61 protein-coding genes, 1 tRNA gene and 1 other RNA gene (1 of these 63 running past the window's edge) are annotated in these 57,671 nt (G+C 42.0%); 58 read left to right on the top strand and 5 right to left on the bottom strand.

The features are described from left to right. Both HPC67_RS12355 and HPC67_RS12350 read right to left on the bottom strand, forming a co-directional pair. On the bottom strand, positions 1-1,131 hold the 5' portion of the coding sequence (locus HPC67_RS12355; RefSeq protein WP_217588393.1) for a glycoside hydrolase family 18 protein. It extends 156 nt beyond the left edge of the window; the window shows 1,131 of its 1,287 coding nt (coding positions 1-1,131); its start codon is at positions 1,129-1,131; its stop codon lies off the left edge, out of view. 88 nt (positions 1,132-1,219) lie between these two features. Then, positions 1,220-2,077: a cytochrome c oxidase assembly protein gene (locus HPC67_RS12350; protein ID WP_217588392.1), complete on the bottom strand. Its 858-nt coding sequence runs from the start codon at positions 2,075-2,077 to the stop codon at positions 1,220-1,222. 208 nt (positions 2,078-2,285) lie between these two features. Between HPC67_RS12350 and tadA the strand changes: the two genes are divergently transcribed. From tadA to rsmI, 17 genes are all read left to right on the top strand, one after another. After that, positions 2,286-2,789 carry a tRNA adenosine(34) deaminase TadA gene (tadA, locus tag HPC67_RS12345; protein WP_217588391.1) on the top strand — a complete coding sequence of 168 codons (504 nt, stop codon included), beginning with the start codon at positions 2,286-2,288 and terminating at the stop codon, positions 2,787-2,789. Between the two features lie 100 nt (positions 2,790-2,889). Continuing rightward, positions 2,890-3,155, top strand: an RNA gene (gene ffs / locus HPC67_RS12340) — signal recognition particle sRNA large type. A 166-nt stretch (positions 3,156-3,321) separates the two neighbouring features. Further along, positions 3,322-5,016, top strand: coding sequence for a DNA polymerase III subunit gamma/tau (dnaX, locus tag HPC67_RS12335; RefSeq protein ID WP_217588389.1), 1,695 nt, complete (start codon positions 3,322-3,324; stop codon positions 5,014-5,016). A gap of 66 nt (positions 5,017-5,082) precedes the next feature. Beyond that, positions 5,083-5,394 (top strand): YbaB/EbfC family nucleoid-associated protein, encoded by a 312-nt coding sequence (locus HPC67_RS12330; RefSeq protein WP_217588388.1) that lies wholly within the window; start codon positions 5,083-5,085, stop codon positions 5,392-5,394. 11 nt (positions 5,395-5,405) lie between these two features. Next, positions 5,406-6,002, top strand: coding sequence for a recombination mediator RecR (gene recR / locus HPC67_RS12325; RefSeq protein ID WP_217588387.1), 597 nt, complete (start codon positions 5,406-5,408; stop codon positions 6,000-6,002). 14 nt (positions 6,003-6,016) lie between these two features. Continuing rightward, a complete protein-coding gene (locus HPC67_RS12320; protein WP_217588386.1) occupies positions 6,017-6,232 on the top strand; it encodes a YaaL family protein in 216 nt (71 codons plus the stop codon). Positions 6,233-6,711: 479 nt separating this feature from the next. After that, complete coding sequence (locus HPC67_RS12315; RefSeq protein ID WP_217588385.1) at positions 6,712-6,978, top strand: pro-sigmaK processing inhibitor BofA family protein; 267 nt, start codon at positions 6,712-6,714, stop codon at positions 6,976-6,978. A gap of 89 nt (positions 6,979-7,067) precedes the next feature. Further along, a complete protein-coding gene (locus tag HPC67_RS12310) occupies positions 7,068-7,256 on the top strand; it encodes a sigma factor G inhibitor Gin (protein ID WP_217588384.1) in 189 nt (62 codons plus the stop codon). Positions 7,257-7,493: 237 nt separating this feature from the next. Beyond that, positions 7,494-8,132, top strand: a complete 639-nt coding sequence (tmk, locus tag HPC67_RS12305; protein ID WP_217588382.1) for a dTMP kinase — start codon at positions 7,494-7,496, stop codon at positions 8,130-8,132. Positions 8,133-8,147: 15 nt separating this feature from the next. Continuing rightward, a complete protein-coding gene (locus tag HPC67_RS12300) occupies positions 8,148-8,477 on the top strand; it encodes a cyclic-di-AMP receptor (protein WP_217588381.1) in 330 nt (109 codons plus the stop codon). 35 nt (positions 8,478-8,512) lie between these two features. After that, positions 8,513-8,953: a YaaR family protein gene (locus HPC67_RS12295; protein WP_217588380.1), complete on the top strand. Its 441-nt coding sequence runs from the start codon at positions 8,513-8,515 to the stop codon at positions 8,951-8,953. Between the two features lie 34 nt (positions 8,954-8,987). Next, positions 8,988-9,977, top strand: coding sequence for a DNA polymerase III subunit delta' (holB, locus tag HPC67_RS12290; RefSeq protein WP_217588379.1), 990 nt, complete (start codon positions 8,988-8,990; stop codon positions 9,975-9,977). Between the two features lie 6 nt (positions 9,978-9,983). After that, positions 9,984-10,811, top strand: coding sequence for a PSP1 domain-containing protein (locus HPC67_RS12285; RefSeq protein ID WP_217588378.1), 828 nt, complete (start codon positions 9,984-9,986; stop codon positions 10,809-10,811). A 15-nt stretch (positions 10,812-10,826) separates the two neighbouring features. Further along, complete coding sequence (gene yabA, locus HPC67_RS12280) at positions 10,827-11,171, top strand: DNA replication initiation control protein YabA (RefSeq protein WP_217588376.1); 345 nt, start codon at positions 10,827-10,829, stop codon at positions 11,169-11,171. Between the two features lie 82 nt (positions 11,172-11,253). Next, the gene (locus HPC67_RS12275) at positions 11,254-11,994 is read left to right on the top strand and encodes a tRNA1(Val) (adenine(37)-N6)-methyltransferase (RefSeq protein ID WP_217588375.1); all 741 of its coding nucleotides are present in this window, start codon (positions 11,254-11,256) and stop codon (positions 11,992-11,994) included. Further along, entirely contained in the window at positions 11,987-12,268 is a 282-nt protein-coding gene (locus tag HPC67_RS12270; RefSeq protein ID WP_217588374.1) for a GIY-YIG nuclease family protein, read from the top strand. Before HPC67_RS12275 ends, HPC67_RS12270 begins: the two co-directional genes overlap by 8 nt. Next, the gene (rsmI, locus tag HPC67_RS12265; RefSeq protein WP_217588373.1) at positions 12,252-13,124 is read left to right on the top strand and encodes a 16S rRNA (cytidine(1402)-2'-O)-methyltransferase; all 873 of its coding nucleotides are present in this window, start codon (positions 12,252-12,254) and stop codon (positions 13,122-13,124) included. The genes HPC67_RS12270 and rsmI overlap by 17 nt, the downstream gene beginning before the upstream one ends. Positions 13,125-13,191: 67 nt before the next feature. On the opposite strand, the gene HPC67_RS12260 is transcribed toward rsmI, so the two are convergent. Next, positions 13,192-13,473 (bottom strand): AbrB/MazE/SpoVT family DNA-binding domain-containing protein, encoded by a 282-nt coding sequence (locus HPC67_RS12260; protein ID WP_217588372.1) that lies wholly within the window; start codon positions 13,471-13,473, stop codon positions 13,192-13,194. A 233-nt stretch (positions 13,474-13,706) separates the two neighbouring features. Here HPC67_RS12260 and metG point away from each other — a divergent pair, with 233 nt between their 5' ends. The 18 genes from metG (at position 13,707) to spoVT (ending at position 32,817) form a co-directional block, all read left to right on the top strand. Further along, positions 13,707-15,665, top strand: a complete 1,959-nt coding sequence (gene metG, locus HPC67_RS12255; protein ID WP_217588370.1) for a methionine--tRNA ligase — start codon at positions 13,707-13,709, stop codon at positions 15,663-15,665. Between the two features lie 379 nt (positions 15,666-16,044). Further along, the gene (locus HPC67_RS12250) at positions 16,045-16,824 is read left to right on the top strand and encodes a TatD family hydrolase (protein ID WP_217588368.1); all 780 of its coding nucleotides are present in this window, start codon (positions 16,045-16,047) and stop codon (positions 16,822-16,824) included. 226 nt (positions 16,825-17,050) lie between these two features. Next, a complete protein-coding gene (locus HPC67_RS12245) occupies positions 17,051-18,235 on the top strand; it encodes a resuscitation-promoting factor (protein WP_217588366.1) in 1,185 nt (394 codons plus the stop codon). A 105-nt stretch (positions 18,236-18,340) separates the two neighbouring features. Continuing rightward, positions 18,341-18,910 carry a ribonuclease M5 gene (gene rnmV, locus HPC67_RS12240; protein ID WP_217588365.1) on the top strand — a complete coding sequence of 190 codons (570 nt, stop codon included), beginning with the start codon at positions 18,341-18,343 and terminating at the stop codon, positions 18,908-18,910. Then, entirely contained in the window at positions 18,900-19,775 is an 876-nt protein-coding gene (gene rsmA, locus HPC67_RS12235) for a 16S rRNA (adenine(1518)-N(6)/adenine(1519)-N(6))-dimethyltransferase RsmA (RefSeq protein ID WP_217588364.1), read from the top strand. The genes rnmV and rsmA overlap by 11 nt, the downstream gene beginning before the upstream one ends. A gap of 129 nt (positions 19,776-19,904) precedes the next feature. Continuing rightward, positions 19,905-20,813, top strand: a complete 909-nt coding sequence (gene yabG, locus HPC67_RS12230; RefSeq protein WP_217588362.1) for a sporulation peptidase YabG — start codon at positions 19,905-19,907, stop codon at positions 20,811-20,813. Between the two features lie 284 nt (positions 20,814-21,097). Beyond that, entirely contained in the window at positions 21,098-21,364 is a 267-nt protein-coding gene (veg, locus tag HPC67_RS12225) for a biofilm formation stimulator Veg (protein WP_217588361.1), read from the top strand. A 184-nt stretch (positions 21,365-21,548) separates the two neighbouring features. Continuing rightward, positions 21,549-21,725 (top strand): small, acid-soluble spore protein, alpha/beta type, encoded by a 177-nt coding sequence (locus HPC67_RS12220; protein ID WP_217588360.1) that lies wholly within the window; start codon positions 21,549-21,551, stop codon positions 21,723-21,725. A 112-nt stretch (positions 21,726-21,837) separates the two neighbouring features. Continuing rightward, positions 21,838-22,692, top strand: coding sequence for a 4-(cytidine 5'-diphospho)-2-C-methyl-D-erythritol kinase (ispE, locus tag HPC67_RS12215; protein ID WP_217588359.1), 855 nt, complete (start codon positions 21,838-21,840; stop codon positions 22,690-22,692). Positions 22,693-22,756: 64 nt separating this feature from the next. Beyond that, on the top strand, positions 22,757-23,572 hold the full coding sequence (purR, locus tag HPC67_RS12210; RefSeq protein WP_217588358.1) for a pur operon repressor: 816 nt from the start codon (positions 22,757-22,759) through the stop codon (positions 23,570-23,572). A 187-nt stretch (positions 23,573-23,759) separates the two neighbouring features. Next, positions 23,760-24,056 (top strand): septation regulator SpoVG, encoded by a 297-nt coding sequence (spoVG, locus tag HPC67_RS12205; RefSeq protein WP_217588357.1) that lies wholly within the window; start codon positions 23,760-23,762, stop codon positions 24,054-24,056. A gap of 232 nt (positions 24,057-24,288) precedes the next feature. Further along, positions 24,289-25,668 (top strand): bifunctional UDP-N-acetylglucosamine diphosphorylase/glucosamine-1-phosphate N-acetyltransferase GlmU, encoded by a 1,380-nt coding sequence (gene glmU / locus HPC67_RS12200; RefSeq protein WP_217588356.1) that lies wholly within the window; start codon positions 24,289-24,291, stop codon positions 25,666-25,668. 16 nt (positions 25,669-25,684) lie between these two features. Beyond that, on the top strand, positions 25,685-26,638 hold the full coding sequence (locus HPC67_RS12195; protein ID WP_217588354.1) for a ribose-phosphate diphosphokinase: 954 nt from the start codon (positions 25,685-25,687) through the stop codon (positions 26,636-26,638). A 135-nt stretch (positions 26,639-26,773) separates the two neighbouring features. Next, positions 26,774-27,406, top strand: coding sequence for a 50S ribosomal protein L25/general stress protein Ctc (locus HPC67_RS12190; protein WP_217588352.1), 633 nt, complete (start codon positions 26,774-26,776; stop codon positions 27,404-27,406). 93 nt (positions 27,407-27,499) lie between these two features. After that, complete coding sequence (gene pth, locus HPC67_RS12185) at positions 27,500-28,060, top strand: aminoacyl-tRNA hydrolase (RefSeq protein WP_217588351.1); 561 nt, start codon at positions 27,500-27,502, stop codon at positions 28,058-28,060. A 126-nt stretch (positions 28,061-28,186) separates the two neighbouring features. Then, positions 28,187-28,417, top strand: a complete 231-nt coding sequence (gene fin / locus HPC67_RS12180) for an anti-sigma-F factor Fin (protein WP_217588344.1) — start codon at positions 28,187-28,189, stop codon at positions 28,415-28,417. Positions 28,418-28,620: 203 nt separating this feature from the next. Then, on the top strand, positions 28,621-32,151 hold the full coding sequence (gene mfd, locus HPC67_RS12175; protein ID WP_217588343.1) for a transcription-repair coupling factor: 3,531 nt from the start codon (positions 28,621-28,623) through the stop codon (positions 32,149-32,151). Between the two features lie 132 nt (positions 32,152-32,283). After that, positions 32,284-32,817 carry a stage V sporulation protein T gene (gene spoVT, locus HPC67_RS12170; RefSeq protein WP_217588342.1) on the top strand — a complete coding sequence of 178 codons (534 nt, stop codon included), beginning with the start codon at positions 32,284-32,286 and terminating at the stop codon, positions 32,815-32,817. A gap of 128 nt (positions 32,818-32,945) precedes the next feature. On the opposite strand, the gene HPC67_RS12165 is transcribed toward spoVT, so the two are convergent. Further along, entirely contained in the window at positions 32,946-34,082 is a 1,137-nt protein-coding gene (locus HPC67_RS12165) for an FtsW/RodA/SpoVE family cell cycle protein (protein WP_217588341.1), read from the bottom strand. A gap of 363 nt (positions 34,083-34,445) precedes the next feature. On the opposite strand from HPC67_RS12165, the gene HPC67_RS12160 reads away from it, so the two are divergent. From HPC67_RS12160 to HPC67_RS12130, 7 genes are all read left to right on the top strand, one after another. Beyond that, entirely contained in the window at positions 34,446-36,035 is a 1,590-nt protein-coding gene (locus tag HPC67_RS12160; protein WP_217588340.1) for a putative polysaccharide biosynthesis protein, read from the top strand. A gap of 2 nt (positions 36,036-36,037) precedes the next feature. Continuing rightward, the gene (yabN, locus tag HPC67_RS12155) at positions 36,038-37,492 is read left to right on the top strand and encodes a bifunctional methyltransferase/pyrophosphohydrolase YabN (protein ID WP_217588339.1); all 1,455 of its coding nucleotides are present in this window, start codon (positions 36,038-36,040) and stop codon (positions 37,490-37,492) included. Positions 37,493-37,497: 5 nt separating this feature from the next. Then, positions 37,498-37,758: an RNA-binding S4 domain-containing protein gene (locus tag HPC67_RS12150; RefSeq protein ID WP_217588334.1), complete on the top strand. Its 261-nt coding sequence runs from the start codon at positions 37,498-37,500 to the stop codon at positions 37,756-37,758. A 58-nt stretch (positions 37,759-37,816) separates the two neighbouring features. Further along, entirely contained in the window at positions 37,817-38,116 is a 300-nt protein-coding gene (yabP, locus tag HPC67_RS12145) for a sporulation protein YabP (protein WP_217588332.1), read from the top strand. Further along, the gene (yabQ, locus tag HPC67_RS12140) at positions 38,113-38,715 is read left to right on the top strand and encodes a spore cortex biosynthesis protein YabQ (protein WP_217588324.1); all 603 of its coding nucleotides are present in this window, start codon (positions 38,113-38,115) and stop codon (positions 38,713-38,715) included. Before yabP ends, yabQ begins: the two co-directional genes overlap by 4 nt. 4 nt (positions 38,716-38,719) lie before the next feature. Beyond that, positions 38,720-39,100 carry an FtsB family cell division protein gene (locus HPC67_RS12135; protein ID WP_217588318.1) on the top strand — a complete coding sequence of 127 codons (381 nt, stop codon included), beginning with the start codon at positions 38,720-38,722 and terminating at the stop codon, positions 39,098-39,100. A 126-nt stretch (positions 39,101-39,226) separates the two neighbouring features. After that, positions 39,227-39,610 (top strand): S1 domain-containing RNA-binding protein, encoded by a 384-nt coding sequence (locus HPC67_RS12130; RefSeq protein ID WP_217588316.1) that lies wholly within the window; start codon positions 39,227-39,229, stop codon positions 39,608-39,610. A 134-nt stretch (positions 39,611-39,744) separates the two neighbouring features. Here HPC67_RS12130 and HPC67_RS12125 read toward each other — a convergent pair. Beyond that, positions 39,745-39,818 (bottom strand) — tRNA-Met (locus tag HPC67_RS12125). A 464-nt stretch (positions 39,819-40,282) separates the two neighbouring features. Here HPC67_RS12125 and spoIIE point away from each other — a divergent pair. The 16 genes from spoIIE (at position 40,283) to lysS (ending at position 57,380) form a co-directional block, all read left to right on the top strand. Then, complete coding sequence (spoIIE, locus tag HPC67_RS12120; RefSeq protein WP_217588315.1) at positions 40,283-42,715, top strand: stage II sporulation protein E; 2,433 nt, start codon at positions 40,283-40,285, stop codon at positions 42,713-42,715. A 79-nt stretch (positions 42,716-42,794) separates the two neighbouring features. Continuing rightward, complete coding sequence (locus HPC67_RS12115; RefSeq protein ID WP_217588314.1) at positions 42,795-43,529, top strand: VWA domain-containing protein; 735 nt, start codon at positions 42,795-42,797, stop codon at positions 43,527-43,529. Further along, on the top strand, positions 43,498-44,430 hold the full coding sequence (locus HPC67_RS12110; protein ID WP_217588313.1) for a protein kinase domain-containing protein: 933 nt from the start codon (positions 43,498-43,500) through the stop codon (positions 44,428-44,430). Before HPC67_RS12115 ends, HPC67_RS12110 begins: the two co-directional genes overlap by 32 nt. An 80-nt stretch (positions 44,431-44,510) precedes the next feature. Next, positions 44,511-45,905 (top strand): tRNA lysidine(34) synthetase TilS, encoded by a 1,395-nt coding sequence (tilS, locus tag HPC67_RS12105; RefSeq protein WP_217588312.1) that lies wholly within the window; start codon positions 44,511-44,513, stop codon positions 45,903-45,905. Between the two features lie 11 nt (positions 45,906-45,916). Continuing rightward, a complete protein-coding gene (hpt, locus tag HPC67_RS12100; protein ID WP_217588309.1) occupies positions 45,917-46,468 on the top strand; it encodes a hypoxanthine phosphoribosyltransferase in 552 nt (183 codons plus the stop codon). Between the two features lie 117 nt (positions 46,469-46,585). Then, positions 46,586-48,661 (top strand): ATP-dependent zinc metalloprotease FtsH, encoded by a 2,076-nt coding sequence (gene ftsH, locus HPC67_RS12095; protein ID WP_217588306.1) that lies wholly within the window; start codon positions 46,586-46,588, stop codon positions 48,659-48,661. Positions 48,662-48,946: 285 nt separating this feature from the next. Next, a complete protein-coding gene (locus HPC67_RS12090) occupies positions 48,947-49,714 on the top strand; it encodes a type III pantothenate kinase (protein WP_217588303.1) in 768 nt (255 codons plus the stop codon). 26 nt (positions 49,715-49,740) lie between these two features. Further along, complete coding sequence (gene hslO, locus HPC67_RS12085; RefSeq protein ID WP_217588302.1) at positions 49,741-50,619, top strand: Hsp33 family molecular chaperone HslO; 879 nt, start codon at positions 49,741-49,743, stop codon at positions 50,617-50,619. A gap of 114 nt (positions 50,620-50,733) precedes the next feature. Beyond that, on the top strand, positions 50,734-51,639 hold the full coding sequence (locus tag HPC67_RS12080) for a peptidylprolyl isomerase (RefSeq protein WP_217588301.1): 906 nt from the start codon (positions 50,734-50,736) through the stop codon (positions 51,637-51,639). A gap of 92 nt (positions 51,640-51,731) precedes the next feature. Beyond that, positions 51,732-52,658 (top strand): cysteine synthase A, encoded by a 927-nt coding sequence (gene cysK / locus HPC67_RS12075; RefSeq protein WP_217588300.1) that lies wholly within the window; start codon positions 51,732-51,734, stop codon positions 52,656-52,658. A 154-nt stretch (positions 52,659-52,812) separates the two neighbouring features. Further along, on the top strand, positions 52,813-53,649 hold the full coding sequence (gene folP, locus HPC67_RS12070) for a dihydropteroate synthase (protein ID WP_217588299.1): 837 nt from the start codon (positions 52,813-52,815) through the stop codon (positions 53,647-53,649). Positions 53,650-53,679: 30 nt separating this feature from the next. Beyond that, positions 53,680-54,045: a dihydroneopterin aldolase gene (gene folB, locus HPC67_RS12065; protein WP_217588298.1), complete on the top strand. Its 366-nt coding sequence runs from the start codon at positions 53,680-53,682 to the stop codon at positions 54,043-54,045. Beyond that, positions 54,042-54,554 carry a 2-amino-4-hydroxy-6-hydroxymethyldihydropteridine diphosphokinase gene (gene folK, locus HPC67_RS12060; RefSeq protein ID WP_217588294.1) on the top strand — a complete coding sequence of 171 codons (513 nt, stop codon included), beginning with the start codon at positions 54,042-54,044 and terminating at the stop codon, positions 54,552-54,554. The genes folB and folK overlap by 4 nt, the downstream gene beginning before the upstream one ends. Next, on the top strand, positions 54,524-54,760 hold the full coding sequence (locus HPC67_RS12055; RefSeq protein ID WP_217588292.1) for a helix-turn-helix domain-containing protein: 237 nt from the start codon (positions 54,524-54,526) through the stop codon (positions 54,758-54,760). The genes folK and HPC67_RS12055 overlap by 31 nt, the downstream gene beginning before the upstream one ends. After that, positions 54,748-55,737: a tRNA dihydrouridine synthase DusB gene (gene dusB, locus HPC67_RS12050; RefSeq protein WP_217588291.1), complete on the top strand. Its 990-nt coding sequence runs from the start codon at positions 54,748-54,750 to the stop codon at positions 55,735-55,737. The genes HPC67_RS12055 and dusB overlap by 13 nt, the downstream gene beginning before the upstream one ends. Before the next feature lie 161 nt (positions 55,738-55,898). Then, complete coding sequence (gene lysS, locus HPC67_RS12045; RefSeq protein ID WP_217588287.1) at positions 55,899-57,380, top strand: lysine--tRNA ligase; 1,482 nt, start codon at positions 55,899-55,901, stop codon at positions 57,378-57,380. Positions 57,381-57,671: the final 291 nt, after the last annotated feature.

The following is a 57,671-nucleotide window of genomic DNA, read 5'->3' as shown; positions in this document are numbered from 1 at the left end:
CTGGGCACCATTTGCGTCATAATACGTGAAAAATGGGGCTTGAGCTGTTGTATCGTATTCGATCGCCACGTTTTGTTCGCGGGCAAGGGCGATCGCTTGCTGTGGGCTGAGCGCACGCGCCGGATCTCCACCTTGTTCAAATGGCAACGTCCAATCATAGCCGTATAAATTTTGTCCAAGCAGAATTTTTTCGGCGGGCATTTCGGTTAATGCATAATTGACGACTTTACGGACCTCATTGATCGGAGAAACAGGTAGTGGTGGCCCACCGCTATACCCCCACTCATACGTCATCAACACGACAAAATCGGCAATTTCTCCGTGGGCGGCATAATCATGCGCTTCGTACAAAAGTCCACTCTGAGTAGCGCTCGTTTTTGGCGCAAGGGCGGTAGACATTAACAACCCTTCTTGTGACAATCTTTCCTTAGCCTTCCGCAAAAAAGTATTGTATGCCTCACGATCATTCTGTGGTAAAAATTCAAAATCAAAATGAACGTCTGTAAAACCGACTTCTTTTGCAGTGTTAATAATATTGTCTAGTAATGTATTCTGAACCGCTTGGACAGTTAATATAATGTTCCCGAGCTCTGAGCTGAATGCCCCCTCTTCAAGATTGGACACGACGAGCATCAAGTTAGCACCGTTCGCTTCAGCAATTGCTTTAAAATCATTTAAAGGCGGTGGTGAGAGCGTACCATCGCGATTGACTCTGTAGCTAAACGGTGCAAGATACGTCAAATAAGGTGCTGCTTTTCGCGCCGAATTTTCTAGTGTCTCAGATACGGTATTACCGATCGGCTCAACATAGGCATTTGCTGTAGCAGGTACTTTTGGCCGTGGCGGTATATAAAGTCGGAAGCCAATCGGAAGCGTGAAATTAACAGGAATGCTGTTGACCTGTGCGAGATTTTGATATGTCGTCCCAAATTTTTGGGCGATCGTAAACAGAGAATCACCGGGCTGAACGAAATAAAATTGCCCAACAATCGGAATGACCAGTGTCTGACCTACAACGAGTGGTAACGACGGATCAATTTCATTCGCATCACTGATGGCTTGAATCGTTGTGCCATATGTATTTGCGATATTAAATAACGTGTCACCTGGTTTGACAACGTGAATTTGCACAATAACCCCTCCTTCATCATGGCATAGCACTCTTATACAATGTATGAACGAGGGGAGTTGGTTATGCCCATCCATTCAGTCTGGACAGCTATTTTTTCTGGTCGAGTCGAATGACAATCCCTTGGACGATGCGAATGTTTTTATCATCGACTGTGCCTTCTAACGCTTCTTCCTCACGCCCCCACTTTTTTAAAATCTGGAACATGGCAAAAATAAAGCTCGACAGCTGAATGAGTTTCAAAATCCCACCAGCGAATTGCTGATCGTAAATGGCGGTCATCGCAGGAAAAATAGCTCCTGCACCAGCTTCGTAGACGGGATAATGCGCGTTTTGTACAATGAGAAAGAAAAAACCGATCGGCATGAGTGAAAGCGCCGCTACGAAAATGTACGCAATACGAGTTAAATAAGCGAGCTCATTCAAGCCGGGGAGTGGATTCATAATGACCCACCACATAAAAAAGGCATAAACGAACAACGTCGCTTTAACGATCAAAGACAATACAATACTTTCGTGGACGATATTAAAAATGCTTGGCATGAAATAGGCAGTAAACAGTGCATTAAATATAATGACGGTTATCCAAGGATGCCCCGCAATCGCCATAGACAAGCGTAATTTATGATTCCAAACGAATTTTCGAAACCAGCTTGTCGGTAGACCAAGGATCATGAAGGGGACGGCGATAAATAACGTACCAGCCATTTGTAGCATAAGGGCGCTGAATAAATAATGATCCGCAATAATTGAAAATGGGCTGCCATGAAGCACATATAACAAGCCGAGCGCGCCATAAAAAAGCGCACGTTTTCCTGCCAATAATTCATATTCAGGTGAGCGCACAATATACTGTGTATATAAATACCCAATCACGAACATAAGTATTAGCCAACCTGGACCCCATATGTTATACCATGTGAATTCATTAAACAGAGCAGTTGTCACTCACATCACCCCATCTATTCAAAATGAGTATCGTTTAGGTTAAACTGGATGTATAATAATAATGATCAGTATCTCCTATTTACATAATAAATATGATGATTTGCCAATAGTTTAACAAATACATTGATCATTGAATAGGAAAAGAGCTGTTAGAAAAGTAGGATCAACAATATGAAGCGAAAAATGATGAGAAAGTGTGTGAACACATATGTTAGATGAAGTATATATGGCCGCAGCCATTGAACAGGCCCGCAAGGCTCAAGAGCTCGGTGAAGTCCCTATTGGAGCCGTCATTGTATATGATGGAAATATCATTGCAACCGGTCATAATTTAAGAGAAGCGACGGAAAAAACGTTGTCACACGCTGAATTGTATGCGATTGAGGAAGCAAATCAGAAAATCGGCAGCTGGCGTCTAGAGGATTGTACATTGTATGTGACCCTTGAACCATGTCCAATGTGTGCTGGTGCAATTGTGCAATCACGAATAAAGCGTGTTGTGTACGGGGCAGCTGATCCAAAAGCAGGCTGTGCAGGAAGCTTGATGAACCTATTAGAAGACGATCGTTTTAATCATCAGGTTGAAGTGAGAACAGGGGTGCTTCAAGAGACGTGTAGCCGATTACTTACTGATTTTTTTCGAGCATTAAGGGAAAAAAGAAAAACAAAGCATCCATCTGAAATGAACGATACGCCTGATGCGTTGGAATAAATCTTGTGTGCTTTGACCAAATACTCTTTAACGAGTAAAATATATCCAAACAAAAGGAAGGCATTGCATTTTAGAAACGAGACCAGTATAATATAGAGTACCGTGCTAGGCGGGGAGGTAGCGGTGCCCTGTACTTGCAATCCGCTATAGCAAGGCTGAATTCCCATTCGAGGTGTGGCGGCTTTATGGTCTGCCCTAGTGGAGTGGTGTTGACGTTCAGGTCCTGCGCAACAGAAACCCATGAACCCTGTCAGGTCCGGAAGGAAGCAGCAGTAAGTGGTCCCTTCTGTGTGCCGCGGGAGCGCCTGGGCCGAGCCATGAAGCTAGGTAACGCATAGGGCTGTCACATCGACAGTGGGTGCACGGTGTACATAGAAAAACCCCTTTCGTCATTTGGGCGAAAGGGGTTTTTCATTTTTAATGGGTTATTCAAGCTTGAATACATCACTTTCATAAATCCACTCACTATGGTTCACAATCGACCTGCAAATCGGGTATAATGGAAGAGATATTATTGAAGGGGACGCAGACGATGAGCTATCAGGCATTATACCGTACATGGCGTCCAAGAACATTTAAGGATGTTGTTGGACAGACGCATATAACCCGAACACTGCAAAATGCCATCACGCAGCAGAAATTTTCGCATGCGTACGTATTTTCCGGCCCACGTGGTACAGGGAAAACGAGTGCCGCGAAAATATTTGCCCAAACGATCAACTGTGAGCAGGCACCGACAGAAGAACCGTGTAATGAATGTGCAGCATGTCGTGGCATTCTTGACGGTTCAATTTCCGATGTGATCGAGATGGATGCTGCGTCACATACGAGTGTAGAGGATATCCGTGATATTCGGGACAAGGTGAAATATGCAGCAAGCTCTGTTCCTTACAAAGTGTATATCATCGATGAAGTCCACATGATTTCGACGAGTGCATTTAACGCGCTTTTAAAGACGTTAGAGGAGCCACCAAAGCATGTTGTGTTTATTTTAGCTACGACAGAACCGCATAAAATTCCGCTTACGATCCTTTCGAGATGTCAGCGGTTTGACTTTAAGCCAATCCCGAACAAGGCGATGGTCGAACGTATGCAATACATTACGGAGGCTGAAGCGATTGATGCAGCTAATGACGCCCTTGAGGCGATTGCCCTTGCAGCAGAAGGCGGGATGCGAGATGCGTTAAGTATTCTCGATCAAGCAGTGTCATTCAGTGACGGACATGTCGGCATGGATGAAGTGCTCGCTGTAACAGGTGGTGTCGCTCAGCACATCTTAACCGACGTCGTCAAAGCGATGCATGACGGAGATGTCAACGCAGCATTAACACTTCTTGATGACGTCATTCAACACGGTAAGGACCCTGGCCGCTTCGTGTTTGACATGATTTATTATTTACGCGACGTCCTGCTGTATAAAAGCGCACCTACTCTAGAGGGAATGCTGGAGCGCGCAGTCGTTAACGATGCATTTAAAGCACTCACCGAGACAGTTCAAGTTCAGTGGCTTCAAGAAGCAATGATGACGTTAAATGAATGTCAGCAGGAACTCAAATGGACGAACAGTCCAAAAGTGTTCATTGAGATGGCGCTGTTGACGATTACAAATCGCTTATCACAGGAAAAGACGCCGACACAGGCTGTTGATTCAACTGAGCTGCAAGCACTCCAGGATAAATTGGCAAGGCTTGAACAACAATTAGAAAAAGTACAACAAGCCCCCCCACAAGGACAATCATCCGGAACGCCTACCCCTGAACGACGTAGGCAACCAGCTCGACAAAATAAAAATGGTTATAAAGTACCTTATGAGCGCATTCGCCACGTTTTATCAGAAGCGACAAAGCCAAACTTGAAGGATGTTCATGGCAAATGGGCGAGCTTTTTGAACAATTTAAAGACGAGAAGTGCACCTGCTCATGCGACGATTCAAGATAGTAAGCCAGCAGCGGCTTCCGATGAGTCACTTGTTGTGGCGTTTAAATATGAAATTCACTGCTCATTGTTTCTCGATAACCGTCAGACCGTTGAGACAGTTCTTGCACAGGAGCTCGGCAAGCAAATGGAGATCATCCCGATTCCGGCACATGAATGGCAGGAACTGCGGAATGAATATATAAAAGGCCAAGAGCAGGCGACGACGGAAGAAACCGATCAGCAGAAGGATCCACTTATTGAAGAAGCACGCAAGCTCGTAGGCGACGATTTATTACACATCCATGATTAAAGCAACATTCATATAATTGAAGTCCAATTAAACAAATTGATGTAAAAAAAACGAGGAGGGTTTTCCATGAAGGGAAATATGAACAATATGATGAAGCAAATGCAAAAAATGCAAAAGAAAATGATGAAGGCACAAGAAGAATTGCATGAAATGACGTTTGAAGCGTCTGCAGGTGGCGGTATGGTCACTGTTACAGCAAACGGTAAAAAAGAAATTGTTGACGTTAAAATAGAAGAAGACGTTGTTGATCCAGATGACGTTGAAATGCTACAAGATCTTGTATTAGCTGCAACAAACGATGTACTTAAGCAAGTAGATGACAAAACAAATGACACAATGGGACAGTTCACGAAAGGATTACCTGGTGGAATGTTCTAGGAGGCATATCTATGTACTATCCTGAACCCATTTCAAAACTGATTGACAGTTTTACAAAGCTACCGGGTATCGGTCCTAAGACGGCATCCCGGCTCGCATTTCATATTATTAATATGGAAGATGACGATGTGTTAGGCTTTGCTAATGCCCTCGTGAATGCAACGAGAGAGCTCACTCATTGCTCAACATGTGGTAATATTACCGATCAAGATCCATGTGTCATATGTCAGGACACATCCAGAGATGGATCTATTATCTGTGTGGTGCAGGATCCGAAAGATGTTATCGCTATGGAAAAAATGAAGGAATATCGCGGAAGATACCACGTCCTTCATGGCGCAATCTCTCCAATGGATGGGATTGGTCCTGAAGACATCAATGTACCGGACCTACTTGAACGGTTGAAAAATGAAGAGGTTGAAGAATTGATTCTAGCAACAAATCCGAATATAGAAGGTGAAGCAACCGCTATGTATATTTCGCGGCTTGTGAAGCCATCAGGTATTAAAACGACACGCATTGCCCATGGGTTGCCTGTTGGTGGGGACCTTGAATATGCTGATGAGGTCACGCTGTCCAAGGCACTTGAAGGCAGACGAGATCTATAGGATAAGGTGACAGCATGGCTAAGCGACTAAAAAAACGCGATATTGATGAGCAGCTTTTAAGCGCTATTTTCACGTTGGAGCATGACTGGAAACAAATGCGAGCGATTACCGAAAAAAGCGTCGATCCAACATGGAACGCTTTGTATATGGAGCATTTGGCACGCGCCAAATACTTATATTTACTAAGAGAAGCAAAACACCGCAAAGTAAGCGCCATTATGTATCGCTAAACATCATAACTTACAATTAAGGCAAAGAAGGCAGTAATGACTTCCTTGCCTTTTTTAAAGCAAAAAAACCGATCGTATAATGTGAGAGCGCCATAACTAAACGCATATATGACACCCCCTCACTCATAAACGAGAAACGCGCCGCATATATCACAAACCGCACGCATATATTGAAAAAGCACCGCATAACCGCCCCCGCCCCCGCATAACCGCCCACACAACCGCATAAATTGTAAATCCGCCGCATAACATGACCGGCGTCCGCTAGAGCATAATTTGAACTAAAGCCCCTTCAACAATAACGTTACCCGATCAATACGCCAGCCACAGAAAAACACAATATATACATGCTTCCCCGATGCAAACCTCTAAAAAACAGTTTCAACAACATGACGTTTCTTCTTTACGCCCTAGGTTCTTTTCTTCTCTATTGAAGCATATAGTGCTAGTGGACAAGTTTTCTAGAGGGGTGAGGTTTGGTGAATTCAACAGTCGTTATTTCCATTATGGTTGCATTAATCGTCGTATTGTTATTTGTCGGTGCGCCAGTTAAGCCGATGCGCTGGATTGCACAAGGGACGGTAAAGCTTGGCATCGGTGTATTGTTTCTCTTCTTTTTTAATGTGTTTGGTGGCGCATTCGGCCTGCATATCCCGATCAATCTGTTTACATCAATTATTTCAGGATTTCTAGGCTTATTCGGTGTTGCCTCGCTCGCAGCCATTCAATTGTTTATACTTGGCTAAAAAAACTAAAAAAAAGATTCCATGTTTCAAAGATTTATGAATAGATTCCACTCTTGTTGGACACACTGTGACTAACGGAGGTGGGAGGCATGGACAAACACATGTATGAGCAATGTGGCATCTGCGAGGAAAAGAAACCGTATGGCATTCATTTATATCACTTATTTATCTGTCAGGACTGTGAATACAATATGGTCCACACAGAACCTCGCGAAGTAAAATATCAATACTATCTCGAAAAATTAAAACCAGTTACAAGACCAACACTATATTCCTAGACTCATGAATGTCTTTGTTTCAGCACAAAGACATTTTCTTATGCCCGAATTATGCCCAACGTATCATCTTGACATCGCAAAATAACGAGAAGTAAATGCCGAAAGCCTCTGTTTATGTTATATTAAATGTATGTAACAGAACATTAAAATTCATAAAAATGGGATGCTATCATCCTAGAAGTACACATATAATAAAGTGATCCTTGCTTTTTTGGATGACTAAAAGGAGTAACGCGTGTGAAAGGCTCATTTATTACGATCGAGGGTGGAGAAGGTGCCGGCAAAACCACCATATTAAAAACGATTGGCACGATCCTTAGAGAAAAGGGATATGATGTCGTCGTGACACGTGAACCTGGTGGGATCGATATTGCAGAATCTATTAGGGATATTATTTTAGATCCAGCTCATACGATGATGGACGGCCGAACAGAAGCCCTTTTATACGCCGCATCACGTCGTCAGCATTTAGTAGAAAAAGTCATTCCCGCTCTTAAAGCTGGCAAAATTGTTCTCTGTGATCGTTTTATTGATTCAAGTCTCGCCTATCAAGGATACGCACGTGGCCTCGATATGGAAGACGTGCTTAACATTAACCAATTTGCGATCGAGAACGCAATGCCTGATTTAACACTTTTGTTTGACATCACTCCAGAAGAAGGTTTACGGCGGATCGCACAAAATGATCAACGTGAAAAAAACCGTCTCGATATGGAAAACATGCAATTTCATGAACGCGTTTATGAAGCGTATCATCAGCTGGCAGACCGATTCTCTAGTCGCATTCGCATAATCGATGCCTCACAAACAGAAGAAGAGGTTACCGAGAATGCGCTCACATATGTAATGACCTATTTGAATAAAACCAAAATTTAATGGGAGGTAAAAACGTTGAAACTTATAATAGCCGTTGTGCAGGATAAGGATTCTAATCGGCTCGTCGACGCACTGGGAGAAGGAAATTTTAAAACGACGAAACTGGCAACAACAGGCGGATTTTTAAAAGAAGGAAATACAACGTTAATGATTGGTTGTGAAGATGAATACGTTGATGAAGCGTTGAATGTCATTCGAGACAATTGCTCACAGCGTGAACAGATGGTCGCACCGATATCACCGATGGGCGGTAATGCCGACTCTTATATTCCAAAACCTGTAAAAGTCGAGGTTGGTGGTGCAACCGTATTTATTTTACCGATCGAATCATTCTTCCAATTTTAATGAATGGTATGTTATGCACGTGAGGGGTAATGACGATGAAAATCAATCAAGACATGGTATCTAAACTCGATGCAACACCAACAAAGCACCCCCGGTCAACCGAAGGAAAATCAGCATTTGATCAATTGGTGCGTTCTAGCACAACGCATATCCGACAGCAGGAAATTGAACAATTGATGAAGAATATTACAGTGCAGGGTGATAGACTCGCGCGCTTTCGTTCCTTCAAGGACTTGGCGAAATTCAAAGTGATGGTGAGAGAGTTTTTGAAGAAGACTGTTGACAATGGATTAGAGCTAAAACAAGATCATAGCTTTAATTTAAATGGTAACAGTCAGAAGCTCGCCATTGTGAAAGAAATAGACGAAAAGCTCATTGCCTTAACAGAGGACTTAATGAGTCAGGAGAAAAAGACCGTTGATTTATTAGGAATGATCGGTGAAATTAAAGGACTTCTCATTAACTTAGCAGCATAAAGAGCGCAATAATAATAGGAAAGAAGATCACACTATGAAAACTTGGAGCGATATCGTTGCCGTTCAGCCATTAGCAGGCAAGATTATGACAAACAGTATAAAAAGAGGACGTATGTCTCATGCATATTTGATTCAAGGCGCGCGCGGAACCGGTAAGGAAGCGCTCGCCTTTTTGACAGCATGTACACTCTTTTGTGCTCATAAATCAGGTGTAGAGCCGTGTGGCACATGTCTGGATTGTAAGCGAATCGCCTCAGGCAACCATCCTGACGTGCATTGGATTGTACCAGACGGTCAATCAATTAAGCGTGAACAAATTGATCACCTGCAAAAAGAATTTACTTATTCGGCATTAGAATCGACACAAAAGGTCTATATCATTAAGGAAGCAGATAAGCTGACGAATAATGCAGCAAATCGCATTCTTAAATTTCTCGAGGAACCAGGCTCACATACGACAGCGCTCATGCTGACTGAAAATAGTCAATCTATGCTGTCGACAATTCGATCACGCTGTCAGATGATTGATTTGAAGCCTCTTGATCCAACGCTATTTCAGCAACGCCTCATAGACGAGGGTATGGATGAACGCAGTGCCACACTTATAAGTGAAATGACGAACAATATAACTGAAGCAAAGACACTTAATGACGATGTGTGGTTTGCAGATGCAAGAAAATTAATGATACAATGGATGGACATATCCTGTACACAGCCGAAAGAATTGTACGTATTTGTTCATAATCGCTGGATGCCACATTTCAAAGAAAGGCATCAGCAGGATAGAGGGTTGGATTTATTACTATTGGCTTATCGAGACATATTGTATGCGCATTTAGATAAAATGGGTGGGTTAACGGTCTTCACCTCTAATGATGACCTTATTCAAAAGGGTGTATTAGCGTTTTCCCAACAAAAATTGCTTGCTGTTCTGCAACATATTTTAGCTGCAAAACGGCAGCTGCAACAAAATGTCCATCAGACACTTGTAATAGAACAACTGGCACTTCAAATACAGAGGTGATCAAAATTGATTCAAGTCATAGGTGTCCGCTTTCAAAAAGCGGGTAAAATATATTATTTCGATCCTGCTGGTCATGATATCGTACTGAACGATTACGTTATTGTTGAAACAGCCAGGGGAATCGAATTTGGTAAAGCGGTTATCGGAAAGCGCATGGTTGATGAAGAAGATGTCGTCATGCCATTGAAAAAGGTCATTCGCATTGCGGATGATGAAGATAAGCGCACCGTAGTTGAAAATGATACACATGCAAAGGAAGCATTACAGACGTGCTCCGAAAAAATCGCTGGGCACAATTTAGAGATGAAGCTCGTTGATGTAGAGTATACGTTTGATCGGAATAAGATTATATTTTACTTCACAGCAGAAGGCCGGGTTGATTTTCGTAGTCTCGTTAAAGACTTGGCATCGCAATTTAAAACGCGAATCGAGTTAAGGCAAATCGGTGTTCGTGATGAAGCAAAAATGCTCGGTGGCATCGGCCCATGTGGTCGTATGCTATGCTGTTCGACCTTTTTAGGGGACTTTGAACCTGTTTCCATAAAAATGGCAAAGGATCAAAGCCTGTCTCTTAATCCAGCAAAAATATCAGGTCTTTGTGGGCGTCTTATGTGCTGTCTTAAATATGAAAATGACCAATATGAAGAGGCAAAGCGAGAACTACCTGACATGGGTACAAATGTAATGACATCATATGGAAAAGGGAAAGTCGTTGGCCTGAACATGCTGGAAAAGCTTGTTCACATTGAGGTTGCGGAGAACGAACGCATGATTGAATACACAGTGGATGAACTCATCGAAGAAGGCATCATTACCGCCCGGGCCACAGAATAGTGGGGTGAGATAAGCGTGAAAAAAGGAGAAATCTTTAACCAAGTATCCGATATGGAGAAACAGATTGGTGAACTGTACGAGCAGCTCGGCGACTTAAAAAGAAAGCTAGGCCATTTACTTGAAGAAAATAACCGTCTAGATATGGAAAACCATCACCTTAGAAATCGTCTCGATACAGATATTGAAAAAGCAGCCGATCAAGAGATGGAAAAGGGCTTTACAGAAATTCCTGGTGAAGGGTATGACAATCTGGCCAGGCTGTATGAAGAGGGATTTCATATTTGCAACGTTCACTTTGGAAGCCCGCGACAGGATAAAGATTGCCTATTTTGCTTGGAGTTTTTAAATAAGACGAAATGATCAGGATAAAAGCTGTCCCGCATGTCGATAAAAGAGACTGTGGGACAGCTTTCTCAAATAGAGAAAGGAACGATTAAGACGCATGACTGAATTATATGATGATGAGCGACTCGATTATGCAACAGCTGATAAAACGATGAAAATCATTCAAAGTCCAAGCGTGTTCTCATTTTCACTCGATGCCATTTTACTCGCCAATTTCACCTATGTTCCCATCAAACGTGGACGCATTCTGGATCTTGGTACAGGGAATGGCATTATTCCCCTTCTTTTGTCGAGAAGAACACACGCTACTATAACAGCGGTTGATATACAGCCTAGGCTCATCAGTATGGCGAAGCGCAATGTTGAAATGAATGACCTTCAAGAGCAAATAGCGGTTGTAGAAGGTGATTTAAAAGACCTTCAACCAGACATTGGTCATAGCAACTATGATGTTGTGACCTGTAATCCGCCTTATTTCTCAACCCCGGCCAAAACGGAGCTTAATCAAAATGAGCATTTAACGATCGCCAGACATGAAGTACGCTGTACACTTGAGGATGTTGTAAAGGCATGCAAGCTTCATGTGAAACCAGGTGGTAAGGTATCGGTGGTGCATCGTCCGGGCAGACTGGTTGATATTATTTCGCTGTTCCGTACATATAAGCTAGAGCCGAAACGTCTAAGGTTCGTTTATCCGAAAAAAGGACGAGAAGCGAATATGCTTTTAATAGAAGCAATACGTGATGGACAGGCTGATCTGAAAATATTACCCCCATTATACATCTATCATGAAGATGGCAGTTATACGGATGAAGCTGAGGCGATCATTCATGGATAATGCCCACGTCGTATATATGCTAGAATGTCGTGATGGTTCTATTTATACCGGTTATACAAATGATTTTGAAAGACGTCTAAAGCAGCACGAAGCGGGAAAAGGCGCTAAATATACACGTGGTCGGGGACCATTTAAAGTGATTCATAAAAAAACCTTTGAAACAAAAGTGGAAGCAATGCGCGAAGAATATCGAATCAAACGTCTGAGTCGCCATGATAAGCTCACTTTGATTAACGCGGAACAGGAGGGGTTCCATCATGAATGTCCAAAATAGCTTTGAAGCATCATCTTCTGGTGTGTTATATGTTGTTCCGACACCGATTGGTAATTTAGAGGATATTACGTATCGAGCGTTAAGCGTGCTTCAATCGGTTACGATTATCGCTGCCGAGGATACACGACATACAAAAAAACTGTTGAATCACTTTGACATTAAAACGCCCTTAATAAGTTATCATGAACATAATAAAAAGGAACGCGAAGAAGCCCTTATATCTCGGTTAAAGCAAGGTGAAACAATTGCTGTTGTTAGTGATGCTGGCATGCCAGCCATATCCGATCCAGGACATGATTTAGTGGTCGCCGCAATTCAAAAGGATTTGTCTGTTGTTGTCTTACCTGGGGCAAATGCTGCACTCTGTGCACTGGTTGGTTCGGGGTTGCCTGCTTCAGCGTTCACGTTTATCGGTTTTTTGCCGAGGAAAACGAAAGAAAAAGTCGCTGAGCTTGAACGACTCAAGCAGCATACGTCAACACTCATTTTTTATGAATCGCCATACAGGGTAAAGGATACACTGTCGACAATAGAGTCCGTCTTTGGTGATCGGCACATAGCGATTGCGAGGGAACTGACGAAGAAGTACGAGCAATTTGTTCGTGGCACAGTCCGTGAACTCGTAGATTGGATGGACACGCATCCGATAAAAGGTGAATGCTGTATCGTCGTTGAAGGAGCTCATGAGACCTCCAATGATACCGAATCAATGTGGTGGGCATCATATACGATTAAAGCGCATGTGGACCATTATATTGTCGACGAACAGATGTCGAGCAAATCTGCCATTAAACAAGCGGCCCTTGATCGCAACATACCTAAACGCGACGTATATCAAGCCTATCACATTGACTGAGTTCTGTGATCATTGCATGAGAACACATTAAAAGAGCTGACGTCTTTGTCAGCCTACTTTAATGTGCTTATTCATTTTCCAAATTTTGCTTGATGTCTTCTATGAGCTTGAGTGCTGCATGTTTACTTAAGACGATCTTGCCGTCTGCTAGGCTCATGTTGTCGTCTGATATTTCGCCTGTAAGAAGGCAGGCAAAATCTGGATTATATTTTTGAAGGATAATTTTCTCCTGATCAACGTATATTTCGAGCGGGTCTTTTACATCAATATTAAGAGACCTACGAAGTTCTTTCGGAATAACGATACGTCCAAGATCATCCACTTTTCGTACGATGCCTGTTGATTTCATAGTTGTACCTCCATTAACGATTTTGTGGTTAGTATCTTTTGGAAAATGATTTTAATATATTACCAATGATACCCATGAACGTCAACACCTAAAAAATGGATGATTTACTTGTTTTTTACTATGAATGGATTATTAATAAACGCCTGAAGTGTAGCATTTTCAACGAAAAATCGCTACAATGGTATTAGTTTTTTACATCGATAAAGGGCGTTAAAAAAACGAGGAGGTAAATGATGGAAACAAATCATAATACGTTTTATATAACAACACCAATTTATTATCCGAGTGGTAATTTACATATCGGACATGCCTATTCAACGGTTGCTGGAGATGCTATGGCACGCTATAAACGCCTACGTGGGTATGATGTTAGATATTTAACAGGGACTGATGAACACGGACAAAAGATTCAACGGAAGGCTGAAGAGGCGGGTATTACGCCACAAGCATACGTTGATGACATCGTTAGTCGAATTCAGGATTTATGGAAGAAGCTCAAGATAAGTAATGATGATTTTATCCGGACGACAGAAACACGTCATAAAGAAATTGTCGAAAAAATCTTTGCCCAGTTGATGGAGCAAGGTGATATTTATCTTGATGAATATGAAGGCTGGTATTGTACATCGTGTGAATCTTTCTTCACAGAACGTCAGCTTGATGAAGGCAATTGTCCTGATTGTGGCGGCAAAGTGGAGAAAGTAAAAGAAGAATCTTATTTCTTTAAAATGAGTAAGTATGTTGATCGACTTGTTGCTTATTATGAAGAACACCCTGAATTTATTCAGCCTGAAAGTCGTAAGAACGAAATGCTCAACAACTTTATTAAACCAGGACTCGGTGATCTTGCTGTTTCTCGGACAACATTTGACTGGGGTATTAAAGTACCTGGCAATCCGAAGCACGTCATTTACGTCTGGATTGATGCTTTAACAAACTATATTACCGCCCTTGGCTATGGCAGTGATGACGATACACTTTATCAAAAATATTGGCCAGCAGATGTACATCTTATGAGTAAGGAAATTGTCCGTTTCCATACGATTTATTGGCCAATCATGTTGATGGCTCTTGATCTACCGTTGCCGAAGAAAATCTTCTCACACGGTTGGATTTTAATGAAGGACGGTAAGATGTCCAAATCGAAAGGCAATGTTGTTGATCCTGTGAAATTGATCGACATTTATGGCCTTGATGCGCTCAGATATTACTTACTGCGAGAAGTGCCTTTTGGTCACGACGGTGTATTTACGCCTGAAGGTTTTGTTGAACGGACCAATTATGATTTAGCCAATGACCTTGGTAATTTGCTTAACCGAACAGTGGCCATGATTGAAAAATACTTTGCTGGTCACATCCCTGCTTTTGTTGCAAGCGAGACCGACATTGATCAGGAGCTCGAGAAGCTGTCTCAGGAAACGATACAGCATGTTGAAGAGGCAATGGAGTCTATGCAATTTTCTGTTGCTTTGTCATCGATTTGGCAATTAATTAGCCGAAGCAATAAGTATATTGATGAGAATGAGCCTTGGGTGTTGGCTAAAGATGACGCAAAGAAAGAGCGTCTTGGCAATGTAATGGCTCATTTAGCAGAATCTCTCCGGAAAGTTGCTGTTATGTTACAGCCATTTTTGACAGAAGCCCCTGCTGGCATTTTTCAACAGCTCGGCATTAAAGACGATGCACTGATGGCTTGGGATACATTGAAAGAGGATGGCTTAATCGCTGCTGGAACACGGGTACAAAAAGGCAATCAGCTGTTTCCAAGATTGGATGTGGAGAAAGAAGTCCAAGCGATCAAAGCATTCATGGAAAAACCGGCACCTGAAAAAAAGGAAAAGAAAGCAACACAGTCTGAGCAAAAGGACGAAATCGTATTTGATGACTTCTTGAAGCTGGATATGCGTGTTGCAGAAGTGTTACAAGCAGAACCGGTGAAGAAAGCCGATAAGCTATTGAAGCTTCAGCTTGATGTAGGCACTGATAAGCGCCAAGTTGTGTCTGGTATTGCTGAGCATTATAAACCAGAAGAGCTAGTCGGTAAGAAAGTTATTTGTGTCACAAACTTAAAACCTGTTAAACTACGCGGCGAGCTGTCACAAGGGATGATTTTATGTGGTGAGGACGAAGCAGGACACCTCGTGCTAGCATCTGTAGAGCAGTCATTACCAAACGGCTCTGTCGTTAAATAAATCTTTTTAAAAGTGGCTGGGACAAAAACTTAAAGTTAAATTTAAAAGACGAACAATGCTCAACATTAGCTCCGGAAATATACGAAGACTCCGGCGGGAGGAGAGGCCTAGGCGAGACCCCGCAGTGCGTAGGGAAGGAAGGCTAAAGTCGCGACTTCCTGTCGCAACGCCTTCATGACCAACGTCCTGTTGGCCCGAGGCTCACCAGCCGCCCGCGGTCTCCTAGTTTCGGCGCGTCCTGCGCCAACGTCGACACTAAAGCATCGTGTTTGTCGGTCGCGAAGTATATTTCCGGAGCGGCCGTATTGTTCGAATTATGATTCGGTAAATCTCTTTTATCCCAGCCTTTTCACCTTAGGTCGAAACAAGGAGTGATTGTGTGCTGTTTGATACACATGTGCATTTAAATGCAAGGCAATTTTTTGAGGATCGTGAGGAAACGATTCAACGGGCGAAAGCGGCTGGTGTAGACTATATGGTCGTCGTCGGCTTTGACCGAGAAACAATTCCCCTCGCGCTTGAAATTGCAGAACAACATGATACGATTTATGCGGCTGTAGGCTGGCATCCGGTTGATGCAATTGATATGACCGGTGAGGATTTAAGCTGGATTGAAGAACTGTCCGCACATCCAAAGGTCGTCGCTTTAGGCGAAATGGGTCTCGATTATCATTGGGATAAATCACCTAAAGATGTTCAGAAGGATGTGTTTCGCAAGCAGATTCATCTCGCTAAAAAGCTCAAAATGCCAATTATTATACACAATCGTGAAGCAACAGAAGATATTATTCAGATCTTACAAGAAGAGGATGCTGCTGAAGTGGGCGGTATCATGCATTGTTACAATGACTCGGTTGAGTATGTCCAAGCATGTCTTGATATGAATTTTGACATTTCATTAGGTGGACCTGTCACGTTTAAAAATGCGACTATGCCAAAAGATGTTGCTAAAGCCGTGCCTCTCGATCGGCTTTTAATTGAGACGGATGCCCCATTTCTCGCGCCACATCCAAATAGAGGTAAACGAAATGAGCCAGCTTATGTCGCACTTGTAGCTGAGAAAATTGCCGAATTACGGCAAATGGATGTTGCCGAGATTGAGAAAATCACAACAGAAAATGCGTTCAAACGCTTTAACATATCTCCTGAAAATGAATAACGCGTTATGAATAAATTTAAAAACGATCGATGATGATGAGGTTGGACAAGCTGTCCAGCCTTATTTTTTGTGTTTAAACCGAATCGCTCAATCGCCTATTGTGCCTAGTTTACACTCTGTTCTCGGACGAATTGTAATGTATTTGTAAAATAATCGTAATCGTAAAGGCTTTGACATTGCACATATGTACTGAGTATAATCGGAGACGTTGAAAGGAGGCAATAGCATGAAATTCATTTCAAAGCTCTTGCCAGCCACGAAACTAAAGCTGGTTGTCTCAGGTATTGGAATCGCCCTGCTTGCCGTGTTTGCAGGTGTTACTGTTTTTGAACTAACAAAAGCAGAAGTAACCGTTCACGCAAACGATGATGAACAAACGGTAAGAACGCATGCTGATACAGTAGATGTGCTGCTTGACGAGTTGAGCATTTCAGTCAAAGAGCATGATTATTTATCACATGCACAGGATGCTGCAATCGAAGACGGCATGACGATTGAGTACGAGACAGCAAAGAAAGTCACGCTTATCATCGATGGTGAAAAAGAGACTTACTACACAACAGCCGATGACATTAAAGCATTTTTTAATGAACACAACATAGCTTATTCTGTAAAAGACGACATCTCTATCGACCTTGATCAACAGATCAAAGATGGAGAAACCATTACAATAGATAAAGCATTCAAAGTAACCATTAATGTTGGTGGCGACAAACAAGACATTTGGACAACTGGTGGCACGATCGAAGGCTTACTAAGAGAGCAAGACATCACGCTCAATGAGTTAGACAAGGTAGAGCCGGCTTTGGATCAAGTTGTTACCGAACAGACCCCTATTAACGTTACACGTGTGGAAAAGACGACAAAAGAAGTTGAACAGTCGGTCCCATTCCAAACAGAGACAAGACGTGATGGGTCGTTAGCCAAAGGGAAACAAAAAGTGATCGCTAATGGCAGTGAAGGTAAAGTTGTCAAAACGTATGAAGTCACACTAGAAAATGGTCAAGAAGTTGCAAGAGAGCTTATTGAAGAGAATGTTGTTCAAGAAAGCTCAAACAAAATTGTCGCTGTCGGAACGAAACAACCTGACCTCGTGACATTGTCTGATACAAGCAAGAGTGGCAAAACATTTACAGTTACAGCAACTGCTTATTCAGCATATTGTAACGGATGCTCAGGGATTACCGCGACAGGTATTAACTTAAAGGCTAATCCGTATAAGAAGGTTATTGCAGTCGATCCTAATCTCATTCCGCTCGGTACGCGTGTATGGGTGGAAGGCTATGGTGAAGCGATTGCTGGGGATACAGGTGGTGCGATCAAAGGTCACCGTATTGATGTACATGTTCCAACGCGAAAAGAAGCGTTACGGTTCGGCTATCGAAGAGTCCAGATTAAAATACTCGATTAGCAAAACGCCCTTGTCATGTTATGATGACAAGGGCGTTGTTTTTTTGTAGAATAAATAGATTAGTACAAGTGCATGACTATTGAAGAATGGAAAGAGGCTCAAACATTGAAAGTTAAAGAAATTATTGTCGTTGAAGGCCGCGATGACACCGCAAAAATCAAGCAAGTGCTTGATGCTGATACAATTGAAACAAACGGCTCAGCATTGAATCAACAGACACTTGATCAAATTCGCCACGCGCAGGCAAAACGGGGTGTCATCATTTTTACAGATCCAGACTTTCCTGGGCAACGTATTCGAAGTTTAATTGATGAAGCCGTTCCAGGCTGTAAGCATGCTTTTTTGGAAAAACAAGAGGCAAAATCACGACAAGCTAATAAAAGTCTCGGAATAGAGCACGCATCTAAAGAAGCGATTGAACGGGCATTATCAGTTGTTTATGAACGTCAGGATGCCGCTCAAAGTGATATTACACGAGAAGATCTTGTGTCATACGGCTTGATTGGTGGAGAAGGCTCAAGCCGGCGCCGTGAACAGCTCGGGACGCGATTAAACATTGGTCATACAAACGGGAAGCAATTACTGAGACGCTTAACGATGTTCAATATAAATAAGCAAGAGCTTGATCAGGCGATGACCGCCATTTTGCAGGAGGCTGATGAACATGAGTCATAAAAAATATATTGCCACACCATCAAGGACGAAGGATATTCTATCGAAGTATCATTTTAAGTTTAAAAAAAGTCTCGGTCAAAACTTCCTTATCGATGTTAATATTTTGGAAAACATTATTCATCATGCTGGTATTGATCAAGCATCAGGTGTTATTGAAATTGGACCAGGGATTGGAGCGCTTACGGAGCAGCTGGCTATTCATGCCGACAAGGTGCTGGCATTTGAAATTGATCAGCGTTTACTGCCAGTTCTAAAGGATACGCTAAGCGACTATGATAATGTTCAGATTATCCATCAAGATATTTTAGAAGCAAACGTGTCAGAAGCGATTCAAACACATTTCAAGGCGGATCAGCCCGTTCATGTCGTTGCCAATCTCCCTTACTATATAACAACACCAATTTTAATGAAGCTGCTTCATGATAACCTTCCTGTTGATAGCCTTACTGTTATGATTCAAAAGGAAGTTGCGCAACGCATGGCTGCTGAACCGAATAGTAAAAGCTATGGCTCGCTGACGATTGCTGTACAGTATTATACAGAAGCGCATGTTGCCATGACCGTTCCTAAAACAGCCTTCATGCCACAGCCGAATGTAGATTCGAGTATTTTAAAATTGGTCAAACGTGCTGAGCCCCCTGTTCAAGTAGATGATGAGGAAGCCTTTTTTGCGCTTGTTCGCGCGAGTTTCGCTCAACGGCGGAAAACCCTTCGAAATAACTTAACAACGTATTATAAAGATACATACGATAAAGAGACGATTTCAAGCTTATTAGAAAAAGCTGATATAGACGGTACGAGAAGAGGCGAATCACTAAGTATGGCCGAATTCGCCAACCTCGCCAACGTGTTTACCCGTCAATGATGAATTGATAAGACGACTGCATCCATATATGTAGTCGTTTTTTCTTTCTCTAAAGCACATCTATGGGCAGCTGTGCATAACCTGTTATTATGACAATGATGCAGGTTGTAAAGACAGCGAGGTGGCTTTATGTATTTTGCGCAAGATGACTTAGTAACACGATCCTCATATAACCATGATGTGTTGTTTCGTGTGGCATCCATTCATTCAAATGTCGCGATTTTGTATGGAGAAGAGATTCGTCTTGAAGCAGATGCCCCACTGAATGACTTACGGAAAGCAGATCAGCAAGAAGTTCGTCATATCCGACAAAAAAGTAAAGAAAAAGAATTATATTCCTATCGCTTATTCCGCCAAGATTATCACCTGTTAAAGGAAAAGCGTGATTATGAAGCATCACACGGCTACAGTGAGGAAGTGTCTTTTTTTCAGCTTCCAGCTCAAGTGCTTCATATTGATGGTGATCCGATGTATTTAAGGAAATGCATTCAATTATATGAGCAGCTGGGGCTCCATGTCCACGGTGTGCATTTGAATGAAAAAGAAATGGCGACAGAGGTCACGACATTAATTGAGAAAGTGCGTCCAGATATGTTAGTTGTAACGGGGCATGATGCCTACTCAAAAAATAAAGGGAAGCGCAATGACCTTCGCGCATACAGACACTCGCAAAATTTTGTGGAAACAGTTCGTAATGCACGTGATACCGTACCGTCTCTTGATCAACTCGTCATTTTTGCGGGTGCTTGTCAATCCCACTTTGAATCCCTCATTCGTGCTGGTGCAAACTTTGCCAGTTCTCCTTCACGCATTAATATTCATGCTTTAGACCCAGTTTATATTGCAGCAAGAGTCGCTTATACGTCGTTTATGGATAAGGTGGATGTCTGGGACGTGTTGCGTAACACATTAACAGGTGAAAAGGGCATTGGTGGTGTTGAAACGAAAGGATTGCTGCGGACTGGAATGCCTCATATTAAAGAAGATGAATCGAAGAAGGCAGATCACGCAGAGGCAGATGATGAAAAAAATGTTTGATCATTTTCCGGTATCGGATTTGCTTGTGATTTAACAACAAAATTTGTTTTATAGCCGACCTTTTGTGCGTCGAACGCCTGCTATAACGTCTTCTAACTTGAAATCAATAGCTCATATTACAATTTTTTCAATTGAGATACATAATTTGTTAACAATTACGCATAATAATGGTGACATATCGTGTATCTCTATTGACATCGTTTGTAATATGTTGTTATAATTAAATATTTTATTTGACTACCAGGGCGAAATGTGGTATGTTAGATAAAGTGAGGTGGAGTATAGTGGGAAAAACATTAATCGAAATCAAGCAGCATCTTGAAAGCCGTATTGGAGATCGCCTGACCCTCAAAGCAAATGGGGGAAGAAGAAAGACGATAGAACGTACAGGCACACTCGCAGAGATGTATCCGTCCGTCTTCGTTGTAGAACTTGACCAAGATGAGAATGCATTCGAGCGTGTTTCTTACAGCTATGCAGACGTACTGACAGAAAGTGTTGAATTAAGTTTTAATGAAGATACATCCAATGTCATCGCCATCGAACAGTAAACATTCGTTTGCTGTTTGTTTTTTTATGCTAGATCCCTTAAGGTGTCATAATGACCTAGACCCATTTGGACTCTTTAAGACAACCTAGCTTCGAGGCTGCCTGCATATGGCAGGTGTAATTGAAGTGTCATTGTACAAACTAAGTGTGTCGCCAAAGGAACTCAATTGAAAGGGGTTGTCTTTCGTGGCGCGACGTTCTGGGATGATGTCTCAACAGATGAAGGAAGAACTGGCCAAGGAATTGGGTTTTTATGATACCGTTAAGCGAGAAGGTTGGGGCGGCATAAGAGCACGGGATGCCGGAAACATGGTGAAACGAGCCATTGAAATAGCAGAAGAGCAAATGACGAACAGACCCTGACATCATTCAGGGTCTGTTTTCTATGGCGAAAGGTCATCCAATAGCAAATGTCGCAACAGCCGCCACCGTTATGATACAATTTCAATATACTCTTGTAAGTGGGTGACAGGTGATGGTTGTTTTTGAAAAAGCACCGGCAAAAATCAATTTATCCTTAGATGTATTGAATAAACGTGCGGATGGATATCATGATGTCAACATGGTTATGACGACAATTGATTTGGCTGACCGGGTATCACTGTATCCGCTTCATCGAGATGACATTACCGTCGTGGCTGATAATCAATATGTACCAAATGATGAGCGTAATCTTGCTTATAAAGCGGCCGCACTATTTAAACGAACTTTCCACATAACAAAAGGCATTCATATTGAGTTAGAAAAGCATATACCTGTATCTGCCGGATTAGGGGGCGGAAGCAGTGATGCCGCTGCTGTCCTCAGAGGACTGAAGCGACTATGGCAGCTGGATCACGTATCAAATGCAACGCTTGCAGAAATGGGCGCTCAGATCGGTTCGGACGTACCCTTTTGTGTTTATGGAAAGACAGCTTTAGCAACAGGACGTGGTGAACATATAGCCCATTTACCAGCACCCCCATCCTGTTGGGTCGTATTGGCGCGACCGGATATCGGTGTATCGACACGGACAATTTTCCCAAAGCTAACGTTGAATGACGTGCCAAGCACTTATACAGAAGGTGTCGTCACAGCTTTAGAAACGCATGATTTTTATGCAATGTGTGATCATATGGGCAACGACTTAGAAAGTGTAACATTAACGCTTTATCCTGAAGCTCAACGTATTAAAGAAAAAATGCAACAGTATGATATACCAGGTGTCATGATGAGCGGCAGTGGTCCGACGATTTTCGGTCTTGTTGAGCATTATAGCAAAGCGAAACGCGCCTATAATGGACTTCGGGGATTTTGTCATGATGTGAGGCTCGTACGAGTGATGGGTTGATTGTTGCTAAAAGACGAATAATAATGATATATTTAAGCTAAATATTCGGTTTTGAGGTGTAGTTATGAGAAGAAGCCAGCGATTGGTTATGTTAACACAGTTTTTTTTGGAAAATCCGTATCTTCAGGCACAGCTTCCAGGCTTTGTTGAAAAAATGGCGGCATCAAAATCTTCAATTAGTGAGGATTTAGATATTATTAATGACGTTTTCCGTAAAGAAGGAATCGGTTATCTAGACCGAACGGCTGGATCCTATGGAGGGGTTAAATACATACCTGAAGTGTCACAGCAAAATAAAATGACCTTTATAAATGAGTTATGTGAGCGGTTAGAAGATCCGGAGCGGCTTTTGCCAGGCGGCTATTTATATATGAGTGATATTTTAGGACATCCACACACGATGCAGCAAATTGGTCGTATTTTTGCATCAGCATTTTCGAATCTCCATATTGATGTTGTGATGACAGTTGCAACGAAAGGTATTCCACTCGCTTATGCTGTTGGACAATATCTCGGTGTCCCTGTTGTAACGGTCCGTCGTGATCCAAAAGTTACAGAAGGTTCATCCGTTAGCATCAATTATATATCTGGATCATCCCGTAAAATTCAGACGATGGTATTACCGCGTAGAAGCTTAGAAAAAGGGGCGCATGTCTGTATTGTTGACGACTTCATGAAAGCTGGAGGCACGATTACCGGCATGATAAACCTACTCAAAGAATTTGACGCGCACCTGGCTGCAATTGGTGTTTTAGCGGAGGCTGATGATGAAGAGGATGAACGTGTCGTAGACGATTATACATCCCTTATAAAAATACTTGATGTAGATGATAGACAAGGTAAAATTACCGTTCAACCAGGTAATATTGCTATAAAATAATGATCAAACCTTCCAGTATGTTCTCAGCCAGAACACTCTTTATTTGTGGAAGGTTTTTTTAATTCTAACTGCAAAAACATATTTTTCAAAAAAAAATATTATTTTTATCTAGTTTAAGAAGGATTTACTGGAAAAATGTAGAATATAGATATAAGGTTTTATATAAAACAAAGGGGTGGATCATCTTATGGAAGTTACTGACGTTAGATTGCGCCGTGTGAGTACAGAGGGAAGAATGCGGGCAATTGCATCAATTACTATGGATGACGAATTTGTTGTTCACGATATCCGCGTGATCGATGGGAACAACGGCTTATTTGTCGCCATGCCATCCAAACGTACACCTGATGGGGAGTTTAGAGATATTGCACATCCTATTAATTCAGGGACACGGGGTAAGATACAAGACGCTGTTTTAGCAGAGTATCAGCGTGTGGGGGAAAAAGAACAAGAAGAAACATTAGAAGAAGCAGGCGTTTCCTAGGGGGAACGGGAGGTCTAGTCTGAACAAGATAGACCTTCTTTTTTTGTGGAAAAAGGTTTTTCTGGTTTTTTAGCGTAATGCTTAAACACTTTAATTAAATATTCGTAAAATATATTAGCCATAGTCTGTTCAAAGTCTTTACGCTCAGTCTATGGTTGCCCTTGAATATATGTTGAAATACAAGCTTATTTAAGATATTATTTTAATGGATAAAATGAATGGAGGTTTCTTCATGACACAACGCTATGCGGTTATACTTGCGGCAGGTCAGGGCACGAGAATGAAGTCAAAACTGTATAAAGTTCTGCATCCCGTTATGGGCCGACCAATGATACAACATGTCATTGATCAGCTTCAACCAACAGAACTTGATTCTTTAATTACAATCGTCGGTTTTGGTGCTGAGCAAGTTGCCGAGCAAATTGGTGATCAGAGTGCATGCGTGATTCAAAATGAACAGCTTGGCACAGCACATGCCGTTCAACAAGCTGAACAATTATTAAAGGAAAAATCGGGAACAACGCTTGTCGTATGTGGTGACACCCCACTTATAACGAGTGATACATACCGTGCATTAATTACGACTCATGAAGCAAATGGCGCTAAGGCAACCGTCTTGACAACGGAAATGCCTGATCCAACCGGATACGGCCGAGTCGTTCGCAATGCATCTGGTGATGTAGAACGGATTGTTGAACATAAAGATGCAACCGACGACGAAAAACTGATTAAAGAGATCAATACTGGAACATACTGTTTTGATAACGAGGCATTATGGGAAGCTCTACAAGACGTGCAAAATGACAATGCACAAGGTGAATATTATTTACCGGATGTCATAGAGATTTTAAAGCACCGATCAGAGAAGGTGACCGCTTACCTAACCCCTAATGCTGATGAGACGCTTGGTGTAAATGATCGTGCTGCATTAGCAGAAGCAGAAAAAATCATGAAAAACCGCATTAACCGGAATCATATGAAAAATGGTGTGGGTATTATTGATCCAGACCATACGTATATTAGCCCGGACGTCATGATTGAGGCTGATGCAGTGATTCATCCAGGCACGATCATTCGTGGTCAATCTGTTATTCATGCTCATGCTGAAATCGGTCCACATACGGAAATTATTGACTGTGTCGTTGATGAAGCAACGGTTATTGCACATAGTGTTGCTAAACATAGTCGAATCGGCAAACGCGTTCAAATTGGTCCATATGCGCATATTCGTCCTGAGGCAGATATCGCCAATGACGCAAAGGTTGGTAACTTTGTAGAAATTAAAAAGGCAACAATTGGAGAAAAAAGCAAGGTGTCACACCTTAGTTACATCGGTGATGCTCATGTTGGCAGCCGTGTCAACGTCGGATGTGGTACAATAACAGTAAATTATGATGGTAAGAACAAATACTTAACGACAATTGAGGATGACGCTTTTATCGGTTGTAATTCCAATTTAATTGCACCTGTTACAGTTGGAAAAGGCGCTTATGTGGCAGCAGGCTCAACGATTAACAAGCACGTACCTGATGAAGCACTTGCTATTGCAAGACAGAAGCAGGCGAACAAAGAAGGCTATGCAGCAAAGATTAAGAACAGACAAAAAGACTAACGGAGGGTATTATATCATGGCATCGACCTACAAGGATTCAGCGCTAAAGGTTTTCACGTTGAATTCAAACCGCGAACTAGCAGAAGAAATTGCAAATCATATTGGCACGACTCTAGGAAAATGTACTGTATCAACATTTAGTGATGGAGAAATTCAAATTAACATCGAGGAAAGTGTTCGCGGCAACGACGTCTATGTCGTACAATCAACATGTCCGCCGGTTAGCCAGCATATTATGGAGCTTTTAATTATGATTGATGCACTTAAACGGGCATCAGCGCGCTCCATTAATATTGTTATGCCATACTACGGTTATGCGAGACAAGATCGTAAGGCGCGCTCAAGAGAACCCATTGCAGCTAAGCTCATGGCTAACCTAGTAGAAACAGCTGGCGCAGACCGTGTCATTATGCTTGACCTACATGCACCACAGATTCAAGGCTTTTTTGACATTCCTATTGATCATTTACAAGGTGTACCTATTTTAACGAGCTATTTCGAGAAAAAGAATCTTGATGAAGTCGTTGTCGTATCACCAGATCATGGTGGTGTGACCCGTGCCCGTAAAATGGCAGATAGACTTGGTGCACCGATTGGTATTATTGATAAAAGACGACCAGCGCCAAACGTTGCAGAAGTGATGAACATTGTTGGTAATATCGAAGGTCGAACAGCGATCTTAATTGATGATATTATTGATACTGCTGGTACAATTACACTAGCAGCAAACGCTTTAATAGAAAATGGCGCCAAAGAAGTGTATGCTTGTTGTACACACCCTGTGTTATCCGGACCAGCCATTGAACGCATTCAAAACTCGAAAATAAAAGAGCTGATCGTAACGAATTCGATTCCATTACCTGAAGAGAAGAAGATTGACAAGATCACCCAGCTCTCCGTTGCATCACTCATTGGTGAAGCCATTATCCGTGTCCATGAATTGAAATCGGTCAGCAAGCTGTTCGACTAAAAAGCGGCACATCATCTTTACATCCTTTCTGCCCATTGTTTAATGTAGGTCCACAGGGGGCTAAGTTAAAAGAGAAAGCAGTTATCCGGTTTATGGTACGAGTACTTTAAAACGAATATGATGGAGGTATGCAAGATGACAGTCACATTAAAAGCAACAAAAAGAAATGACCACACGAAATCAATTACAAAGGAAATCAGGGAAAGCGGTCACGTGCCAGCTGTTTTATATGGAAAGGATAAAGCAGCAACATCAATTGCTGTTAATAGCGTAGACCTTATTAAAACAGTACGTGATGAAGGTAGAAATGCGATTATTTCACTAGATATTGAAAATGGCAAACCGACAGACGTCATGCTTCACGATTACCAAATCGATCCGATTCGTGATGAATTGATTCATGCAGACTTCTATGTTGTAGATATGAAGGCTGAAATGGATGTAGAAGTTTCTGTTCGTCTGGAAGGTGACCCAGAAGGCGTTAAAGAAGGCGGCGTACTACAGCAACCGTTATATGTGTTACAAGTACGTGCTAAGCCAAACAATATCCCAGAAGAAATTGTCGTTGATGTAGCAGGACTAGGTATTGGTGATGTTGTATCGGTTGCCGATTTACCAACATCTAATCAATACGAAATTCTTGATGAAGCAGATACGACAGTCGCAACGATCCTTGCACCAATATCAGAAGAAGAGCTTGAAACAACTGCTGACGTGGAAAATGCTGAGCCTGAGCTTGTCGATTCCAAGGATGAAGCAGCAGAATAACAGCATGTTAGCATAACAATTACCCTCCTGACGAGTGGCCAGGAGGGGTTGTTGTGTTTTGATACGATACTTTCTTTAAGGGAAGACGATACTATGAAATGCATTGTAGGGCTCGGAAATCCCGGCCGAAAATATAAAAATACCCGTCATAATATTGGCTTTATGGTCATTGACGAGCTTTTAAAAAGACAGAATTGGAAGCTCAATCAAGATAAGTTTGAGGGCAAGTATACAGTGGAGCATGTGTCGGGTGATAAAATTATTTTACTTCAACCACAAACATTTATGAATCTCTCAGGGCAATCGGTGCGCCCGCTTGCTGATTATTATAAGATTGCTCCAGAAGACATACTCGTCATATACGATGATCTTGATTTGCCAACGGGAAAGGTTAGGCTGAGACAGCAAGGTGGTCACGGCGGCCATAATGGCATCCGTTCTCTTATTGATCATCTTGGAACGAAGGCCTTTAATCGTGTTCGAATTGGTATCGGCCGACCTGAGGGCCGCACGCCAGTTGTAGACCATGTTCTTAACCCTTTTGCTAAGCATGAGAAAGAGGCGGTTGCAGAGAGTATTCATAAAGCTGCAGACGCTTGTGAAGCATGGATGGAAAAATCATTTATGGTTGTTATGAATGAATTTAATGGGTGAGAGACGCATATACGTCAAATAAGACGATTTTAAAATAGCTGTATGTTTGCGCTGTCCCCATGTGTATAAAATGTTGCCATTCGGACAAACTTTTAATGACCCCGAGAATTTCGAGGAGGTTTGTCGATGGCAATTATATATAAATGCAGTCATTGTGGGCATGAGATCGGAAGGTTAGACCAACGTGTAGTCCATACGTCGATGCTCGGATGGGATCAACTATCCGAAAAAGACAAAAGGCATATGATTCATTATCAGAATAATGGAGACGTTCAAATCCGGTCTATTTGCGAAAATTGTGAGCAATCACTTGGACAGCACCCACAGTATCATGAATTGGATCATTTTATACAATAAACATACGCGCTTAAATCGCTTTGGGAGAAGACCAAGGCATTTTTGCGCTTTTTAGCACCTTGTTCAACATACCGCAAGCTCTCATGAATGCGGTGTTTTTACACACAAGAAGATTGAGGGCTAGTGGCCTTAAATTGGCTTTTTCCCTATTAACCAAGGTGTTTATATACTTGGGATGTTTTAAATTATTCGGGGGTTAAACGATGAAAGCAATTCGGAACTATTTACAAACAAGTGAAGACATACAATCCATTATGAGTGGCATCAAAAACGGCATGACTGAACAGCTTGTTGCTGGAACGTCAGGATCTGGCCGTAGTTTGACCGCTTCTTTGATTAATGAATCCACACATAAACCAGTCTTGCTCGTGACACATCAGCTGACTCAAGCACAGCAGCTTTATGATGATCTCATTGAATTATCACCTGAAGCAGACGTTTATTTATATCCCGTGAATGAACTCATTGCATCTGAAATTGCTGTCGCAAGCCCAGAGTTGAAAAGCCAGCGCATTGAAGCATTGACAGAGTGGGTTACAAAAAAGGCAGGGATACTAATTGCCCCAGTTGCGGCACTCAAACGGATACTACCACCGAGTGCTTATTGGTCGCGCTATCAATTGCCGTTTACCCTTAATGAAAGCATTGATATTGAAGCATACTTAGCGGCTTTAATTAATATGGGCTATGAACGAACGGATATGGTCGATGCACCAGGTCAATTTAGTCGGCGTGGCGGTATTATTGATGTGTATCCATTAACGGAAGCACGCCCGCTCCGTATTGAATTGTTTGACGATGAAGTGGATTCAATCCGGTCATTTGATGCAGAAACACAACGTTCTTTGGACAAACTACAGTCTGTTTCAATCGGACCGGCAACAGAGTGGCTGTTAACAGATGAAGACATGCTCAGTGCGGGCCAGCGATTAGAAAAAGCTTTTGCTGCATCATTATCGAAGCTGACAACTAACGAAGCCAAAGAAACACTTACAGGCGTCATCGAGTATGATATTGATCAATTTAAACAGTTAAATCGTTTTGAAGGTATGCATAAGTATATAGGTTTGTATTATGAAACCCCTGAAAGTTTACTAGACTATTTACCAGATAACGGTCTCATTATGTTAGATGAGATGAGCAGAATTCATGAAACAGCCATACACTTGGACAAGGAAGAAGCCGAATGGTATAGCAGCCTGCTAGAATCACATCAAATGGTACGAGATATGACGTTTTCTTATGACTGGTACACAATTTGGGATCACATATCTCCAAGACAACGTATCTATTTGTCGGTTTTCCTACGTCACATTCCGAATACACAGCCACAAAACATTATTAATATGTCTTCACGGCCAATGCAGGAATTCCACGGACAAATGAATTTGTTTAAAAATGAATTACAGCGTTGGAAAAAAAGTGATTATTCAGTGATCATTCTTGCGCCAGATGAAAAACGTGCCGAAAAAATACAGTCAATCCTCCAGGATTATGATATGGCGGCAACAGTGTCCGAAACGCTTAAACTCCCTTATGTAGAGGAACCAGTTGTTTTGATCGGCTCGATGAGTGCAGGGGTCGAATTCCCCATGCATAAACTGGTCATCATTACGGAGAATGAGCTCTTCAAAAAGAAGACGAAAAAAACACGCAAGCGGCAAAAAATATCAAATGCCGAGCGTATTAAGAGCTATCAGGAGCTCAAAACCGGGGACTATGTCGTTCATGCCAATCACGGAATTGGTAAATACCTCGGTGTTGAAACACTTGAGGTAGCCGGTAAGCATAAGGATTATATGCTCATCAAATATTCGGGCGATGATAAGCTCTTTGTTCCAATCGATCAAATTGATCTCGTTCAAAAGTTTGTAGGCTCTGAAGGAAAAGAACCGAAGTTGTATAAACTGGGCGGATCTGAATGGACAAAGGTAAAGCGTAAAGTTCAATCATCTGTTGAAGACATCGCTGATGATCTCATTAAGCTGTATGCAGAAAGAGAAGCACGAAAGGGATTTGCCTTTTCTCCTGACACGGTTTTACAGGATGAATTCGAAGCTGCATTCCCATATCAAGAAACCGAAGATCAACTGAGATGTATTGAGGAAATTAAAGGGGACATGGAACGTGAGCGGCCAATGGACCGACTCCTTTGTGGTGATGTCGGCTATGGCAAGACAGAGGTTGCTATTCGGGCAGCATTCAAGGCGATCGCAGACGGTAAACAAGTGGCCATTCTTGTTCCGACAACAATTTTAGCTCAGCAGCATTTTGAAACAATACGCGAGCGATTCCAGGAGCAGCCTGTTGAGATCGGTATTTTAAGTCGTTTTGGTACAAAAAAACAACATCAGGAAACGCTTCACGGGTTAAAAACTGGAACGGTTGATCTCGTTGTAGGCACACATCGTCTCTTGTCAAAAGACGTTCAATATCATGACCTTGGACTACTCATTGTCGATGAAGAGCAGCGTTTTGGTGTGAAGCATAAAGAAAAAATCAAACAGTTGAAATCAAATGTTGATGTGTTGACGCTAACGGCGACACCAATTCCGCGTACACTGCATATGTCAATGCTCGGTGTTCGTGATCTGTCGGTCATTGAAACACCGCCGGAAAATCGGTTTCCAATTCAAACGTATGTCGCTGAGTATAATCCAATTATGATCAGAGAAGCGATCGAACGAGAGATGTCTCGAGGTGGGCAAGTCTTTTTCCTTTATAATCGGGTTGAGCATATTGATAAAATGGCGCGCGATATTGGAATGATCGTTGATGATGCAAGAATTGCGGTTGCTCATGGACAAATGAATGAAACAGAGCTCGAAAACGTCATGTTCGGTTTCTTAGAAGGTGAATATGATGTGCTCGTCAGCACAACGATTATTGAAACGGGTGTAGACATACCGAATGTCAATACGCTCATCGTCTATGACGCAGACCGTATGGGGTTAAGTCAGCTGTATCAATTAAGGGGACGGGTTGGACGCTCCAATCGCGTTGCGTACGCTTATTTTACGTATCAAAAGGACAAAATTTTAACAGAAGTTGCTGAGAAGCGTCTGGAAGCCATTAAGGAATTTACAGAGCTTGGTTCGGGCTTTAAGATTGCCATGCGTGATCTATCGATTCGAGGAGCTGGTAATCTTCTCGGTGCTCAACAGCACGGATTTATTGATTCTGTTGGATTTGATATGTATTCACAAATGCTGAAAGATGCCATTGATGCGCGAAAATCAGGTAAAGAACTTGATGAAATTGAAGCGTTTGAGCCTGAGCTCGCACTCAATCTCGATGCATACATTCCCGATTCCTATATTGATGACGAAAAACAAAAAATTGCAATGTATAAGCAGTTCCAAACGATTAGCGGGGCTGAGGATATAATCGAATTAAGAGATGAACTCATTGACCGCTTTGGAGACTATCCTGAAGAAGTAGGAAATTTGCTGACCGTGTCATCGTTAAAAACGCATGCTAAACGTGAACGTGTTGAATCAATTAGTGAGACGAACAAAAAAATCGAGCTCCTTCTGACAGTAAACCGCAGTCAAGAGGTTGATGGGGCAAAGCTTTTTCAACTTGCGATTGAATTTGGTCGGCACGTACAAGTTGGGACGGAAAACAAGAATTTAAAAATTGTTTTCCGTCCAACGAAAGATATCGAGCATAATAGGTATAAGGATGTCAAGGCATTCATCTCTCGTCTAAATGAAGTCAATCGTTCAAACTAAATTATGCCTTCTCATGAATAGTTCTTTGGTGTTGATTCATACTAAACCCATAAATGGTGTTTTTTACACACTTTATGAATGAGTCACGTGTTACGCGTTGACTCAATCATCAAAGAAAGAGAGGCTTCACATATGAAAGCAACAGGAATCGTTAGACGTATTGATGATTTGGGTAGAGTGGTTGTTCCAAAAGAGATTAGGCGTACATTACGTATTCGTGAGGGAGATCCATTAGAGATTTTTGTTGACCGTGATGGAGAAGTCATTTTGAAAAAGTACTCCCCCATCAACGAATTGGGCAGCTTTGCCCAAGAATACGCAGAGGCTTTATTTGAGTCCATGCATCACCCTGTATTGATCTGTGACAGAGATGAAGTCATTGCTGTAGCAGGAGAATCCAAAAAAGATTATCTGAATAAACATATTGGATCTGAACTCGAAAAAGCGCTTGAAAATCGTACGACGGTCATGGAGACGAATACATCAGTGATGGAATTACTTGACGGAAAAGAAGAAGACATTCATTCATATTGCTTAAGTCCAATTATCGCCAATGGGGATCCGATCGGAAGCGTCGTTTTATTTTCCCGCGAGGAAACAATTGGCGAGATTGAGGAAAAATTAATTGCCACAGCCGCAAGCTTTTTAGCCAAACAAATGGAATAATGCCTATATGTCCCAAACCGCCACCAGTCTGATACCATGTTTAATTGTAGGGAATGACCTAGAATTGAACATGTCGGTCGACTGGTTGATGCGGTTTTTTTTAATTTCAGTGATTCTTGAATAAAGCGTTATTCAAACATATACGTTTTTGTATGTCTATATAAACTCAACATGAAGCCGATTGCTACCATGACCGTAACAAGAGCACTGCCACCATAGCTAATAAAAGGCAATCCAATACCTGTGATCGGAAGTAAACCGATGCTCATGCCGATATTTTGAAATACATGGTACGTGATCAGTCCAGAGACACCAGCACCGACATATTTTCCAAAATGGTCATGATAGTTCAAAGATATGACGGTAATCCGGTAAATTAACAAGAAAAACATTAAAATGACGAGTGTTGCACCAATAAAGCCGTATTGAGACCCAATAATGGAAAAGATCATATCCGAATAGGCATAAGGAACGTGCGTTATATTTTGATAACCAGATAGTTGACCTGCACCAATGCTCGTTATTGATTGTATGAGTTGGTGACCAGCCTCTGTATACTCATTAGGCTGGAGCCAGCCGTAAAACCGTTTAGCTTGATAATCCGATAAAAGACCTAAAACAGATTCAAAAAAGAATTCCGTCGCATAGCGGTAAAGCAAAAAAGCTGCAACGAAAAAAGCGGTGGGAAGTGATAATAGATAAACCAAGGTTCTTGGCCGAATTGTTGATACCAACATGATACAGAAGAGGATAAAAGCATGTGTTAATAAATTACCTAAATCAGGATAAGAGATGAGCATCATCGCGATCGGAATAAATAAGCCAAGCATTTTTAGAAGCTGCTGTAAATCATTTCGTAATGACGGCTCATAAAGACTATGTTTTTTTGCGATCGAGCTTAAGGCGAGTATGAATCCTACTTTAGATAGCTCGGCTGGTTGTAGTGAAACCCCTCCATAGCGGAACCACCCTTTTGCCCCATTGATCGTTGGTGATATGTTTTCGGGCAGTAGTAATATGCCAAGAAGTAGAAGTAAGCAACCAATATATATATAAATTGAAATACGTTTTAAAAAATCAGGATCTACATATGCCATACTAAATAACACGGCAAAAGAAACGATATAAAACACAATTTGTTTAGTTGTATAATTTTCATTAGATAATCCTAGTTGATAGGCGGTACTTATTGACAGAAGGCTCACAATACACATAACCAATAATAGCGTGACGATGCTAAGGTCTATTTTTCCTGAATGATTCATAGCCAATTTTCCACCTATCTTTAAAAATACGTCCTCAGTAAAAATGCAAATAACAGCAAAAACATTACATTAATAATCCATCGGACAATTTTCATTCGCTTTTGGATGTGATTCACCATAATAGCCTCTTTTCGCTCAGTTTAAAAAAGTATAACATTTGCGTTTACGCTGTTCAAAGAATCGCTCACTACTTTGAGCGGGGCATGATGTTCTTATATGTATCCCGAACGCGTTTTATATAAGGTCATTTTATCATCTCGCTCCTACAGCGTGTGCAAGTCTATGCTATAATAAAACCTAACATTAAGACGATTATCATAATGTGCTGGTGTAATGGTGCTGGCACACGGAAGGCGTTAAATCATGAAAGCGGAGCAATCTCACGGACTTATTAAAGGCGCACTCTTACTGACGCTGGCGGGGTTTATTGGCAAGGTTTTGAGTGCGGGTTATCGAATTCCACTGCAAAACCTTATCGGTGATGCGGGGTTTTACATCTATCAGCAGGTTTATCCAATATTAGGTGTTGCCATCATGCTCGGGCTGTATGGATTCCCTGCAGCTGTGTCTAAGCTCACTGTAGAGCAAAGTGAAGAAGGGCGAATGCCGAGTTGGCGGTCTTTTTATGGCCCGGTCTCGCTCATATTAGTGATCATTAATGGATTGTTTTTTCTCACATTATATGCTGGAGCGGATCAGCTCGCACAGTTTGCTGGGGACCCTGCATTGGCAAGTGGGTATCGACTGACAGCTTATATATTTTTGTTCATTCCAGTCACATCTTTGCTACGAGGCGTTATGCAAGGGAGAGGCGACATGCAGGCCACTGCGTATTCACAGGTCGCTGAACAATTCGTCAGAGCGATCATCATTATTATGGGTGCCTATGTCATTAGTAGGACTGGATCTGACATCTATGCGATTGGTAAAATTGGTGCAGTCGCGTCCATGACAGGGGCTTTCGCGGCTATACTTGTTCTCGGTCCGTTTGTGAAGAAAGATAAATCACGGTCAATAGTGTCACATCAGCATCCGGTCCAATGGCGACGTGTGCTGAAAGTTATTGGTGGATTCGGATTAATTGCAGCTTTGAATCATATGGTCTTAATTATTGTTCAAGCGGTTGATATGGTGTCACTCGTGCCGCAATTACAAGCGTATGGCTTAACAAAAGAAGCTGCGATAAAGGCTAAAGGCATTTTCGATCGTGGGCAACCACTCATCCAGCTTGGAACCGTTTTGGGATCGTCTTTTGCGCTCGCTCTGATCCCAACAATCACGAAAAAGACCTTGGAGCGTGACCCTGCATCTGTGAAGCAATCCGTTGGTCGTACATTAGCATTCAGTTTTTATTTGGCGGGTGGTGCCACCATAGGCCTCATCATGATTTTTCCCGAAACGAATACACTACTGTTTCAAAATGATGATGGTACATTTGCGCTAAGGGTGCTTGCCCTAGCCTTACTGTTAAGCTCTGTTGCGATTACAGCCATTTCAATATTACAGGGTGCGGGTTTTATGATGATGACCGCTTGCTTGATTGTAGGTGCTGGCATCGTGAAGTGGATTGGCAATGCAGTGTTTGTACCGATATGGGGGATCACTGGGAGTGCAGTTGCGACAGTTGTTGCCCTAGGTTTGCTAACACTTGTTGTCCTTGTATTGTTATCCAAAAAGCTCGCACAATTTGCCTATAAAGGATTCGTCAGTTGGTCTGTCTTTTTACTAGGAGGATTGAGTATGTCGGCTTTCCTCGCCGTCATCAAATGGTTAGTCCCCATGTCGATGGTACCATCACGTGGTGTGCTTTTTTTCTATGTTATCGGGCTTGTCCTATCAGGTGCACTGATTTATATAACGATATTAATAAGATTTGGGGCGTTGAAGGATGATGATATCGCCATGCTACCATTCGCGTCCAAGCTTATGAAACTTCGGAAAGGAAGGATTTAAATATGAAGCGACAGATAGATATTATTGGCCTTGGGGCAGGTGATATTGAGCAATTGCCCCTCGGTATTTATAGACGATTAACAGATGAACAAGAAATAATTTACTTACGTACGGCGGATCATCCAGTTGTTCAAACACTCGAACAAGAAGGTGTGCGCTTTCATGCCTTTGATGGCATTTATGAGGCACATGATACATTTTCAGACGTTTATGACACGATTGTCGAGCGATTGGTTGAAGCAACTGAGCACGGCCCGGTCGTATACGCCGTACCTGGACATCCCATGATGGCAGAAAAGACGGTTCAGCTTTTACTTGAACATCCGGATGTAGCCGTTAATATAATCGGGGGACAAAGCTTTCTTGATGACCTATTTACAGCCCTTTCCATTGATCCAATTGACGGTTTTCAATTGATCGACGCAACAGAGTTTCAAAGACAAGATCTTAAGCTCGGTCAGCATATCATTTTTGGTCAGGTATATGACCGGATGGTCGCTTCAAATGTGAAGCTTTCCTTGCTTGAGGAACTTCCAGCAGATTTCATCGTAACCATTATTGACGCTGCCGGCACAAAAGATGAAAAACGGATTCAAACGCCGCTTGTTGAGCTTGATTATGACGAGCACTTTAGCAATTTATCGAGTGTCTATGTACCACCTGTTCCAAGCCACTTGTTACATCACCAATTTTCCCGCTTGCGTGCTGTCATTGCTGAGTTGCGTGGGCCAAACGGTTGTCCGTGGGATCAGGCGCAAACACATGAATCCTTACGGCAATACGCGATTGAAGAAGTGTATGAGTTAATAGAAGCGATTGATCAAGGCGATGATGAGGGCATAGTCGAGGAGCTAGGTGATGTGCTCTTACAGGTAATGCTACATAGTCAAATCGGTGATGACAGTGGTTATTTTTCAGTTGACGATGTCATTAAAACGCTGACGGATAAAATGATTCACCGCCACCCTCACGTCTTTTCCGATAGGGAAGTCGACACGGTAGAGGAAGTGTATCAAAACTGGGATCAATTAAAAAAAGAAGAAAAAGGTGCGACCCGTCAATCCGTACTCGATGGCATTCCACAAGGATTACCGGCACTGATTCATGCTTATAAGCTGCAAAAGAAGGCAGCGAAGGTTGGGTTTGATTGGGAAGATCGAGAAGACGTTTGGGACAAGCTGAAAGAAGAAGTTGCTGAGGTGAAGGAAGCCATTCAGGACGGCGACCAAGAAGAATTAGAAAAAGAATTCGGCGACGTCTTATTTGTCGTGACGAACTTGGCGCGCCATTATAAGATCAATCCAGAATTGGCCTTGAATCGTGCAAACGACAAATTTACAACACGTTTTCGCTATATTGAAGCTAAATTGAAAGAGCATGAACGTGATATGAGCCAGATGACATTAGAACAGTTTGATACGTACTGGAATGAAGCAAAAATTAAAGAAAAGGAATGATCACGATGCGTTTAGATAAATTTTTGAAGATATCACGCCTAATTAAACGGCGTACGTTAGCTAAAGAGGTCGCTGAGCAAGGCCGAATTACCATTAATGGGCAGCAGGCGAAGGCCTCTACTAATGTTGCCGTCGGTGATGAAGTAACCATTCGATTTGGGCAGAAGCTCGTGACCGTTGAAGTGACGTCTTTAAAGGAGCATGTTAAAAAAGGTGAAGCTGAGATGTTATATAAAGTGCTGAAAGAAGAAAAATTGACCGAATAGTTCAGTTCTAGCCTTGTCCCTCTCTGCATACACTGGTATGGATAAGGAGGGCTAAGCGATGAACTATTATACTAAGGAAACAGCGCCAAGGATGGAAAAAGAACATCAATTAAAAATCCATAACCGTAAAAGCATTGAGATCACAGGTGTTAAAGAAGTTGATAGCTTTGATAATGAGGAGTTTCTATTGGAGACCGTGATGGGCTATTTAATTGTGCGCGGGCAAAACCTGCACTTAAAAAATCTTGATGTCTCTCAAGGCGTTGTGTCAATTAAAGGTCGTATTTATGAGCTATCCTATGTGGACGAGCATTCCCAGGAGAAGGCTAAAGGATTCTTTAGCAAGCTCTTCAGATGACGCTTAACGTCCAACTCGTCACGATGCTCGTTATGATTGCGAGTGGTATGTATTTGGGGATGGCGCAGGACACGTATCGGCGTTTGTCTATCCATTGGAAAGGGCAAACGCTGATCAAGTATGTTATGGAAGCTTCGTTTTGGCTGACACAAACGCTGCTTTTGTTCTATGTCTTATTTTTAGTCAACAATGGAGCGCTCAGATTATATATATTTCTTGCGTGTTTACTCGGCTACTCGACCTATCGTGCATTGGTCGCTTCCCTTTATCAAAGCGTTCTAGAGACCATCATTCGTATAATCAAGCGTGTGTATACCATTTTCCGACGTATCGTTGAAGTCCTTATTATAGCACCTCTTCAATGGCTTTTTCGTTTGATTGTGGCAATGGTGCTCGTCATTGTGAATGTGCTTTTTTCAATTTTATTATTCCTATTTAAAATCATTTACTGGCCCATAGCAGGATTGTTTCGGATCGTTTATCACCTATTACCTCAATCCGTTCAAAGAATATTGCACAAAATAGCAGGATTTTATAGTACAATGGAGAAGATAGTGATTAAGTGGACGAAACATATTTTGCGTAAATGGAGGTCATAATAGGATGTCTGCAAAAAGAACGACAGTTACCAAATTAGAATCCAGTTATATGAAACAATATGATGCCCATGTTGATCGGCAAAAAAGAAAAAAGCAACGACTCATGCGTCGGTTGATCCTTTTTGCAGTCGTTTTGGTGATTGCCATTGGAAGTATGACGGCCTATCATATGAAGCAGCGTAGTATACATGCTGAAAAACAAGCTGAGCATGAACGTCTAACTGAGCAACTGGATAAGATGCAACATAACGAAGTTGAACTAAGAGAAGAAATTCAATTACTGAATAACGATGAGTATGTCCTTGAAATTGCTCGGACGAACTACTTTTTTTCAAAAAAAGGCGAATTAATTTTTAAACTGCCGGATGAAGACCCCTCTTATTGACACACTTTTATAAATTTGGCTATAATATAATAAAGAGTGTTTTAATTTGACAATGTCATATAAGTAAGCACTTACATGAATAGCAGTTGTCAAGTTTTAAAAATCTTAAGGAGGAGCATTTTTTTTATGTCGATCGAAGTAGGCAGTAAGCTGCAGGGAAAGGTGACGGGGATCACCCATTTTGGAGCGTTTGTCGAGTTGGAGAAAGGAACAACAGGACTTGTCCATATTAGTGAAGTCGCTGATGCGTATGTCAAGGATATCAAAGAACACTTGACAGTCGGTGATGAGGTCACGGTAAAAGTGATTAATGTTGAGAAGGACGGTAAAATCGGCCTCTCAATAAAAAAAGCGAAGGATAAGCCTGTCCGCCAAAAAAATCCAAAGGAACGTACCGAATCGTTCGAAGCAAAAATGAATCGATTTCTTAAAGACTCTGAAGACCGTTTAGCCTCTTTAAAGAAGCACACGGAATCCAGACGTGGAGGTCGAGGTGCTAAAAGAGGATAGCAGTTGCTGTCTATTTAAATATGCTCTTATATCGATAAATAAAAAAGCAGGAGCCACACATCATGTGTGATTCCTGCTTTTCTTTGTCTAGCTCTGGCACCCTAACCGGGTCACCTACACTTTTCTTTCTCCTATAGCGGCGGAGGGGATCGAACCCCCGACCTCACGGGTATGAACCGTACGCTCTCGCCAGCTGAGCTACACCGCCAAATAAGCCAACAAAAAATATAATACAACAGGGTTGTCGTTATGTCAATAGAAACTCATTAAAAAAAGAACGCCGCTGAGGCATACCTTAACGTTTAACTCAAAAGACGAATGTTTCCGGAGCGGTCGCATTAAGCTCTGTTTTTTTAACACCAATTTCTAATTTGTTGTAAAAACATGTTGTCATACTTGACTGATTAAACATATTTCAACATATAATTATGAAAAATGATCCGTAAGCGTGTTCGCATTAGGGAGATAAAGTGGTAATTGGTATGTAAACTTTTTTCGTTTATAGGCTAAAACGTCTGTACAGACAAGCATTTCACTCTAGTGAAGAGCACACCGTAAAAAACGACGTCATGCTAGAAATGCGTCGAACGATTTTTATAACCTGTCCACTCATTTTGACAAAAAATCATTGGCGACTATGATTTAATAACGGTCATAGGAGGCGTGGTTTATATGATCCAATCAGTTCCAGGAATAGAAGAGAAACAAAGCGTTTTAAATAGTCGTCAACGTATTGAGGCTACATTAAAGACCATTTTGCTGGATAAGGGCTGGATATATGTCTTTGTCGGATTTCTGTTAGGACGGGCTGTTATTTTATCCGATGTATCGCCTTTTGCAGTGGCCTATCTTGCAACGGTTTGGTCCATCCAAAAAAGTCACTCGCCAAAAGTAATGCTTGCCCTTATTGCAGGCGCGCTAACGTACAGTGTTTCACATGGGTTATTTGTAACATTAGCGCTTATGGTATTTGTGTTTTTTGCCGGTCTGTTTAAGCATGCAAGCAAGCAGCATATTTTTGTCCCTGTATTTATATTTTTATCGACCGTAGCATCGAGGTTGTTCGTATACTCCATGTCGGGTGTGTTGACATCCTATCAGTGGATGCTGTTGCTCGTAGAAGGTGTGCTCGGTTCTGTGCTTGTTCTTATCTTTATGCAAAGTATTCCATTATTATCACCCAAAAAGTATAAGCCAAATTTAAAAAATGAAGAAATTGTTTCGATGATTATTCTCGTAGCATCCATTTTAACAGGTACAATCGGGTGGGATATATATGATGCCTCTTTTGAACAGATTTTTTCGCGGTATATCGTATTAATGCTCGCCTTTGTTGGAGGGGCTGCGATTGGCTCAACAGTCGGTGTTGTTGCAGGGTTGATCTTATCACTTGCCAATGTCGCTGATCTGTATCAAATGAGCTTGCTTGCGTTCTCTGGTTTACTCGGTGGTTTGCTTAAAGAAGGGAAAAAGCTCGGTGTCAGCGCAGGTCTTGTTGTAGGAACATTTTTAGTCGGCATTTACGGAGACACATCGATATTATTGCCATCCATGGTTGAGTCATTTATAGCAGTAGGTTTATTTATGCTCACACCAGCAGGTTTATTTAAAAGAATCTCTCGATATATCCCAGGAACAGAAGAGTATACGAATGAACAAGAGCAATATTTACAAAAAATCCGCAACGTCACCGCTCAGCGCGTTGAGCAGTTTTCTGATGTGTTTGAGGCGCTTTCTAGAAGTTTTGCCGGCTATAAGGACGATATGCTTGACGAGGAAAGTGATCGCAAGGAGACGGATTACTTTTTAAGTCAAGTGACTGAGAGCACCTGTCAGCTCTGTTTTATGAAGGACCGCTGTTGGAAAGACAATTTTGATAAAACGTATGCCTTGATGGAAAATATGAAACAAGAACTATCCGTTAACAAACAACCATCAAACACGCTGAGCCGCCAATTTGAGAACCATTGTGTTAAATCCAAAAAAGTCATTGATACGATGAAGGATGAATTATCATTTTTTGAAGCGAATCGTAAGTTGAAAAAACAAGTGATGGAAAGCAAGCGATTTGTTGCTGATCAGCTTCAAGGGGTTTCTGAAGTCATGGATAATTTTTCACAGGAAATTTTAAAAGAGCGGAAACAACATGATCGCCAAGAACGAGAAATTGTTCAAGCTTTGCAAAGCATCGGGATTGAATTGGAGAAACTGGATATTTTCCGTCTTGAAAAAGGCAATATAGATATTGAAATGGTGTTATCTTTTTATGAATATCACGGTGAAGGTGAGAAAGTCATTGCCCCACTTTTGTCTGACATACTCGATGAGTTTGTCGTCGTAAAACAAGAGGAGATCTCTCCTTTCCCGAACGGTTATTGCTATTTCGCATTCGGTTCGGCGAAAGAATATGTTGTTGAAACAGGCATCGCTAATGCTGCGAAGGGAGGAGGCGTTATTTCTGGCGACAGCTATACGACGATGGAGCTGGGAGAAGGGAAATATGCCATGGCAATCAGCGACGGTATGGGTAATGGCAGTCGAGCGCGTGAGGAAAGCGGCGAGACGTTGAGGCTCTTGCAACAGATTTTGCACACAGGTATTCCGGAAAAAGTCGCCATCAAATCAATTAATTCTATTCTTGCATTGAGAACGACAGATGAAATGTATGCAACCCTCGACCTCGCCGTTATCAACTTGCATAATGCATACGTTCGGTTTCTGAAAATCGGTTCAATGCCGAGCTTTATCAAGCGGGGCAGAGATATTATTAAAATAGAAGCGAGTAATCTACCGATGGGTATTATCGAAGAGTTTGATGTGGATATTGTTCATGAGCAGCTGCAGTCGGGAGATTTATTAATCTTAATGAGCGATGGCATATTTGATGGCCCTAAACATGTGCAAAATACGGATATATGGTTGAAGCGTAAAATAGGTGATATGAAAACGGATAATCCTCAAGCGATTGCGGACTTATTACTTGAAGAGGTCGTTCGGACGCGCGGAGGTGAGATTGTTGATGATATGACCGTACTCGTTGCTAAGGTCACGAAGCATGCACCTCAATGGTCCGCCATTCCAATCTATCATAATAAAGCGCGTTAACGCGATAGAAACCTCCATCTATGTATATGACCGTCTTTTTTCGGTGATGATGGTAGTGGAATAATTGGAGGTGTGGAATGTGCGTAAAGGAACGTTAAAGCAAATACTTTTAATTACAGATGGCTGTTCCAACAAAGGGGAGGATCCGGCAGCAACTGCGGCACTCGCCAATCAACAAGGTATTACAGTAAATGTCATTGGCATTTTGGAGGATGAGCATACAGAGCAACCAGATGGCTTGCAGGAAGTCGAGGATATTGCAGGCTCCGGCGGTGGCGTCAGCCAAATCGTCTACAAGGAGATGCTATCACAGACGGTTCAAATGGTTACAAAGCAGGCAATGACGCAGACCCTTCAAGGCTTTGTTAACCAAGAGCTGCAGCACATCCTTGGACCTGGTCAAACTATGGAAGATTTAGAACCAGAAAAGCGCGGCGAGGTGATGGAAGTCGTCGAGGACATGGGCGAAACAAGTGATTTAGAAGTGCTTGTCCTCGTTGATACGAGTGCGAGTATGCATGATAAACTCGAAACTGTTAAGGAAGCTCTTATTGATCTATCCATTAGCTTAAATGCAAGAATCGGTCGTAACCGGTTTAGCATCTTTCGTTTTCCAGGAAAGCGTAAAAGTATTGATAAAGTGTTTGACTGGTCACCAAAGCTTGATGCGGTATCAACGGTATTTCCTAAACTAACGAGTGGAGGGATTACGCCAACAGGTCCAGCTATACGTGAAGCCGTCTATCAATTTGGCAAAAAACGCTTACTGAGGAGCGTTCGAAATGAAGCAGACATCGACGAAGCAAGGCAGTAAGCTACAACCCGGTGCGGTAATTACCGGTAAATGGCATCAGCACGTATACAAGATTGAGAGACAGCTCGGATCAGGTGCGATTGGATTTGTATATTTAACACGAAGGAATGGTGAGCCTGCTGCATTAAAAATAAGTGAAAAAGGGACATCGTTAACACTAGAGGTTAATGTACTCCAATCACTTGCGAAGGTCCAGGGCAATCGTCTTGGACCTTATTTACTGGATGTCGATGACTGGATAGCCCCCGATGGCAGGTGTTACACATTTTATGTTATGGAATATGTTCAAGGCCAAGCAGTTCAATCGTTTATAGAAAGAAGAGGGTTTGAATGGGTCGGGGTTTTTCTTTTGCAGCTCCTTGACGATTTGGATCAGCTTCATGAACAGGGCTGGGTGTTTGGCGACTTAAAAACAGCTAATCTAATCGTCACAGCAGCACCAATTCGCATTCGCTGGGTTGATGTTGGGGGCACGACGCAAATTGGTCGGGCAATCAAAGAATATACGGAGTTCTTTGATCGCGGCTATTGGCAGATGGGTTCCCGTAAAGCAGAGCCTGGATATGATTTGTTCGCGCTCGCTATGGTCATCATCAATATGGCTTATCCAAATCGATTTGAAAAGGGTGCACAGCCAAAGGTGACTCTCATTAAGAACATACAAAAAGCTTCTCCGCTAAAGACGTATGAGACGTGTCTCATAAAAGCAGTTAAAGGACAATACAAAACGAGCCGTGAGATGAAGAAGGATGTTGTTAATGCTATTGATCGACAGCAGAAAAACAAAGCACCTTCAAGCAAGCAGCGACAGCCTAACGAGAGTCGCCATCTGCTTGTAGAATCTGGGTCAATTGCTATGATTGCTCTATTATACTATTTAACCTCACTTATACTACCTTAAAATGAACGATACGGTTATATCTCAAAGTATGTTGTGATACGATAGATGAGATGGGAATATAATAATGGAGCGAAGCACGTATGAGAGATAAAATCATGACATTTATAAATGAGCATCAATTGCTCAAACCATACTCAACCATCCTTGTAGGTGTGTCTGGTGGCCCGGATTCAATGGCACTCTTACACATATTAAAGACGCTACAGCAGGAATGGAATTTAACGATTATCGCACTATCAGTAGATCATCAACTTCGTGGAGATGCGTCAAAGACAGACCTTTTATATGTTCAAGATATGTGTGAAAAATGGAACATTGAATGCGTTGGAACGTCTGTTGATGTTGAAACGTATAAAGCAACGTATGGTGTTGGAACACAAGTTGCTGCACGAACGCTCCGGTATCAATTTTTCAAAGAACAGATGGAACAAAAGAAAGCTGACTATCTTGCGTTAGGTCATCACGGCGACGATCAAGTGGAGACGGTGCTCATGAATTTGGTGCGATCAAGCAATCCCCGAACGCTGTCAGGTATTCCAGTTGCACGCCCATTTTCTAGTGGGACGTTAATTAGGCCGATGCTTTGTATGACGAAAAACGATATAGAAGCATATTGCCAGTCTGTCGGTATCCATCCACGACATGATCCATCAAATGACGAAACAGACTATACCCGTAATGCATTTCGCAAGCAGATTGTCCCGCTTTTAAAAGAGCGCAATCCTAATTTGCATCTGAGCATACAGCATTTAAGTGAGTCGCTGCAAGCTGATGAAGCACACTTGGCGATCGAGACAGAAAATATGATCAAACAGACCGTTCGTTTTGCTGAAAATAAAGATAAGGCTGTCTTTAAAATTGATCAATTTAAATTATATTCGATTGCTTTACAAAGACGTGCTTATCATCTAATATTGAAATATCTGTATAATGAAGTGCCGAATGATCTATCTTATAGGCATGAATCGATTTTTTTAACGTTGTTAAATAGCCAAAAAAGCAACAGTAAAGTTGACTTTCCGAGGCAGCTGGTATTGCGTAAATCATACGGGACGATGACGTTTTATTTTTGGGAAGCATCTGAAACATTTGACGGGGATATCCCATTTAACATTCCTGGTGAAGTCATGTTGCCAAACGGTGACCGTTTTGTAGGTAAGGTTACAGATGAACCTGATAAACAGACAGCACAACGCTATATCTGCCACGCATCACAGCTCTCCACACCTTTACATATTAGAACACGCCAGGCTGGAGATCGCATGCGCTGGAAAGGGCTAAACGGCCATAAAAAGATCAAAGATATATTCATCGATGCAAAAGTCCCGCACCATTTGCGAGACACATGGCCAATCGTTGTTGACGGAAGCGGGGAGTTGATTTGGCTCACGGGTTTAAGGAAAAATTGTTCTTCCGCAGAAGATCACACACACGGCCCATATATTCAGATTGATTATTTTGAAGGTGAGACATAGGAGGCGTTTCTGTGCATAATGATATTAAGCACACACTCATATCGGAAGAAGAAATAAAAGCAAAATGTGCACAAATTGGGCAACAACTTTCAGAGGAATATGATGGAAAGTTCCCGCTGGCTATAGGTGTCTTAAAAGGAGCCATGCCATTTATGTCCGACGTGCTGCGTCATATGAACATTCACTTGGAAATGGATTTCATGGACGTTTCAAGCTACGGAGGTGGGATGCGTTCATCTGGTGAGGTTAAAATTGTTAAAGACCTTGATACAAAGGTTGAAGGCCGTGACTTACTCATTATTGAGGACATTATTGATAGTGGCTTAACATTAAATTACCTCGTTGATTTATTTAAATACCGTAAGGCTAACTCCATAAAGATTGTGACGCTGCTTGATAAACCAGCAGGCCGTACAGCTGATATTAAAGCTGACCTCATCGGTTTTGAAGTCCCTAACGAATTCGTCGTTGGCTACGGGCTTGATTACCAAGAAAAATATCGCAATTTACCTTATATAGGTGTGCTTAAGCCTGAAATTTACGGTGGTCAAGAAGACGAATGACCTCTTTTTTCTATTGCGCGACAACGATCTATATGAGCAAGCTTAAATAGTTGTGTAGATACTTTTCACTATGGTACGATGTAATATAGTTTTTCCCCGTTTGGGAGGAGGTTGCAAATGAACCGTGTAGTTCGACACGTTATCTTATATGTGTTTATTTTCCTCGTCTTAGTAGGTGTTTTAAGTTTCTTTAGAGGACAAACCGATCAAGCAGAGGAATATGATGTAAAAGAGTTTATGGAAGCCCTGAACAATGGTGAAATTAAAGAGCTGACTTATCAGCCAGTTAATGGCATTGTTCGCTATACGGGTATTCTAAATGATGGCGACAAACAGTTTGTCGCTCAAGTTCCGGATAATACGGAAGTGATTTATGATATTACACAACAAGGCATGGCTCAAAGCATACTTAAAACGAAGGAGCAGGAACAGCCGAGCGGCTTCTTAACGCTCGTGACAACGATGATTCCGTTTCTGATCATCGGTTTAATCTTCTTCTTTATTTTAAGCCAAGCTCAAGGTGGCGGCGGTGGCGGCCGCGTCATGAACTTCGGTAAGAGTAAAGCGAAGCTCGTTAGCGATGAGAAGGCAAAAGTGCGCTTTAAGGACGTTGCTGGTGCTGATGAGGAGAAGCAGGAACTTGTTGAGGTTGTTGAGTTTTTAAAAGACCCGAGAAAGTTCTCAGCTCTCGGTGCACGCATTCCTAAAGGTGTTTTACTCGTTGGTCCTCCGGGAACCGGTAAAACGTTACTTGCACGTGCGGTTGCAGGTGAAGCTGGTACACCGTTCTTCTCAATAAGTGGTTCTGACTTCGTTGAGATGTTTGTCGGTGTTGGTGCATCCCGTGTAAGAGACTTGTTTGAAAATGCGAAGAAGAATTCGCCATGTATTATCTTTATTGATGAGATTGACGCAGTTGGTCGTCAGCGTGGTGCTGGTCTTGGTGGCGGTCACGATGAACGTGAACAGACATTGAACCAATTGCTCGTTGAAATGGATGGCTTCGGTGCCAATGAAGGCATTATCATCATTGCAGCGACAAACCGTCCTGATATTCTTGACCCTGCGCTTTTACGCCCAGGCCGTTTTGATAGACAGATTCCGGTTAACCGCCCTGATGTTAAGGGTCGTGAACAAGTGCTTGAAGTTCACGTGCGAGATAAACCACTCGATGATAGTGTTGATTTAAAAACGATTGCCATGCGGACGCCAGGCTTCTCTGGTGCCGACTTGGAAAACTTAATGAACGAAGCAGCCCTTGTTGCTGCGCGTAGTGATAAGAAGTCTATTGACATGCTTGATGTTGACGAGGCGATTGACCGTGTCATCGCTGGCCCAGCTAAAAAGAGCCGTGTCATCTCAGAAAAAGAACGAAATATCGTTGCATACCACGAAAGTGGCCATACAGTTATTGGTATGGTGCTCGACGAAGCAGATACTGTACACAAAGTGACGATTGTCCCACGTGGGCAGGCTGGTGGTTATGCAGTAATGCTTCCTAAAGAAGATCGTTACTTCATGACGAAGCCAGAGCTGTTCGATAAGATCACTGGACTATTAGGTGGGCGTGTTGCTGAAGAAATCATCTTCGGTGAAGTGAGCACAGGCGCATCGAATGACTTCCAGCGTGCAACAAGTATTGCACGTCAGATGATTACTGAATACGGTATGAGTGATAAGATAGGCCCATTGCAGTTTGGTGGCGGTGGCGGTGAAGTATTCCTCGGCCGCGATATTCAGAACGAACAGAATTACAGTGATACGATCGCATATGAAATTGATACCGAGATTCAAAACTTTATTAATTACTGCTATGACAGAGCTAAGACAATCTTAACGGAGCATAAAGATCAGCTTGAGCTGATTGCTAAAACGTTATTAGATGTCGAAACGCTTGATGCCAAACAAATCAAATCGTTATTTGATGATGGTGTTCTTCCAGAGCCTGAAGTGGAAGAGGAAGAAGTGGCAGAAATCGTTTCTGGTGATGGTGATGTTAAAGTTAACATTAAATCAAAAGATAATAAGCCGGAAACATTTGAAGAAGCAAAAGAAAAAGCTCAACTTAAATATAAACAGCAGCGTGACGAGATTCAAAATGATGATGATCACGAAACGCCGCAAGACACATCAGACCAAGATGCAGATCATGACACCGTGAATGATTCTGATGAAGATGATAAAAAAGACTAAAACAAAAACAACCTCCCATACAGAATGGTGAGGTTGTTTTCTTATGGGCGTGAGATAAAAATAAAGTGAAAGTGGAAAATTGCGACCGCTCCGGAGCTTGGTAATTTTATTGTTCGATCACTTGATTAAAATTCTAGGCTTGTTCCTAGGCTCTTTTCATATCATTCAACAAGCTGGGGCCGTTGGGAAGAGACGGTTAAAGGCTTGTTCTTCTGTCTCAGAATGAAATTATGTTATATTAAAAGGTACAGTTGCTTGAATTTAACATGGAAGGTATGGTCCAAGGTGATACTTGTAATTGATATAGGAAACACTAACACTGTGTTAGGTGTGTTCGAACAAGATGCATTGAAATATGAATGGCGGATCAAAACAGACCGCCATAAAACGGAAGACGAGCTTGGCATGCTAGTTAAATCACTGTTAGAGCATAAAGGGTTGGCGCTCGTCGATATTAAAGGCATTGTGATCTCATCTGTTGTACCGCCTATTATGTTTGCACTTGAAAAGATGTGCCGACTTTATTTCAACATTGAACCATTGGTCATTGGAAAGACGGACTTTGCTTCAATCATCAAGATGAGTTATCCAAACCCCCAGGAAATTGGTGCTGATCGAATTGTGAACGCAAAGGCGGCTCTTGCCGAATATGATGCACCGCTCATCATTATTGATTTTGGCACAGCAACAACATTTTGTTATGTAGATGAACAGGAGCAGTATGCAGGAGGTTTAATTGCTACGGGCGTGAATGTATCTTTAGAAGCGCTCTATCATAAGGCTGCGAAACTCCCTAAAATAGAGATACAGCAACCAGAAGTTGTTGTCGGAAGATCTACCGTAGAAGCAATGCAATCTGGTGTATTCTGGGGGTATGTTGGTCAGGTTGACGGTATTGTGAATCGCATGAAGCGCGAAGCTAAGCAAACACCGACTGTTATCGCAACAGGTGGCCTCGCCCGTCTCATTGCCAACGGCTCAGAAACAATTGATCATGTTGATAAACATTTGACATTAAAAGGGTTATACCTCATTTATAAGCAGTTAAACTAATTCATAACGTTAAAAGGAGTATATTTATGACAGATTATTTAATAAAAGCAACCGCCTATAACGGATATGTTCGGGCATATGCTGTACAATCAACTCAAGCAGTAGAAGAAGCAAGAAGGCGACAGGACACGTGGGCAACCGCAACAGCTGCACTTGGTAGAACGATGACAATAGCTGTGATGATGGGCGCGATGCAAAAAGGTAATGATACAGTAACGATAAAAATAGAAGGCGATGGCCCGGTTGGTGCCATTATAGCAGACAGCTACGCGAATGGTGATGTACGTGGTTATGTGATTAACCCACATGTCGATTTTGAGTTAAATTCAAAAGGAAAATTAGATGTTGCACGGGCTGTCGGTACAACAGGACAAATTAGTGTTGTAAAGGACACTGGCCTTAAGGACCATTTTACGGGACAAGTCCCAATTGTTTCTGGGGAAATTAGTGAGGATTTAACGTATTACTTTGCGCATTCCGAACAAATCCCTTCAGCAGTAGGTGCCGGTGTTCTAGTAAACCCCGATCATACAGTCGCTGCTGCTGGCGGATTTATCGTACAAGTTATGCCAGGTGCGGATGATGAAGTTGTGACAAGCTTAGAACAACGGATTCAAAGCTTTCCGTCCATCTCACATCTGATCGAAGCAGGTCACACACCTGAACAAATACTAGAAAAGTTGTTCGGTGATGATGCGTTAAAACTACATGAAACGATGCCAATTCGCTTCAACTGTAACTGTTCCAAGGAACGTGTTCAACAAGCGATCATTGGACTAGGTGCTGAAGAAATTGACGCGATGATAAAGGAAGATCACGGGGCAGAAGCTACGTGTCACTTCTGTAATGAAACATACCGCTTTTCGGAAGAGGAATTGGAAGTACTCAAACAATCAATAAAATAATGTAATCTTTACACACACGAGAATTTATAACGGCTAAAGATATGAATGAACCTTGTACCATCAGGTTAAGACATAAGGTTCTTCACGATAAAATAGTTTGAAAGGAAGTCACCCATGCCAAAGAAGTTACTATTCGGTTTGGTCGTTGTGCTCTTAATTACAAACATTGCCACAGTTATACTTTTGGGTGATGACCAACAAAAGCACGGTGAGTTGTCCGATGACGAGGCACATATTGATGTGAATAAACCGGTCGCTACGATTAATGGAACAGACATATCATATGACACGTGGATGAAAGCACTGCGGCGTGAATATGGACAAAAGCAGCTTAAAAAAATTGTTGATAAAACGGTCGTACAACAAATGGCTGACGAACGTACCATCAACATTGATGAAAAAATTATTGAACGAGAGCTTGCCCACCTTGTATCTATTGGTGGCATTATGTCAGAGGAAGAGACGAAAAAGTGGAAGGAACAATGGCGGGAAGATATTGTGTTTCGTTATGAGCTCGAAACGCTTTTAACAGAAGATGTATCCATTCCCGAAACGCAGATTCGCACATTTTTCGATGAATATAAAAATCAATACAACTTTGATGAGCGTATTCAAATATCTCATATCGTAGTATCTGATATGGCCACCGCTAATAAGGTGAAGGCTGAATTGGATGAAGGTGCATCCTTCTCAATGCTTGCCCAAGAGTATTCGATTGATGATGAATCACGTGAAGATGGCGGCTATCTCGGTTATTTTGTAACGACAAGCCAATTTATTCCTAACGGCTATAATGATGTTGTATCTGATATGGAGCCATTTACGTACAGTGACCCATTCTCAACAGACAAAGGCGTTGCGCTTGTATATTTGCACCAAACCTTGCCTACTATTACGTTTACGTACGATGAAATTAAGCCGTATATCAAAAATGAGCTTGCCCTCGATGAGATGAATCAAAATCTTGATGCACGTGTTTTATGGCAAAAAGCAGATGTTGAGTGGATTTATGGTGAATGAAATGGCGTGCAAATTGACAATTAAATGACCAGTTGTGCATATGATATAAACGTCATAAATTAAAGGGAAATATTATAGGAGGTTTTTTATAAATGCGTAAAGTCAACAATATTACAGAGCTAATCGGTCAGACACCAGTTGTAAAACTTGCCGATGAAACGGATGATATGGCTGAAATTTACGTTAAACTAGAATTTTTCAATCCAGGTGGGTCTGTTAAAGATCGAATTGCTTTAGCGATGATAGAAGCTGCCGAAGCTTCAGGAGTTTTATCGCAAGGAGATACAATTATTGAACCAACGAGCGGGAACACTGGTATCGGTCTTGCCATGGTTGCAGCGGCAAAAGGGTACAAAGCCGTTTTCGTTATGCCGGATACGATGAGTCAGGAGCGCCGCAAACTGTTACGTGCATTTGGTGCGAAACTTGTACTTACCCCTGGCGCAGACGGCATGAAGGGTGCAATTAAAAAAGCAGAAGAATTGAAAGAAGCGCATGGATATTATATGCCGCAGCAGTTTGACAATGAGGCCAATCCAGACGTACATGCTCGGACGACAGGAAAAGAAATTATTGAACAAATGAAAGATGGACTAGATGCCTTCGTAGCTGGGATTGGAACGGGTGGAACCATTACGGGTGCTGGAAAAGTACTCAAAGAACAGTTCCCTGATATCAAAATAGTTGCAGTCGAGCCTGAGGATTCAGCCGTTTTATCTGGGGGCGAACCAGGTCCACATAAGCTTCAGGGGATAGGCGCTGGATTTGTTCCAAACATCTTAAATACGGATGTTTATGATGACATCATTAAAGTATCTAACGATGAAGCGTTTGCCACAGCACGTGAAACAGCTGTTTCAACAGGAATCCTCGGTGGAATCTCTTGCGGTGCCGCGATCACAGCAGCCAAACAAGTTGCGAAACAAATGGGACCTGGCAAGAAGGTTTTGGCCGTTTTACCAGATAACGGTGAGCGTTATTTGTCCACCGCTCTGTATCAAAATGAAGATCAAGCGTAAATAAAGGAGAGAGCAGCACCTACTCGCGGTGACTGCTTTCTTTTTCCTTTTGCGTCAAACGGTGTTATGTGTGAAACGCGCAACATAAATAGATAGTTTTTCCCGCGTGCATATGATAGTATAAGAACCGAACATTTTAAGAAAAGGATATGTCATGATGCTTAAATCAAAGACACATTTCAATATAAATCAATTTCATATGAACAATCGAACTCATATTATGGGTATTTTAAATGTGACGCCGGATTCGTTTTCTGATGGTGGTTCATACATGGCATTGAACAATGCGGTTCAGCATGCCATTCAAATGGAGGCTGAAGGCGCCGCAATTATTGATGTTGGTGGTGAATCGACGCGCCCGGGACATATCCCTGTCACGCAAACAGAGGAAATTGACCGTGTCGTTCCTATAATTGAAGCCGTGAGCGCTAAAGTAGACACGCCTATTTCTATTGACACGTATAAAGCGGAAACCGCTCGTTGTGCATTGGAAGCTGGTGCGTCTATTATCAATGATGTATGGGGTGCCAAACGGGATCCGGAAATCGCTGCTGTTGCCGCTGAATATGACGTGCCAATTATCTTAATGCATAATCGTATGACCAAACAGTATGATTCATTAATCGATGATATGAAGAGAGACCTGCACGAAAGTATCGAGGTTGCAGTTAAAGCAGGTGTTCCAAAGGCGCATATTGTGCTCGATCCAGGGATTGGCTTTGCAAAGACTCAAGCCGATAACCTTGTTGTGTTAAATAATCTTGAACAGATTACAGGGATGGGTTTTCCTGTTCTTCTCGGAACGTCAAGGAAGGGCTTTATTGGTACGATCGTTGATCAGGAAGTTCCTGAAGCACGTGATGTAGGAACAGGGGCAACGACGTGCCTTGGTATATCTAAAGGTGTACAAATTGTACGCGTTCATAATGTGAAACTTCACGTCGAGCTTGCTAAAATGATGGACGCAATGCTCGCTGCAGACAAGCTTTAAAGAAAGACGGTTAAATAAAGGAGCATTGTTATGGATAAGATCATTTTAAAAGAAATGGCTTTTTACGGCTATCATGGTTTATTCCCGCAGGAAAATCATCTTGGCCAGCGTTTTTATGTTGATTTGGAGCTGCATGTGGACGTGCGTCAGGCTGCTGCGACAGATGATATGAATGCATCGATTAACTATGGTACCGTTTATAACATCGTAAAAGATATTGTTGAAGGTGAAGCTAAGAAGTTAATCGAAACACTCGCTGAGACAATTGCTAATGCGTTATTTGAAACATTCGATCAGCTAAAGGGCTGTGTTGTAAAAGTAACGAAGCCTGATGCACCAATACCAGGTCATTTTGCTTCTGTTGCTGTTGAAATCAGTCGGGAGCGTTCGTTATGACAGGAATTTTTATTGCCCTAGGGACGAATATTGAACCACGTTATGAACATTTGCAGGAAGCACTTCGCCTTTTAGACCATCATAATGATATATCAGTCGAAGCGCGCTCGCCTATTTATGAAACAGAACCTGTTGGATACACGGATCAGGCGCACTTTCTGAATATGGTTGTTCGGATAGAGACGTCATTAGAACCTTTGGAGCTGCTAACGGCTTGTCAGGGAATTGAGCAACAGCTCGGAAGAAAGAGAAGCATTCGATTCGGACCGAGAACGATTGATCTTGATATTATTATGTATCAAGACGCCATTATACAGACGGATGTATTGACTGTACCTCACCCCCGTATGCATGAACGCGCATTTGTACTTGTGCCACTTAAACAATTGGCGCCGGATGTAAGTGTGCCCGGATTAGACAAGACAGTCAAAAATTTATTAGAGGTATGCTCTGATCATGAAAAAAAGGATGTTATACGATGGAACAAGACCGACTTGGCAGACGCATAAAAGCGTTTCGTAAGCTGAAAGGCTATACGCAAATAAAGTTTGCCCAGGAGCTTGGCGTACCCACTGCTGTTCTAGGCTCTATTGAACGTGGAGAACAACGTCCAAACGAAGATATGCTCAATCATATAACACACATTTTAGACATTCAAAATAAAGAGCTGCTACTTGAAGAACGCGAAAAGGAGGATCATCAATGTTTAAAATAGGAGATATTACGATTCCGAACAAAGTTGTACTTGCCCCGATGGCAGGCGTCAGTAATTATGCGTTTCGATTGACTGTTAAGGAATTTGGCGCTGGTCTTGTTTGCGCGGAAATGGTTAGTGATAAAGGGATCGTTAATAAAAATGAAAAAACGATGCAAATGCTTTATATCGATGAGGCGGAAATGCCAATGAGCTTGCAAATATTTGGTGGTGAAAAGGATACGCTCGTTGAAGCGGCACAATTTGTTGAGACCAACTCCAATGCAAGCATCATTGATATTAATATGGGTTGTCCAGTTCCAAAAATCACGAAATGTGACGCAGGTGCCCGATGGTTGTTAGACCCTGATAAAATATATGAAATGGTGTCTGCAGTCGTACAGGCTGTTGATAAGCCAGTTACAGTTAAAATGCGTAGTGGCTGGGATGAGGATCACATTTTTGCAGTGGAAAATGCGAAGGCTATTGAAGCAGCGGGTGCGAAGGCTGTTGCAATTCACGGACGTACGCGCAAACAATTATATGAGGGAACAGCTGATTGGAGCATCATAAAACAAGTGAAGGAAGCTGTTTCGATCCCTGTTATCGGGAATGGTGATATCGACTCTCCACAAATTGCGAAACAACGTCTTGATGAAACAGGCGTAGATGCCGTTATGATTGGAAGAGCCGCGTTAGGAAACCCGTGGATGATATACCGGACTGTCCAATACCTTGAAACAGGTAAACTTTTGGAAGAACCAACACCTACCGAGAAAATAAATGTCTGCATGCTACACATGGATCGTTTAATTCAAATTAAAGGTGAAAAGGTAGCGATTATGGAAATGCGTAAGCACGCTGCATGGTATTTAAAAGGGCTACGAGGTAATGGTCGCGTCAGACGTCAAATCAATGACGCTGAGACAAGACAAGAGCTTCAAGATATTTTATTTACGTATGCCCATGAAATGGAATCCGACTCAAGAGCATCATAAGAATTGGGGAGAATCTGTCAGTTCTTGCTGGCAGATTTTCGCCCGTTTCAAGTCAATAAAGATACGTCAATTTAGAATAATCGTTGACTCTTAGAGGTATGATGACGTTTAAACCCATGCTCGTATGATATAGTATAAAAAAAGAAACAGGAGTGATCGTTGTGTCAGAAGAGTTAAATGAACAAATGCGCGTTCGACGAGACAAGCTTGATGCATATCGCCAACAAGGAATCGATCCGTTTGGAAACGAATTTCCTCGAACGCACGTAGCAGAGGATTTACATAGCGCATATGAGGCATTTTCAAAAGAGGAACTAGAAGAAAAAGATATTGAAGTTACAATTGCCGGTAGAGTTATGACGAAACGCGGAAAAGGTAAAGCGGGATTTGCTCATATACAAGATGTAAGTGGTCAAATACAGCTATACGTTCGTAAAGATGCTATTGGTGAAGCTGCTTACGAGATTTTTAAGACGATTGACATGGGCGACATCGTCGGTGTAACTGGATCGGTGTTTAAGACAAAGGTCGGTGAACTAAGCGTTAAAGTTACGGAATTTCAACTTCTAACAAAATCATTACGTCCTTTACCAGAAAAGTATCATGGTTTAAAAGATATCGAGCAGCGCTATCGCCAAAGATATCTTGATTTAATTACGAACCTAGACAGTCGTAAAACCTTTGTTATGCGCTCTAAAATTATTCAGTCTATGCGTAAGTATTTAGATAACCTAGGATTTTTAGAAGTAGAGACCCCAATGATGCACGGTATCCCTGGTGGTGCAACTGCTCGCCCATTTGAAACACACCATAACGCATTAGACATTCCACTCTATATGAGAATTGCGATTGAACTTCACCTCAAACGATTAATCGTTGGTGGAATGGAGAAGGTCTACGAAATTGGCCGCGTCTTTCGGAACGAGGGTGTGTCTACACGACACAATCCTGAATTCACAATGATTGAACTATATGAAGCGTATGCCGACTACCATGATATCATGGCGTTAACTGAACAAATGGTTGCCCATATTGCTAAAGAAGTACTCGGTACGACGACAGTTGTTTATGGTGAAGAAGAAATTTCGCTAGAACCAGCGTGGGAGCGTCTGCATATGGCTGATGCTGTTAAAGCTCATACAGGCGTAGACTTTTGGGAGAAAATGAGTGATGAAGAAGCACGCCAGCTTGCGAAGGATCACGGTATCGAAATTACAGATACAATGACATTCGGTCATGTACTGAATGAATTTTTCGAGCAAAAGGTCGAGGATAAACTCATTCAACCGACATTTATATATGGCCACCCTGTAGAAGTGTCACCGTTAGCTAAGAAAAACAAGGATGATGAACGCTTCACAGACCGTTTTGAATTGTTCATTGTTGGTCGTGAACATGCAAATGCATTTAGTGAACTTAACGATCCGATCGATCAACGTGCACGATTCGAGGCACAAGTGGCAGAGCGTGACCAAGGTAATGATGAAGCTCATGTCATGGATGAAGACTTTCTCGAAGCACTGGAATATGGATTACCGCCAACCGGTGGTTTAGGAATAGGGATTGACCGTCTCGTTATGCTTTTGACAAATTCACCATCAATACGTGACGTATTATTATTCCCGCAGATGCGTAACAAATAGAAGGAAACGACTACTCCACTATAAAGGTGACGTTCATCCACGAGGGTGAGTGTCACCTTTTATATTAGTGCGGTTTCCGATTGGAAACGAACGAATTAAATAAAAGTCTATTTACCATAAATTTCTTTGTATTTTCGCTTGCCATTCGGGAAAAATCGTGGTAAAGTAAATAAGGTTGTGTGAGCAACACATTTCAATTCAGCTTTTAACCAAATAAAGTTTTTGAAAAAAGTTGTTGACACTAAAACGCAAGCATGATATATTTAAGAGGTCGCTTTTACAAGAAGCGCA

The organism is Lentibacillus saliphilus, from assembly GCF_019093865.1.
Lineage (GTDB): Bacteria > Bacillota > Bacilli > Bacillales > Amphibacillaceae > Lentibacillus_B > Lentibacillus_B saliphilus.
The sequence above is the reverse complement of the archived record's forward strand: the minus strand, read 5'-3'. Positions and strand labels throughout refer to the sequence as shown.

Coding starts and splice junctions, on each gene's coding strand:
- tadA (WP_217588391.1), top strand. CDS start 2,286: ATGTTAGATGAAGTATATATGGCCGCAGCCATTGAACAGGCCCGCAAG.
- dnaX (WP_217588389.1), top strand. CDS start 3,322: ATGAGCTATCAGGCATTATACCGTACATGGCGTCCAAGAACATTTAAG.
- HPC67_RS12330 (WP_217588388.1), top strand. CDS start 5,083: ATGAAGGGAAATATGAACAATATGATGAAGCAAATGCAAAAAATGCAA.
- recR (WP_217588387.1), top strand. CDS start 5,406: ATGTACTATCCTGAACCCATTTCAAAACTGATTGACAGTTTTACAAAG.
- HPC67_RS12320 (WP_217588386.1), top strand. CDS start 6,017: ATGGCTAAGCGACTAAAAAAACGCGATATTGATGAGCAGCTTTTAAGC.
- HPC67_RS12310 (WP_217588384.1), top strand. CDS start 7,068: ATGGACAAACACATGTATGAGCAATGTGGCATCTGCGAGGAAAAGAAA.
- HPC67_RS12295 (WP_217588380.1), top strand. CDS start 8,513: ATGAAAATCAATCAAGACATGGTATCTAAACTCGATGCAACACCAACA.
- holB (WP_217588379.1), top strand. CDS start 8,988: ATGAAAACTTGGAGCGATATCGTTGCCGTTCAGCCATTAGCAGGCAAG.
- HPC67_RS12275 (WP_217588375.1), top strand. CDS start 11,254: ATGACTGAATTATATGATGATGAGCGACTCGATTATGCAACAGCTGAT.
- HPC67_RS12270 (WP_217588374.1), top strand. CDS start 11,987: ATGGATAATGCCCACGTCGTATATATGCTAGAATGTCGTGATGGTTCT.
- rsmI (WP_217588373.1), top strand. CDS start 12,252: ATGAATGTCCAAAATAGCTTTGAAGCATCATCTTCTGGTGTGTTATAT.
- HPC67_RS12260 (WP_217588372.1), bottom strand. CDS start 13,473: ATGAAATCAACAGGCATCGTACGAAAAGTGGATGATCTTGGACGTATC.
- metG (WP_217588370.1), top strand. CDS start 13,707: ATGGAAACAAATCATAATACGTTTTATATAACAACACCAATTTATTAT.
- HPC67_RS12245 (WP_217588366.1), top strand. CDS start 17,051: ATGAAATTCATTTCAAAGCTCTTGCCAGCCACGAAACTAAAGCTGGTT.
- rsmA (WP_217588364.1), top strand. CDS start 18,900: ATGAGTCATAAAAAATATATTGCCACACCATCAAGGACGAAGGATATT.
- yabG (WP_217588362.1), top strand. CDS start 19,905: ATGTATTTTGCGCAAGATGACTTAGTAACACGATCCTCATATAACCAT.
- ispE (WP_217588359.1), top strand. CDS start 21,838: ATGGTTGTTTTTGAAAAAGCACCGGCAAAAATCAATTTATCCTTAGAT.
- purR (WP_217588358.1), top strand. CDS start 22,757: ATGAGAAGAAGCCAGCGATTGGTTATGTTAACACAGTTTTTTTTGGAA.
- spoVG (WP_217588357.1), top strand. CDS start 23,760: ATGGAAGTTACTGACGTTAGATTGCGCCGTGTGAGTACAGAGGGAAGA.
- glmU (WP_217588356.1), top strand. CDS start 24,289: ATGACACAACGCTATGCGGTTATACTTGCGGCAGGTCAGGGCACGAGA.
- HPC67_RS12195 (WP_217588354.1), top strand. CDS start 25,685: ATGGCATCGACCTACAAGGATTCAGCGCTAAAGGTTTTCACGTTGAAT.
- HPC67_RS12190 (WP_217588352.1), top strand. CDS start 26,774: ATGACAGTCACATTAAAAGCAACAAAAAGAAATGACCACACGAAATCA.
- pth (WP_217588351.1), top strand. CDS start 27,500: ATGAAATGCATTGTAGGGCTCGGAAATCCCGGCCGAAAATATAAAAAT.
- fin (WP_217588344.1), top strand. CDS start 28,187: ATGGCAATTATATATAAATGCAGTCATTGTGGGCATGAGATCGGAAGG.
- mfd (WP_217588343.1), top strand. CDS start 28,621: ATGAAAGCAATTCGGAACTATTTACAAACAAGTGAAGACATACAATCC.
- spoVT (WP_217588342.1), top strand. CDS start 32,284: ATGAAAGCAACAGGAATCGTTAGACGTATTGATGATTTGGGTAGAGTG.
- HPC67_RS12165 (WP_217588341.1), bottom strand. CDS start 34,082: ATGAATCATTCAGGAAAAATAGACCTTAGCATCGTCACGCTATTATTG.
- HPC67_RS12160 (WP_217588340.1), top strand. CDS start 34,446: ATGAAAGCGGAGCAATCTCACGGACTTATTAAAGGCGCACTCTTACTG.
- yabN (WP_217588339.1), top strand. CDS start 36,038: ATGAAGCGACAGATAGATATTATTGGCCTTGGGGCAGGTGATATTGAG.
- HPC67_RS12150 (WP_217588334.1), top strand. CDS start 37,498: ATGCGTTTAGATAAATTTTTGAAGATATCACGCCTAATTAAACGGCGT.
- yabP (WP_217588332.1), top strand. CDS start 37,817: ATGAACTATTATACTAAGGAAACAGCGCCAAGGATGGAAAAAGAACAT.
- yabQ (WP_217588324.1), top strand. CDS start 38,113: ATGACGCTTAACGTCCAACTCGTCACGATGCTCGTTATGATTGCGAGT.
- HPC67_RS12135 (WP_217588318.1), top strand. CDS start 38,720: ATGTCTGCAAAAAGAACGACAGTTACCAAATTAGAATCCAGTTATATG.
- HPC67_RS12130 (WP_217588316.1), top strand. CDS start 39,227: ATGTCGATCGAAGTAGGCAGTAAGCTGCAGGGAAAGGTGACGGGGATC.
- spoIIE (WP_217588315.1), top strand. CDS start 40,283: ATGATCCAATCAGTTCCAGGAATAGAAGAGAAACAAAGCGTTTTAAAT.
- HPC67_RS12110 (WP_217588313.1), top strand. CDS start 43,498: ATGAAGCAGACATCGACGAAGCAAGGCAGTAAGCTACAACCCGGTGCG.
- tilS (WP_217588312.1), top strand. CDS start 44,511: ATGAGAGATAAAATCATGACATTTATAAATGAGCATCAATTGCTCAAA.
- ftsH (WP_217588306.1), top strand. CDS start 46,586: ATGAACCGTGTAGTTCGACACGTTATCTTATATGTGTTTATTTTCCTC.
- hslO (WP_217588302.1), top strand. CDS start 49,741: ATGACAGATTATTTAATAAAAGCAACCGCCTATAACGGATATGTTCGG.
- HPC67_RS12080 (WP_217588301.1), top strand. CDS start 50,734: ATGCCAAAGAAGTTACTATTCGGTTTGGTCGTTGTGCTCTTAATTACA.
- cysK (WP_217588300.1), top strand. CDS start 51,732: ATGCGTAAAGTCAACAATATTACAGAGCTAATCGGTCAGACACCAGTT.
- folP (WP_217588299.1), top strand. CDS start 52,813: ATGATGCTTAAATCAAAGACACATTTCAATATAAATCAATTTCATATG.
- folB (WP_217588298.1), top strand. CDS start 53,680: ATGGATAAGATCATTTTAAAAGAAATGGCTTTTTACGGCTATCATGGT.
- folK (WP_217588294.1), top strand. CDS start 54,042: ATGACAGGAATTTTTATTGCCCTAGGGACGAATATTGAACCACGTTAT.
- HPC67_RS12055 (WP_217588292.1), top strand. CDS start 54,524: ATGGAACAAGACCGACTTGGCAGACGCATAAAAGCGTTTCGTAAGCTG.
- dusB (WP_217588291.1), top strand. CDS start 54,748: ATGTTTAAAATAGGAGATATTACGATTCCGAACAAAGTTGTACTTGCC.